This is a genomic window from Pseudomonas sp. CFBP 8770, from assembly GCF_014841705.1.
Lineage (GTDB): Bacteria > Pseudomonadota > Gammaproteobacteria > Pseudomonadales > Pseudomonadaceae > Aquipseudomonas.
Genome location: NZ_JACYUL010000009.1, coordinates 57,052 through 114,276 on the forward strand (window position 1 = coordinate 57,052; position 57,225 = coordinate 114,276).

The 57,225-nt window shown below is 62.4% G+C and carries 52 protein-coding genes (1 of these 52 only partly in view); 37 read left to right on the top strand and 15 right to left on the bottom strand.

Annotation, left to right across the window (positions count from 1 at the left end):
* Window positions 1–415, top strand: partial view of a D-2-hydroxyacid dehydrogenase gene (locus IFT98_RS18985; RefSeq protein WP_192051092.1) — the 3' portion only. It extends 521 nt beyond the left edge of the window; 415 of the gene's 936 nt are visible here — the last part of the coding sequence; its start codon lies beyond the left edge, outside the window; it ends in the stop codon at window positions 413–415.
* A 54-nt stretch (window positions 416–469) separates the two neighbouring features.
* On the opposite strand, the gene IFT98_RS18990 is transcribed toward IFT98_RS18985, so the two are convergent.
* Entirely contained in the window at window positions 470–1,063 is a 594-nt protein-coding gene (locus tag IFT98_RS18990; RefSeq protein ID WP_122795133.1) for a nitroreductase family protein, read from the bottom strand.
* 187 nt (window positions 1,064–1,250) lie between these two features.
* Between IFT98_RS18990 and IFT98_RS18995 the strand changes: the two genes are divergently transcribed.
* Window positions 1,251–1,700, top strand: coding sequence for a YcgN family cysteine cluster protein (locus tag IFT98_RS18995; protein WP_122476635.1), 450 nt, complete (start codon window positions 1,251–1,253; stop codon window positions 1,698–1,700).
* 84 nt (window positions 1,701–1,784) lie between these two features.
* Here IFT98_RS18995 and IFT98_RS19000 read toward each other — a convergent pair whose 3' ends face one another.
* The 3 genes from IFT98_RS19000 to IFT98_RS19010 form a co-directional block, all read right to left on the bottom strand.
* Window positions 1,785–2,150, bottom strand: coding sequence for a YgaP family membrane protein (locus tag IFT98_RS19000; RefSeq protein ID WP_122795132.1), 366 nt, complete (start codon window positions 2,148–2,150; stop codon window positions 1,785–1,787).
* A 65-nt stretch (window positions 2,151–2,215) separates the two neighbouring features.
* Window positions 2,216–2,686, bottom strand: coding sequence for an RNA methyltransferase (locus IFT98_RS19005; RefSeq protein ID WP_049862310.1), 471 nt, complete (start codon window positions 2,684–2,686; stop codon window positions 2,216–2,218).
* An 8-nt stretch (window positions 2,687–2,694) separates the two neighbouring features.
* Window positions 2,695–3,060 (bottom strand): YajD family HNH nuclease, encoded by a 366-nt coding sequence (locus IFT98_RS19010; protein WP_043185061.1) that lies wholly within the window; start codon window positions 3,058–3,060, stop codon window positions 2,695–2,697.
* Between the two features lie 187 nt (window positions 3,061–3,247).
* Between IFT98_RS19010 and tcdA the strand changes: the two genes are divergently transcribed.
* Window positions 3,248–4,054: a tRNA cyclic N6-threonylcarbamoyladenosine(37) synthase TcdA gene (gene tcdA, locus IFT98_RS19015; RefSeq protein WP_192051094.1), complete on the top strand. Its 807-nt coding sequence runs from the start codon at window positions 3,248–3,250 to the stop codon at window positions 4,052–4,054.
* A 56-nt stretch (window positions 4,055–4,110) separates the two neighbouring features.
* Here tcdA and IFT98_RS19020 read toward each other — a convergent pair whose 3' ends face one another.
* From IFT98_RS19020 to IFT98_RS19045, 6 genes are read right to left on the bottom strand one after another with little or no spacing between them, the layout of a single operon-like run.
* A complete protein-coding gene (locus IFT98_RS19020) occupies window positions 4,111–4,512 on the bottom strand; it encodes a SufE family protein (RefSeq protein ID WP_192063058.1) in 402 nt (133 codons plus the stop codon).
* On the bottom strand, window positions 4,509–5,714 hold the full coding sequence (locus tag IFT98_RS19025; RefSeq protein WP_192051096.1) for an aminotransferase class V-fold PLP-dependent enzyme: 1,206 nt from the start codon (window positions 5,712–5,714) through the stop codon (window positions 4,509–4,511). The genes IFT98_RS19020 and IFT98_RS19025 overlap by 4 nt, the downstream gene beginning before the upstream one ends.
* A gap of 55 nt (window positions 5,715–5,769) precedes the next feature.
* Window positions 5,770–6,804 carry a 2,3,4,5-tetrahydropyridine-2,6-dicarboxylate N-succinyltransferase gene (dapD, locus tag IFT98_RS19030; RefSeq protein ID WP_192051098.1) on the bottom strand — a complete coding sequence of 345 codons (1,035 nt, stop codon included), beginning with the start codon at window positions 6,802–6,804 and terminating at the stop codon, window positions 5,770–5,772.
* Between the two features lie 35 nt (window positions 6,805–6,839).
* Window positions 6,840–7,187: an ArsC family reductase gene (locus tag IFT98_RS19035; RefSeq protein WP_192051100.1), complete on the bottom strand. Its 348-nt coding sequence runs from the start codon at window positions 7,185–7,187 to the stop codon at window positions 6,840–6,842.
* Between the two features lie 56 nt (window positions 7,188–7,243).
* Window positions 7,244–8,584 carry an ATP-binding protein gene (locus tag IFT98_RS19040; RefSeq protein ID WP_192051101.1) on the bottom strand — a complete coding sequence of 447 codons (1,341 nt, stop codon included), beginning with the start codon at window positions 8,582–8,584 and terminating at the stop codon, window positions 7,244–7,246.
* Between the two features lie 45 nt (window positions 8,585–8,629).
* The gene (locus IFT98_RS19045; RefSeq protein ID WP_192051103.1) at window positions 8,630–9,331 is read right to left on the bottom strand and encodes a response regulator transcription factor; all 702 of its coding nucleotides are present in this window, start codon (window positions 9,329–9,331) and stop codon (window positions 8,630–8,632) included.
* 150 nt (window positions 9,332–9,481) lie between these two features.
* On the opposite strand from IFT98_RS19045, the gene IFT98_RS19050 reads away from it, so the two are divergent.
* The 10 genes from IFT98_RS19050 to IFT98_RS19095 all read left to right on the top strand — a co-directional run bounded on the left by IFT98_RS19050 (window position 9,482) and on the right by IFT98_RS19095 (window position 23,276).
* Window positions 9,482–10,645 (top strand): efflux RND transporter periplasmic adaptor subunit, encoded by a 1,164-nt coding sequence (locus tag IFT98_RS19050; protein ID WP_192051105.1) that lies wholly within the window; start codon window positions 9,482–9,484, stop codon window positions 10,643–10,645.
* Entirely contained in the window at window positions 10,645–13,782 is a 3,138-nt protein-coding gene (locus IFT98_RS19055; RefSeq protein WP_192051106.1) for an efflux RND transporter permease subunit, read from the top strand. Before IFT98_RS19050 ends, IFT98_RS19055 begins: the two co-directional genes overlap by 1 nt.
* Before the next feature lie 391 nt (window positions 13,783–14,173).
* Window positions 14,174–15,820: a Na+/H+ antiporter gene (locus tag IFT98_RS19060; RefSeq protein ID WP_192051108.1), complete on the top strand. Its 1,647-nt coding sequence runs from the start codon at window positions 14,174–14,176 to the stop codon at window positions 15,818–15,820.
* Between the two features lie 131 nt (window positions 15,821–15,951).
* Window positions 15,952–16,821, top strand: a complete 870-nt coding sequence (locus IFT98_RS19065; RefSeq protein WP_192051110.1) for a LysR substrate-binding domain-containing protein — start codon at window positions 15,952–15,954, stop codon at window positions 16,819–16,821.
* Between the two features lie 153 nt (window positions 16,822–16,974).
* Window positions 16,975–18,051 (top strand): putative 2-aminoethylphosphonate ABC transporter ATP-binding protein, encoded by a 1,077-nt coding sequence (locus IFT98_RS19070; protein ID WP_192051112.1) that lies wholly within the window; start codon window positions 16,975–16,977, stop codon window positions 18,049–18,051.
* 1 nt (window position 18,052) lies between these two features.
* Window positions 18,053–19,777, top strand: a complete 1,725-nt coding sequence (locus tag IFT98_RS19075; protein ID WP_192051113.1) for a putative 2-aminoethylphosphonate ABC transporter permease subunit — start codon at window positions 18,053–18,055, stop codon at window positions 19,775–19,777.
* A gap of 15 nt (window positions 19,778–19,792) precedes the next feature.
* Window positions 19,793–20,620, top strand: a complete 828-nt coding sequence (phnX, locus tag IFT98_RS19080; protein WP_192051115.1) for a phosphonoacetaldehyde hydrolase — start codon at window positions 19,793–19,795, stop codon at window positions 20,618–20,620.
* A gap of 56 nt (window positions 20,621–20,676) precedes the next feature.
* Entirely contained in the window at window positions 20,677–21,687 is a 1,011-nt protein-coding gene (locus IFT98_RS19085) for a putative 2-aminoethylphosphonate ABC transporter substrate-binding protein (protein WP_192051117.1), read from the top strand.
* A gap of 12 nt (window positions 21,688–21,699) precedes the next feature.
* Window positions 21,700–22,839, top strand: coding sequence for a TIGR03364 family FAD-dependent oxidoreductase (locus IFT98_RS19090; protein ID WP_192051119.1), 1,140 nt, complete (start codon window positions 21,700–21,702; stop codon window positions 22,837–22,839).
* A gap of 107 nt (window positions 22,840–22,946) precedes the next feature.
* Window positions 22,947–23,276: a hypothetical protein gene (locus IFT98_RS19095; RefSeq protein WP_192051121.1), complete on the top strand. Its 330-nt coding sequence runs from the start codon at window positions 22,947–22,949 to the stop codon at window positions 23,274–23,276.
* Here IFT98_RS19095 and IFT98_RS19100 read toward each other — a convergent pair.
* From IFT98_RS19100 to map, 4 genes are read right to left on the bottom strand one after another with little or no spacing between them, the layout of a single operon-like run.
* A complete protein-coding gene (locus IFT98_RS19100) occupies window positions 23,273–24,031 on the bottom strand; it encodes a M12 family metallopeptidase (RefSeq protein WP_244651024.1) in 759 nt (252 codons plus the stop codon). The two genes, IFT98_RS19095 and IFT98_RS19100, sit on opposite strands and share 4 nt — an antisense overlap.
* 42 nt (window positions 24,032–24,073) lie before the next feature.
* On the bottom strand, window positions 24,074–25,270 hold the full coding sequence (dapC, locus tag IFT98_RS19105) for a succinyldiaminopimelate transaminase (RefSeq protein ID WP_192051123.1): 1,197 nt from the start codon (window positions 25,268–25,270) through the stop codon (window positions 24,074–24,076).
* A 1-nt stretch (window position 25,271) separates the two neighbouring features.
* Entirely contained in the window at window positions 25,272–27,974 is a 2,703-nt protein-coding gene (locus IFT98_RS19110) for a [protein-PII] uridylyltransferase (protein ID WP_192051124.1), read from the bottom strand.
* Between the two features lie 53 nt (window positions 27,975–28,027).
* On the bottom strand, window positions 28,028–28,810 hold the full coding sequence (gene map / locus IFT98_RS19115) for a type I methionyl aminopeptidase (protein ID WP_122476589.1): 783 nt from the start codon (window positions 28,808–28,810) through the stop codon (window positions 28,028–28,030).
* A gap of 345 nt (window positions 28,811–29,155) precedes the next feature.
* On the opposite strand from map, the gene rpsB reads away from it, so the two are divergent.
* The 23 genes from rpsB to ispD all read left to right on the top strand — a co-directional run bounded on the left by rpsB (window position 29,156) and on the right by ispD (window position 55,069).
* Entirely contained in the window at window positions 29,156–29,896 is a 741-nt protein-coding gene (rpsB, locus tag IFT98_RS19120; RefSeq protein ID WP_049862289.1) for a 30S ribosomal protein S2, read from the top strand.
* 179 nt (window positions 29,897–30,075) lie between these two features.
* Complete coding sequence (tsf, locus tag IFT98_RS19125) at window positions 30,076–30,948, top strand: translation elongation factor Ts (protein ID WP_192051126.1); 873 nt, start codon at window positions 30,076–30,078, stop codon at window positions 30,946–30,948.
* Window positions 30,949–31,140: 192 nt separating this feature from the next.
* On the top strand, window positions 31,141–31,884 hold the full coding sequence (gene pyrH / locus IFT98_RS19130; RefSeq protein ID WP_049862287.1) for a UMP kinase: 744 nt from the start codon (window positions 31,141–31,143) through the stop codon (window positions 31,882–31,884).
* A complete protein-coding gene (gene frr, locus IFT98_RS19135; RefSeq protein WP_122476572.1) occupies window positions 31,881–32,438 on the top strand; it encodes a ribosome recycling factor in 558 nt (185 codons plus the stop codon). Before pyrH ends, frr begins: the two co-directional genes overlap by 4 nt.
* 16 nt (window positions 32,439–32,454) lie before the next feature.
* Entirely contained in the window at window positions 32,455–33,210 is a 756-nt protein-coding gene (uppS, locus tag IFT98_RS19140) for a polyprenyl diphosphate synthase (RefSeq protein WP_122476571.1), read from the top strand.
* Window positions 33,210–34,025: a phosphatidate cytidylyltransferase gene (locus IFT98_RS19145; RefSeq protein ID WP_192051128.1), complete on the top strand. Its 816-nt coding sequence runs from the start codon at window positions 33,210–33,212 to the stop codon at window positions 34,023–34,025. The genes uppS and IFT98_RS19145 overlap by 1 nt, the downstream gene beginning before the upstream one ends.
* Window positions 34,022–35,212, top strand: coding sequence for a 1-deoxy-D-xylulose-5-phosphate reductoisomerase (gene ispC, locus IFT98_RS19150; protein WP_192051129.1), 1,191 nt, complete (start codon window positions 34,022–34,024; stop codon window positions 35,210–35,212). Before IFT98_RS19145 ends, ispC begins: the two co-directional genes overlap by 4 nt.
* A gap of 30 nt (window positions 35,213–35,242) precedes the next feature.
* Window positions 35,243–36,592 (top strand): sigma E protease regulator RseP, encoded by a 1,350-nt coding sequence (gene rseP / locus IFT98_RS19155; RefSeq protein WP_122795109.1) that lies wholly within the window; start codon window positions 35,243–35,245, stop codon window positions 36,590–36,592.
* Between the two features lie 73 nt (window positions 36,593–36,665).
* Window positions 36,666–39,038: an outer membrane protein assembly factor BamA gene (gene bamA / locus IFT98_RS19160; protein WP_192051131.1), complete on the top strand. Its 2,373-nt coding sequence runs from the start codon at window positions 36,666–36,668 to the stop codon at window positions 39,036–39,038.
* A gap of 44 nt (window positions 39,039–39,082) precedes the next feature.
* A complete protein-coding gene (locus IFT98_RS19165; RefSeq protein ID WP_043185097.1) occupies window positions 39,083–39,598 on the top strand; it encodes an OmpH family outer membrane protein in 516 nt (171 codons plus the stop codon).
* A gap of 1 nt (window position 39,599) precedes the next feature.
* Complete coding sequence (lpxD, locus tag IFT98_RS19170; protein WP_122795107.1) at window positions 39,600–40,655, top strand: UDP-3-O-(3-hydroxymyristoyl)glucosamine N-acyltransferase; 1,056 nt, start codon at window positions 39,600–39,602, stop codon at window positions 40,653–40,655.
* Between the two features lie 111 nt (window positions 40,656–40,766).
* The gene (gene fabZ, locus IFT98_RS19175; protein WP_043185101.1) at window positions 40,767–41,207 is read left to right on the top strand and encodes a 3-hydroxyacyl-ACP dehydratase FabZ; all 441 of its coding nucleotides are present in this window, start codon (window positions 40,767–40,769) and stop codon (window positions 41,205–41,207) included.
* Complete coding sequence (lpxA, locus tag IFT98_RS19180; protein ID WP_122714035.1) at window positions 41,204–41,980, top strand: acyl-ACP--UDP-N-acetylglucosamine O-acyltransferase; 777 nt, start codon at window positions 41,204–41,206, stop codon at window positions 41,978–41,980. Before fabZ ends, lpxA begins: the two co-directional genes overlap by 4 nt.
* Entirely contained in the window at window positions 41,980–43,125 is a 1,146-nt protein-coding gene (gene lpxB / locus IFT98_RS19185; protein ID WP_192051133.1) for a lipid-A-disaccharide synthase, read from the top strand. Before lpxA ends, lpxB begins: the two co-directional genes overlap by 1 nt.
* A gap of 22 nt (window positions 43,126–43,147) precedes the next feature.
* Complete coding sequence (rnhB, locus tag IFT98_RS19190) at window positions 43,148–43,777, top strand: ribonuclease HII (RefSeq protein WP_163007437.1); 630 nt, start codon at window positions 43,148–43,150, stop codon at window positions 43,775–43,777.
* 71 nt (window positions 43,778–43,848) lie between these two features.
* A complete protein-coding gene (dnaE, locus tag IFT98_RS19195; RefSeq protein WP_192051135.1) occupies window positions 43,849–47,370 on the top strand; it encodes a DNA polymerase III subunit alpha in 3,522 nt (1,173 codons plus the stop codon).
* A gap of 127 nt (window positions 47,371–47,497) precedes the next feature.
* Window positions 47,498–48,445: an acetyl-CoA carboxylase carboxyltransferase subunit alpha gene (locus IFT98_RS19200; protein ID WP_185794267.1), complete on the top strand. Its 948-nt coding sequence runs from the start codon at window positions 47,498–47,500 to the stop codon at window positions 48,443–48,445.
* A gap of 142 nt (window positions 48,446–48,587) precedes the next feature.
* Window positions 48,588–49,892, top strand: a complete 1,305-nt coding sequence (gene tilS / locus IFT98_RS19205) for a tRNA lysidine(34) synthetase TilS (protein WP_192051136.1) — start codon at window positions 48,588–48,590, stop codon at window positions 49,890–49,892.
* A 169-nt stretch (window positions 49,893–50,061) separates the two neighbouring features.
* Window positions 50,062–51,693 carry a CTP synthase gene (locus tag IFT98_RS19210; protein ID WP_122476552.1) on the top strand — a complete coding sequence of 544 codons (1,632 nt, stop codon included), beginning with the start codon at window positions 50,062–50,064 and terminating at the stop codon, window positions 51,691–51,693.
* A gap of 5 nt (window positions 51,694–51,698) precedes the next feature.
* Window positions 51,699–52,544, top strand: coding sequence for a 3-deoxy-8-phosphooctulonate synthase (gene kdsA / locus IFT98_RS19215; RefSeq protein ID WP_192051138.1), 846 nt, complete (start codon window positions 51,699–51,701; stop codon window positions 52,542–52,544).
* A 154-nt stretch (window positions 52,545–52,698) separates the two neighbouring features.
* Window positions 52,699–53,988 (top strand): phosphopyruvate hydratase, encoded by a 1,290-nt coding sequence (gene eno, locus IFT98_RS19220; RefSeq protein WP_185794270.1) that lies wholly within the window; start codon window positions 52,699–52,701, stop codon window positions 53,986–53,988.
* A gap of 98 nt (window positions 53,989–54,086) precedes the next feature.
* On the top strand, window positions 54,087–54,365 hold the full coding sequence (gene ftsB / locus IFT98_RS19225; protein WP_043185120.1) for a cell division protein FtsB: 279 nt from the start codon (window positions 54,087–54,089) through the stop codon (window positions 54,363–54,365).
* A complete protein-coding gene (gene ispD / locus IFT98_RS19230) occupies window positions 54,362–55,069 on the top strand; it encodes a 2-C-methyl-D-erythritol 4-phosphate cytidylyltransferase (RefSeq protein WP_192051140.1) in 708 nt (235 codons plus the stop codon). The genes ftsB and ispD overlap by 4 nt, the downstream gene beginning before the upstream one ends.
* Before the next feature lie 40 nt (window positions 55,070–55,109).
* On the opposite strand, the gene IFT98_RS19235 is transcribed toward ispD, so the two are convergent.
* Window positions 55,110–56,003 (bottom strand): LysR family transcriptional regulator, encoded by an 894-nt coding sequence (locus IFT98_RS19235; RefSeq protein WP_192051142.1) that lies wholly within the window; start codon window positions 56,001–56,003, stop codon window positions 55,110–55,112.
* Window positions 56,004–56,110: 107 nt separating this feature from the next.
* Here IFT98_RS19235 and IFT98_RS19240 point away from each other — a divergent pair, with 107 nt between their 5' ends.
* Complete coding sequence (locus IFT98_RS19240) at window positions 56,111–57,223, top strand: S-(hydroxymethyl)glutathione dehydrogenase/class III alcohol dehydrogenase (RefSeq protein ID WP_192051144.1); 1,113 nt, start codon at window positions 56,111–56,113, stop codon at window positions 57,221–57,223.
* The last annotated feature ends 2 nt before the right edge of the window (window positions 57,224–57,225 follow it).

A 57,225-nucleotide genomic window follows, 5' to 3' on the forward strand; every position in this document is an offset into this window, starting at 1 on the left:
CGTCGAGGTGGCGCCGCTCGATGAGCTCGGGCGTCTGGTGGAAGAGGCCGACTACGTCATCAATTTGCTGCCCGACACCGTGCAGACCCACGATCTGTTCGACGCCGCGCTGTTCAAGCGCTTCAAGCCGCAGGCGCTGTTTATCAATGCCGGGCGTGGCGTGGCGGTGGTGGATGCCGATCTGGTGGAGGCGCTCAAGGAAGGGCACCTGGCTGGGGCGGTGATCGACGTCTGTCGTCAGGAGCCGTTGCCGGTCAAACACCCGTTCTGGACGGCCTGGGGCTTGCTGCTCACCGGCCACAGCGCAGCGCCTACCTCGCCACCGGCCATGGTCGAGCTGTTCGTTGAAAACCTGCAGGCGTGGCAGGACGGCAAGGCGTTGCGCGGCGAAGTGGATTTCGCGCGCGGGTATTGAGTGGGTCAGGGGCGGCGGCGCAGAGTCTGCCGCCCCATCGGTCTACGGGTTGGCTTACAGCGTGAAATCGCCTTCGGCCACCAGCTGGCTCAACGGCAGGCGTGGGCTGGGCAGTTCGCGGCCTTGCAGGTACTCGGCCAGGGTAGCCTTGTCACCCAGCTTGCCGATGGCCACGGCGGCGTGCAGCGCGTATTCAGCGGGGACCTTCAGCTCTTCACGGGTTTTATCCTGGTCGAAGCCGGCCATGCCATGGGTGTGCCAGCCGCTGATGCTGGCTTGCAGCGCGAGGTGGGCCCAGGCCGAGCCGGTGTCGAAGGTGTGCCACAACGCCGGTGATTCTTCGGTGGCGCCGGGGGCGGTGAAGGTGGTCTTCGAGGCGATGATCACGATGGCCGACGCGTGCTGCGCCCAAGAGCGGTTGAATTCATTGAGCAGACCCAGGTAGCGCTCCCAGTTCGGCGTACCGCGGCGCGCGTAGAGAAAACGCCAGGGTTGCGAGTTGTACGCCGAGGCGGCCCAGCGGGCGGCTTCGAAGAAGCTGAGCAGGGTGTCCTGTTCGATCTCGACCGGCTCGAACGCGCGCGGCGACCAGCGATTGATGAATTGCTCGTGGATGGCATAGTCGGCGATGCGGGGATTGGCGCTCATGGCATTCCTGATTGAAGGGTGATGGAGGGCAGGGGGTAAAAACTACTGCGAATCGATCGCGCCTGACAAGTGAAGCTTACCGGCAGTCGCCAGGGCTTGGCCCGCGCTGCAGGGCGCACTAGACTGGCGGCCCTTTCAGGTACTGCCCACGCCTGAGCCGTCAATTTCGTACAGGACTCTCGGTCACATGGCTGCCATCGTCGAACCCTTCTGGATGCGCAAGACGCTCGAGCAACTCGATCCGCTCGAGTGGGAGTCCCTGTGCGACGGCTGTGGCCTGTGCTGCCTGCAGAAGCTCGAGGACGAAGACGACGAGAGCGTTTACTACACGCGTGTGGCCTGCAAGATGCTCGATCTCAAGACGTGTCAGTGCAGCGACTATCCGCGGCGCAAGTCTTTCGTGCCGGACTGTATCCAGCTGACGCCGGGCCAGGCCGACCAATTCAAGTGGTTACCACCGACCTGTGGATATCGACTTGTCAGCCAGGGGCAGGACCTGCCGCTTTGGCACCATCTGGTTTGCGGTGACCGCGAACAGGTGCATAAACAGCGTATTTCGCAGTCCGGGAAAATGGTCAGCGAGAAGGATGTCGACGAAGACGATTGGGAAGACTATCTGATCTTTCGGGCGGGCTGATTCTCGGCGCGGGCTCCTCGGCAGATAAAGCTGCGCCCCGCTGCAGCATGACGTGCAGAGGAGCGCGTTTGACGCTCGAAGTACTCAGACCTTTGGCGTTACAGCCGGGTCTTCGCCGGTCACGGTAGCGGTGTCGGTCGCCGAATCGGCATTTTTCTTCAGGTTCAGCAGATCTTCGCCAGCGCGTTCGATCTTGTTGCGGATCTCTTCCAGATCGCTGCGGCCTTTCTCGGCCAGTGACTTGGCCGCACAGTGCCCGCTCCAGCCGCGGGCCAGGGCCGCGCCACCAATGGCCACCTGGATCAGACCGAAGATCCCGCCGCGGCGCAGACCCTTGCCGATCGAGACGACCCCCACCAGCAGCGAGCCGGCGCGTTCCCAACCCTTGACGTTATGGTAGTCGGGCTGGGTAACGGATTTGATGACGTCCACGGTTTTGCTGTCGCTCATGGTGAATCTCCTGATAGGGCAGTGATAACAAGCTGACTGCCAAATCTTCACGCTGTTCCATCGGCTTATTTGAATTTGGGCCCGGAGCGCGTGTTGTTGCCCTTGGCAAGGCGGTCGTAAAGCACGACGTTGACCGTGGCGGCCAGATTCATGCAGCCGGTGGTGGGGATGTAGATGGTGTCTTCGCACCAGTCGCGCACACTTTGGTCGAGGCTGCCGTCCTCGGGGCCGAAGATGTAGATGGCGCGATCCGGGTGGGTGTATTCGGGCAGCGGGCGTGCGCCGTCGACCAGCTCGACGGCCACGGGGGTGCAGCCCAGCGGGATGATCTTCTGCAGGTCGTCGATGCCGATGAGCGGAATGTCGTAGTGAACCCGCTTGGTGTCGGTGACGAAGTCGCGCGCACGCTCGTAGCGCTTGCCGGTGTAAAACACCGAATTGACCCCGTAGCAACCGGCGGCGCGCATGACCGAGCCGACGTTTTCCGGGGATTTGGGGTTGAACAACCCGATGCAGCTGTACCGTTTGTTGGCCACGTGCTCGCTCAGTCTTTTTTCATCAATCCGGCCAGGGCCGCGAAGGGGTTGTGGGTCGCCTTGGCGATGGTCGGGCTGCTGGTCGAGCCTTCGGCGTAGTACTGCTGGTCGGTATAGCGCGAGTGCTCGTTGTCGTGGCAGTACAGGCACAGCAGTTCCCAGTTGGAGCCATCCTGGGGGTTGTTGTCGTGGTTGTGGTCGCGGTGGTGCACGGTCAGCTCGCTCAGACGCTTGCCGGCGAACTCGCGGGCGCAGCGGCCGCACACGTGGGGGTACATGCGCAGGGCCTTGTCGCGATAGCCGCTTTCGCGCTCGCGCTGGGCATCGGCGAGAATGCGATCGAGCTTGGCGGTATGGGGTGTGGACGAACTCATGGGGTTCACCTCGGATAATGACGGTCAGGCGCTATATTAACGTTTTCCCTCGCGTAGGAGCGGTCCGTGGCCGCGAAAAGGGCGGCGCGGTGTATCAGGCGAACCGCGGTGCGTCCTTCGCGGCCGATGACCGCTCCTACATTGGCGGTGGTGTATACTGCGCGCCGGTTTTTTGAGGTGCCGTGTGATGAGTACAGAAGATCCGCGTTTCGCCGGCATTGCCCGCCTGTATGGCCTGGAGGGCATGCAGCGCCTGCGTGATGCGCACGTGGCCATCGTCGGTGTGGGTGGCGTCGGCTCGTGGGCGGCGGAAGCGATCGCCCGCACCGGGGTCGGGGAGATCTCGCTGTTCGATCTGGACGACGTCTGCGTCAGCAATGCCAACCGGCAGTTGCATGCGCTGGACAGCACCGTGGGCAAGCCCAAGGTCGAGGTGATGGCCGAGCGGCTGCGCGGCATCAATCCCGATTGCACGGTGCACGCGGTGGCGGATTTCGTCACTCGCGACACCATGGCCGAATACATCACGCCAAACATCGACTGCGTGATCGACTGCATCGACAGCGTGAATGCCAAGGCCGCGCTGATCGCTTGGTGCAAGCGACGCAAGATCCAGATCATCACCACCGGGGGCGCCGGCGGACAGATCGATCCGACCTTGATCCAGGTCTGCGACCTGAACCGGACGTTCAACGATCCACTGGCCTCCAAGGTGCGCTCGACCTTGCGTCGCGACTATGGGTTTTCACGCACGGTCACGCGCCACTACAGCGTGCCCTGCGTGTTCTCTACCGAACAGCTGCGGTACCCCAAGCCCGATGGCAGCATTTGCCTGCAGAAGAGTTTCGTCGGTGACGGTGTGAAGCTGGACTGCGCTGGAGGGTTCGGGGCGGTGATGATGGTGACGGCGACCTTTGGCATGGTGGCGGCGACCAAGGCGGTCGACAAGATCGTGGCTGGGGTGCGGCGTCCGGCGGATAGGGTCAAGGCGTGAATCGGTTTGNGGGAGCGGTCAGCGGCCGCGAACAAATCCCCACCCGACCCGCTGGTTCACGCCAGTTCGCTCATCCGCTTCAACACCGCATTGAGCCCATTGCTGCGCGAGGGCGACAGCTGCCGCCCCAGGCCCAGTTGTTCGAACCAATCGCCCAGGTTCAGCTCGCGCAGCGCCTGCGAATCCAGCCCCTCGACCCGCACCAGCAGCAGCGCCAGCAAGCCACGAATCATCCGTGCATCACTGGCGGCCTTGAAGTGCCAGCGTTCGCCCTGTTGCTCAGCCACCAACCACACCACGCTTTCGCACCCATGCACACGATTGGCGTCCACTTTCTGCCCATCGCCAAGCGGTTCCAGACGCTCGCCCCACTGCATCAACAAACGCGCACGCTGCTCCCAACCGGCGGCCTGCTTGAACGCCTGAAGTGCGTCTTCAGCCTGTGGGTTGAGGGTCATGTCAGTATCTCCAACGCCTTGTCCAGTGCCTCGAAAAACCGTTGCAGGTCGCCTGAGTCGTTGTACAGACCCAAGGACACACGAATGGCGCCAGACAACCCAAGGTGCTTCATCAAAGGCATGGCGCAGTGATGCCCGGCGCGCACGGCGATGCCTTGATCGGTCAGCAGGTGCGCCAGATCCGCGTTGTGTACGCCTTCAACGACGAAGCTGGCCAGCGCGATCTGCGGCGTGCCGAGCAAGCGCACACCGCTGCGCGCCTGCAGACCAGCCAGCAATTGCGCATGCAGGCACGCTTCGTGTGCGGCCACGGCCTGGGCGTCCAGACCGCTGAGGTAGTCGAGGGTCGCGCCCAGTCCGATCACACCGGCGATGGCCGGGGTGCCTGCTTCATGGCCCAGGGGTGCAGGGTGGAAACTCGCACTTTGGTAATCGGCGTGATGCACCATTTCGCCGCCGAACTGCCAGTGCGCCAGCTTCTGCAAGGCCTCGCGCCGGCCATACAGCACGCCGACGCCGTCCGGGCCATACAGCTTGTGGCTGGAGAACACATAGAAATCGCACTGCAGGCGCTCGACATCATGGCGTCCATGGACGACGCCCTGGGCGCCATCCACCACCGTGATCGCGCCTTGCGCACGCGCCAGCGCCAGCAGTTCCGGCAGCGGTTGCCACGCGCCGAAGACGTTGGACAGTTGGGTCACTGCCAGCAGCCGGGTACGTGGGCCGATGATCTGCGCAGCCGCTTGCAGGTCGACCACGCCACTGGCATCCAGCGGCAGCACCCGCAATGGCAGGCCACGACGTTTGGCCAGCTGTTGCCAGGGCAGCAGGTTGGCATGGTGTTCGGCGGCGCTGATCACCAGTTCGTCGCCGGGCTGCAGTTGCTCGGCCAGGCCATAGGCGAGCAGATTCAGCGCACTGGTCGCGCCGTGGGTAAAAATGATCTGCTCGGCAGCGCTTGCATTCAGCCACCGTGCGACCTTCTCGCGGCTGGCTTCGAACGCACGGGTAGCCAATGACCCCGGCAGGTGCTGGGCGCGATGTACGTTGGCCGCGCCGTGGCCATAGTAGTGGCCGATGGCGTCGATCACGGCTTGCGGTTTCTGCGCAGTTGCAGCGCTGTCCAGGTAGATCTGCTGCTGCTGGTGCAAGGCGGCGATGGCTGGAAAGTCAGAGCGCCAGGGGGAGGCATGGAGCATGGTCGAAGACCCCAGGCAAAAGGCCCGGCAGGGATGCCGGGCCCGATATCGCCACTTAGTTGTGAGCGTGCAGCGCTTCGTTGAGTTCGATGGCCGACTTGTGGCTCTTGCACTCCACGGCACCGGTGACCGAATTGCGACGGAACAGCAGGTCGGGCTGACCGGCCAGGTCCCGTGCCTTCAAAGTCTTGACCAGCTGGTTCTGTTCATCGAGCAGCGCCACCTTGGTGCCGGCCGTGATGTACAGACCGGCTTCGACGGTGTTGCGGTCGCCCAATGGAATGCCGATACCGGCATTGGCGCCGATCAGGCAGCCTTCGCCCACCTTGATGACGATGTTGCCGCCACCGGACAGGGTGCCCATGGTCGAGCAGCCGCCGCCCAGGTCCGAGCCCTTGCCGACGAACACGCCCGCCGAGACACGGCCTTCGATCATGCCTGGGCCTTGGGTGCCGGCGTTGAAGTTGACGAAGCCCTCGTGCATGACGGTGGTGCCTTCGCCGATGTAGGCGCCCAGGCGTACGCGCGCGCTGTCGGCGATACGCACACCGGCCGGCACCACGTAGTCGGTCATCTTGGGGAACTTGTCCACCGAGAACACTTCCAGCAGTTCGCCCTTCAGGCGTGCTTCCAGCTGACGCTCACCCAGTTCGGCCAGGTCGACCGCGCCCTGGCTGGTCCAGGCGACATTGGGCAGCAGCGGGAAGATGCCGGCCAGGTTCAGGCTGTGTGGCTGTGCCAGGCGATGGGACAGCAGATGCAGCTTCAGGTACGCCTCGGGCGTGGAGGTCAACGCGGCGTCTTCGGCCAGCAGGGTCGCGACCAGTGGCTTGTGGCTCTCGGCCAGGCGGGTCAACAGGGCGGCCTGGGCCGGGTCGACGTGCTTGAGCGCCTCGGCCAGCTGCGAGGCCTGGGTGTTGCTGAAGGCGACGGCCTGGTTGCCGCCGGTGTAACCCAGCAGCGGAGCGATGGCATCGACCAGTGCGGTGGACGGGTTGGTCAACGGCTGTGCATAGAACACTTCCAGCCAGGTGCCTTGACGGTTTTGCGTGCCGACACCGAAGGCCAGGCTGAACAGGGAATTGGACATGGAATTACCTCGTGCAGAATAAGTGCGGGCCCGCGTCAGGCAAGGGCCGCTGCGTAGATATCAGGCTTGAAGCCGATCACGGTCTTGTCGCCAAGCTGCAACACCGGGCGCTTGATCATCGACGGCTGGGCGAGCATCAGCTCGATGGCCTTGGCCTGGTCGATGTCGGCCTTCTGTTCGTCGCCAAGCTTGCGGAAGGTGGTACCGGCCTTGTTCAGCAGCACCTGCCAACCGTGCTCGTCGCACCAGCGGGCCAGGCACTCGCGGTCGATACCGGCGCTCTTGTAGTCATGAAAGGCGTACGCCACCTGATGCTCGTCGAGCCAGGTGCGGGCCTTTTTCATGGTGTCGCAGGCTTTGATGCCGTAGAGAATATGAGCCATTGATCTAGGAGGGGCTACGAATGCGCCCCACTGCCTCCCGAAAACGAATCGGGGAATTATGCGGCATCGACTGTGACAGCGCCATGCTTGCGTGGCGAGGTATGGGGCAGATGAATATCGAAGCGGCTGCCGCCCAATGGCGATACGTCGACAGTAACCTCGCCGCCCTGGCATTGAATGGCGCGCCGACTGATCGCCAAGCCAAGCCCGAAGCCCCCCGTGGCACGGTCGCGACTGCGGTCCATGCGATAGAAAGGTTCGAAGATTCGCGCTCGTTCACTGGCCGGGATGCCTATGCCGTCGTCTTCGATGCGGATCACCAGGCCGCGGTCTTGGCTGGTCATCGCCGACACCCGCACCTGATGCTGGCAGTAGCGCAAGGCATTGCCGACAAGGTTCTGCAGGGCACGGGCGGTCAGCCTGGGATCGAACACGAACGGATCCGCGGCCAGCGCGGTATCGACGAGCAGATCCACGCCGCGCCGCTCCTGCTCTTCGATGAATCCGATCAACACGCTGTCCAGAAACGCCGCGGTATGCACGGCCTCCAGGTTGGCGCGCTCGTAAGGTGACCGCAAGCGGGTATACGACAACAGCTCGCCGACCAAGGCGTCGAGCTCTCTCACGTGACCGATCATTTGGTCGAGCCTGACGCGCGTGGAGGGCGCCAACTCATCCGAGCGAATCAGCGCCATGCCGAACTCGAGCCTGGACAGCGGCGTGCGCAGCTCATGGGAAACCGCGTTGAGCAGGTCCTGCTGCTGGGTGAGAAGCGCTTCTATGTCCTGGGCCATCTTGTCAAAGACCTGCGCAAGCTCGCCGATGTTGGAGTGTTGCGATATCTGCGTTCTTGCCCCAAGGTCGCCTTGGCCCAGGCGTATTGCGGTGAGCTTGAGGCGCTGCAGATCGCGCCAGTGCGGGCGCACCCATATCAGCAGGCAACCCAGCAGCGCCGCGCCGATGAGAATGTTCATCAGCCAGTACATCGCATTGATATCCACCGGCGGGTCCGGCCAGATGACCTCGACCGCCACGCGCCGGGACAGCGGCGTCAGCGCGGTGCCCAGTTCGCCATAGAAGCCCATCCGCACTGCGTTGCGTCCAAGGGTCAGGTCAGTCACCTCTTTGGCACTCAGGCGAGGATCGTCAGTGCTGATCAGGTGCAGTTCCAACGGAGCGAAATCCGCCTGAAGCGCCTGTTCGACGTCAGCCCAGGCCGTCTCCGGAACAGCGAGGAAACGCTGCTGAATGAGCTTCAATGGCCCCCTGGCTTCTTCCATGTTGTAGGTGAAATTACGCTCGTCGAACAGTTTCAGCACCGCTTCGGGAACGATGTAGAGCGCAAGCCCGTAGGTCACGAGCAAGATCAGGTAAAGGCGGGTCAGCATCTTGAACATGGTCGATCGAACTCGAAGGGTGAGAAAAACGCAGGGTCTGCAGAGTTACTCGTCCCACTCGCGTCGACTCAGCATGTAGCCCTTGCCCCATACCGTTTTGATGCGCTGGGGGTCGCTTGGGTTTTCTTCGAACTTGCGGCGCAACTTCGAGATGGCTACGTCGACCGACCGGTCGATGCCATTGAACTCGATGCCCCGCAGCTCATGGATCAACTGTTCGCGGCTCAAGACTTCACCGGTGTGCCGAGCCAGGACAACCAGCAGGTTGTACTCCCCGGAAGACAGATCGACCCGTTGCGAGCGCCATTGAACCTGGCGCTCCGCCAGGTCCAGGGTCAGTTGCCCCAGCACGATCAGCCTGGCTTCGTTGGCGTGTTCGGCATGGGCGCTGCGCCGCAACAACGTGCGAATCCGCGCAAGCAACACGCGCGGCTCGCACGGCTTGGCGACATAGTCGTCGGCGCCCGTTTCCAATCCCAGGATCTGGTCGTCGCTGTTGTGACGGGCGGTCAACATGATGATCGGCAGTTCAGCGTTGTCCTGACGGATCAGGCGGCAGACCTGCAGCCCATCGATGCCTGGAATCATCAGGTCCAGTACGACCAGATCAGGCGCGTGCCGGCGCATGGCGGCCAGAACGTGGTCGCCGCGATGAACGACGCTGACGTCGTAGTCGGATCGTTGCAGATAACTCGCGATCAGCTCGGCCAGCGCTTCGTCGTCCTCCACCAGCAGGATTCTAGTCATGTCGATTCAGCCAGCTTGGAAAGCGATAGCATAACCAACGAAGACGTCGGCAGTGCGGTGGCTTGACACTCCTTAACAACTTCCAACACTTCTTTACAAGTGTCGAGGGCAAGTGCCGCTAGCATGGGCGACCTTTCAGGGAACCCCATCATGTCTTCGCCATTTCGTCCTGCTTGCTGTCGCCTGTTGTCATGCCTTGGTTTTCTGCTGTTGGCTGCGTGTGGCGAGCCTGCGGCGCCTGAACAGGCACCGCCGCCCGCAGTGACCGTCGAATCGGTAAAGCCCGAAGCGCTGACGCTCACCACCGAACTGAACGGGCGTCTGGTTTCCCCGCGCACGGCCGAAGTTCGTGCCAGGGTCGCAGGCATCGTCCTCAAGCGTGTCTACCGCGAGGGCAGCGACGTGAAGCAGGGCGACGTGCTGTTTCTCATCGACCCGGAGCCTCTGCAAGCCGAAGTCGAGAGTGCGCAAGCCGGTGTGAAAAAAGCCGAGGCCAATCTCTACCAGACCCGCTTGCAAACCGAGCGCTACCAAGAGCTGGTGAAGATAAACGCAGTGAGCCGCCAGGAGGCGGAAAACGCCCGTGCGGGCTTTCTGCAGTCTGAAGCCGACGTTGCTTCAGCACGTGCGACGTTGAAGAGGGCCCGCTTGAATCTGGGCTATGCCACGGTGACCGCGCCCATCCACGGACGTATCGGCAAGGCGTTGGTCACCGAAGGGGCACTGGTGGGGCAGGGCGATACCACCGCACTCGCCACGATTCAGCAGCTTGAACCCATTTATGCCGACATCAACCAGTCAACGCGGCAGATCAGCCAGTTGCGTAAGGCACTGCAGGGTGGACGGCTGCAGGCGTTAGCGAAGCCCCAGATAAGCGCCACCCTGATCCAGGAGGACGGCACGCCTTACCCACTCAAGGGCGTGCTGCTGTTCTCGGATCTGGCGGTCGATCAAAGCACTGGGCAGATCACCTTGCGCAGCGAGTTTCCCAATCCACAGAAATTGCTGTTGCCGGGCAGCTTCATCCGCGTCCAACTGGATCAGGCCCATGATGCGGACGGCATCACCGTGCCTCAGCGCGCCGTGCAGCGTGATGCGGCGGGCAAGGCGATCGTGCTGATCGTCGATGCCCAAGGCAAGGTCCAAGAGCGCGAGATCGAGGTCAATGGCGTCAAAGACCATCGCTGGATCGTGCAGAACGGGTTGAGCGCCGGCGAGCGGGTTGTCATCGAGGGCTTGCAGCATGTTCAACCCGGCATGGCGGTGACTGTGCAGGACGTGGGCAATGGGACCGATTCCGGGGAACAACGCTGATGGCTCCGTTCTTCATCGACCGTCCGGTGTTCGCCTGGGTCATTGCGCTGTTCATCGTGCTGGCCGGCCTGTTGGCCATCCCCAACCTGCCGGTGGCGCAGTACCCCAGTGTGGCTCCGCCGCAGATCGAGCTGACGGCGACCTACCCGGGCGCGTCGGCGCAGACCATCGACGAAACCGTGGTCAGTCTGATCGAGCAAGAGCTCAATGGGGTCAATCACCTGCTGTATTTCAGCTCCAGTAGTAGCCAGGGTACGGCGACCTTGACCATCACCTTCCAGCCGGGCACCGACCCTGAGCTGGCGAAGGTCGATGTGCAGAACCGTTTGAAGGTGGTAGAACCGCGCTTGCCCCGCGCCGTGACGCAACAGGGCCTGCAGATCGAAGAAACTTCCGCGGGCTTTCTGATGATCGCCACGTTGAGCTCGATCGACGGGCGTCTGGACGAGATTGCCTTGAGCGACTATCTGGCGCGTAACGTGGTCAACGAGATCAAGCGTCTGGATGGGGTAGGCAAGGCTCAACTGTTCGGCTCCGAGCGTGCCATGCGCATCTGGGTGGATCCGCAGAAGCTGGTGGCCTTCCAGCTGACCCCGGCCGATGTCAGCCAGGCCATCGCCGAGCAGAACGTGCAGGTGTCGGCCGGCAGCATCGGTGACCTGCCCAGCTCGACCAATCAGGAGCTGACGGCCACGGTCATGGTCAAGGGGCAGCTGAGCACGCCGGATGAATTCGCCTCCATCGTGCTCAAGGCAAGCCCGAATGGCGCCAACGTGACCGTGGGTGATGTTGCACGGGTGGAAGTCGGTGGCCAGAGCTACAACTTCGGCACACGCCTGGATGGCAATGCGTCCGTGGCCGTAGGGGTGCAGCTGGCCCCTGCTGGCAACGCCATGAGCACCGCCACTCAGGTGCGTGCCAAGCTCGACGAACTGTCGAAGTTCTTCCCGGCCGGGGTTAAGTACGACATTCCGTACGACACCTCACCCTTCGTCAAAGTCTCGATCACCAAAGTCATCCACACCTTGCTTGAAGCCATGGCACTGGTCTTCGTGGTGATGTTCGTGTTCCTGCAGAACATCCGCTACACGCTGATTCCTGCCCTGGTCGTACCTGTGGCGCTGATGGGTACCTTTGCGGTGATGTTTTTGCTCGGCTTTTCCATCAACGTGCTGACCCTGTTCGGCATGGTGCTGGCCATCGGTATTCTGGTGGACGATGCCATCGTGGTGGTGGAAAACGTCGAACGTTTGATGGTGCAGGAGGGCTTGTCGCCCAGGGATGCCACCCGCAAGGCCATGACCGAGATCAGCAGCGCTATCATCGGCATAACACTGGTGCTGACGGCCGTGTTCATTCCCATGGCGTTCATGCCGGGATCGGTCGGCGTGATCTATCAGCAATTCTCGATCTCGATGGCAGTGGCCATCATCTTCTCGGCGTTCCTGGCCCTGAGCCTCACGCCGGCGTTGTGCGCCACGCTGCTCAACCCCATCGCCGAGGGTGCCCACCACGAGAAGAAGGGATTCTTCGGCTGGTTCAACCGCAGGTTCGAACGTGCCAGCGAGCGCTACGAGGGCTGGGTGCGCGGCGCGGTGCGCCGAGTGGGCCGATACATGCTGGTGTTCGTGATGCTGGTCGGCATCCTGGTCTTGCTGTTCAACCGCTTGCCCTCATCTTTCCTGCCCGTCGAGGATCAGGGCTACACCATCACTGACATACAGCTGCCACCGGGTGCCAGCCAGAACCGGACCATTGCCGTGGCCAAACAGATCGAGGCGCACAATGCCCAGGAGCCCGGTGTCGCCAACACCGTGATGATTCTGGGTTTCAGTTTTTCCGGCAGCGGGCAGAACGCGGCGTTGGCGTTCACCACCCTCAAGGACTGGTCGCAGCGTTCCGCCGAAGACTCCGCGCAAGCGATTGCCGATCGCGCCAGCGCGGTGTTTTCCGGCTTGAAGGACGCCATCGCGTTCAGCCTGCTGCCGCCTCCGGTGGAAGGGCTGGGCACCTCCGGCGGTTTTGAAGTGCGCTTGCAAGACCGGGGTGCGCAAGGCTATGCCGCGCTTCAGCAGGCGCGCGATGAGCTGCTGGGCAAGGCCACGTCCAGCCCGTTGCTGCAAAGCGTACGCGAGGCTTCCCTGGCGGAAACGCCGCAGATCGACATCGAGATCGATCGTGTGCAAGCCAACGCAATGGGCATCTCCTTTGCCGATATTGCCAGCGTATTGTCCACATCCCTGGGCTCGGCCTACGTCAACGATTTTCCCAACCAGGGGCGCATGCAGCAGGTCATTGTGCAGAGCGAGGGCGAGCGCCGTCAGCAGATCGAAGACGTGCTGCGACTTGAAGTGAAAAACAGCCAGGGCCGAATGGTGCCCGTGTCGGCGTTCGCCACGGCGAACTGGACTCGGGGGCCGGCACAACTCAACCGTTACAACGGCTACCCTTCGGTGAGTCTGTCGGGCGAGCCTTCGGCCGGGCACAGCACCGGCCAGGCGATGGAAGAAATGGAACGGCTGGCCGCAAATTTGCCGAAGGGTTTCGCCCTGGAGTGGACGGGCCTGTCACTTCAGGAACGGATCTCCGGAGGGCAGGCGCCGTTGCTTTTGGGCCTTTCGATGATCGTGGTGTTCCTGTGTCTGGCGGCGCTGTACGAAAGCTGGGCGATCCCTGCCGCTGTGCTGCTGGTCGTGCCGCTGGGTATCATCGGCGCCGTGCTGGCGGTGACCCTGCGCGGCATGCCGAACGATGTCTTCTTCAAGGTCGGGTTGATCACCATCATTGGCCTTTCAGCGAAGAACGCGATCCTGATCATCGAGTTTGCCAAGCACCTACACAAGCAAGGCATGGGCCGCGTCGAGGCGGCGATCCGCGCCGCGCGTCTGCGCCTGCGACCGATCATCATGACCTCGCTGGCGTTCATTCTGGGCGTCGTGCCGCTGGTGTTCGCGACGGGGGCCAGTTCTGCCAGCCAGCAGGCCATTGGTACAGGGGTGATAGGGGGCATGCTCACCGCTACCCTGGCGATCATTTTCGTACCGGTGTTTTTCGTTCTGGTGATGGGGCTGGTGGAGCGCATCCAAGGTCGTTCAGCCGCATGCCGCGTTGCAGACGGCGCCTGGGAGCCCAAATGAGCCCCCGGCTTCGAACCTAGCCAACCAACTTCAAAGGGATCGGCCCCTGAAGGCGATCGAGCATGGTATCGGAGTACCAGTCATGGAACTGGCAAACGCCGGTTTCAGCCGTTTCGGGGCAGGCGGTTGCGCGGTATACGACTGCGCACTGCGGGTCAGCCACCTTGGCTGCTTGATCCTGACGGGTGTATCCAGTCTACGGGCAAGCCCATGGCGCAAGAATCTACATTTTCGCCGGGCTTAGGATGATCCAGGGTTATCGGCGCCGGGCTGCCCGACGAAGGTTGCCGACCCGCTCCACGCACGAGTCGTGTTGTGTCATGTCATGCGCCGATCGTGCGTAAGCCGTTACCATGACCACTGTCTGTCGATTCAAAGGAAATCCTGTCCCATGCAAACCGCCTACACCGTGCTGATCCTGCTCATGCTGGTCGGCGTTTCGCGGTTGGTCGCCCGCGTCATTCCCTTGCCATTGCCCCTGCTGCAGATCGCCGCCGGGGCGATTCTCGCCTGGCCGACCCTGGGCCTGCACGTGGCGCTGGAGCCCGAGCTGTTCCTGTTTCTGTTCCTGCCGCCGCTGCTGTTCTCCGATGGTTGGCGCATTCCCAAGCGTGACTTGTGGCATTACCGCGGCCCCGTGCTGATGCTGGCCGTGGGGCTGGTGCTGTTCACGGTGCTGGGCGCGGGGTACTTCATTCATTGGCTGCTGCCCGATATCCCCCTGCCGGTGGCCTTTGCCCTGGCCGCGGTGCTGTCGCCGACCGATGCGGTGGCAGTGTCGGCGATCGCCCAGGACCGTTTGCCGACGCCCCTGATGCGTATCCTGCAAGGCGAGGCATTGATGAACGATGCATCGGGCCTGGTGACCTTCAAGTTCGCCCTGGCAGCAGCGATCACCGGGGTATTCTCCCTGGCCGATGCCAGCGTGACGTTCGTTCTGGTCGCGGTCGGTGGCCTGGCATTGGGCGTGCTGCTCAGCTGGGTGGTAGGGCGCCTGCGCGTGTGGATGATCGCTCGTGGCTGGGACGATCCAGCCACGCACGTGGTGTTCATGCTGCTGCTGCCGTTCGCCGCCTATGTGCTGGCCGAGCGCCTGGGAGCCTCGGGGATCCTCAGCGCAGTGGCCGCCGGCATGATGCAGAGCTGGCTCGACTTGCTGCCCCGGCAGACGCGCACGCGCATTCTCAACCGCAGCGTCTGGGCCTTGCTGGAGTTCGCCTTCAACGGTTTGATCTTCCTCCTGCTGGGTCTGCAGTTGCCGGACATCGTCAAGGCGGTGATCAGCCATGAACCCACGCTGTGGCCAGCCTTGTCGTGGCGCTGCCTGGAAGTGCTGGCGATCTTCGGCATCCTGCTGTTGCTGCGCTTCGTCTGGGTCCAGAGCACCTGGCGGGCGATATCGTGGGTACGTCGCCTGCGCGGCAAGACCACCATCACCCGCCTGCCCGACGCACGCTCCTGCGCCTTGCTGACCCTGGGCGGCGTGCGTGGCGCGGTGACCTTGGCCGGCGTCATGTCGGTGCCCTTGCTGATGGCGCCCGGCCAGGCCTTTCCACAGCGCGACCTGCTGATCTTCATCGCCGCCGGTGTCATCCTGCTCTCGCTGGTAGTGGCTTGCATCGCTTTGCCGCTGTTGCTGCGCGGGATCGCCGCCAGCGATGACCAGAGTGCTCGCCAGGAAGTGCGCGATGCCTGGCGCTACACCGCCGAATCGGCCATCCGTTCGCTGGAAGAGGAGGACCAGGCGCAGAAGGCCACCGAACAGGATGCCAGCCAGGCTGTACTGGCAACCGAGCTCAAGGCGCGCATCATGTCCGAATACCGGCAGCAGTTGGCGGTGTTCGAAGACTCCGCCGAAGCCCAGGCGCTGGCCCGGCAGATGGACCAACTGGAACGCCATCTACGCATCAAGGCCCTGCGTGCGCAGCGCCTGGCGCTGTATGAAATGCGCCGGCAACGCAAGATCGGTGACGACGCCGTGCGCGAAGTGCTGGCCGAACTGGACATGAACGAGGCGAATCTGGGCCATGGGCGCTGAGCGATGGCCGCAGAGTCGGGCCGCCGCTACGGTGTAATCTGGAAGCCCGGGCCTGGCCATCGACAGAACCCGGCGCCATGTCACCCTGCGGACAACCCAATCTCGCTGTATTGCAAGGAACCCGGCCACTCATGCTCAGTGCAGAACTCAAGGCTTTCTACACCGTTGCGCTTCTAGGCAGTGTCACTCAGGCCGCCAAGAAGCTTGGCTTGAGCCAACCGACCGTCACCACGCAGATTCGGCAACTGGAAAGTCGCTACGCGGTGGAATTGTTCTATCGGGGAGGGCGTCGTTTGACCGTCAGCGACGAGGGCGCTCGACTGTTGCCGAAGGTCAAGGCGCTGTTGCAGCACGAGGCAGATATCGAGTTTCATTTGCGAAACTGCGGCCAGGCCCTTGGCGCTTTGAGGATCGGAGCGACGGCGCCTTACTATATCCTCGATCTCATCAGGTCATTTCGCGAGCGGCTGCCACACATCGATGTGTCGGTGCAGATCGGCAACTCCCAGGACGTACTCGAGGCGCTCGAAGACTACCGGGTCGACCTGGCGGCCTCCTCGCAATGGCTCGACGACCCTCGCTTGATGCACCTGGTGCTGGGCACCGATCCTTTGGTACTGGCCGTCCACAAGCAGCACCCGCTGGCCGTGCATGAATGTGTACCGCCCAGCTCGCTGGCGGGGCAATGCCTGTTGATGCGCGAACATGGCTCGACCACCAGAACCTTGACCGAGCAGTTTTTGAACAGCCATCAGGTTCGTCCAGGCATCGAGCTGGAAATCGGCAGCCGGGAATCCATCCGCGAAGCCGTTCTGCGCAATATTGGCGTGAGCCTGATCGCGCGCCAGGAAGTGCCCGTCAACCCGGACCTGCGGATCATTGCGATAGAAGGCGCGCCGCAGATCGCCGAGTATCTGTATTGCCTCAAGGACCGCAGGCAGGCCCGTTTGCCTGCGGCTTTTCTCGACGTCGCTCGCGACAGCGTCGCGCGTCAGATGTAGCCGTCCTGGAGACTGGGCAAATTCACCAATAGGACTATCGTCAGCTTTTGGCTATCTGCCACATCGTCGTCGCAATAACGCCCTAGCATTGCCTCATCGACACGCATGCCGCACTCCACAGGCGGCGCGTGCTCCACTTGATGAGGTGCCGCCATGCTCCGTTCCAGCCCCACTGATGAAGCCTGTCCAGGCGTGCCGATACGGATTGCCGGCCTGCGCAAGAACTTCGGCGCGTTCAAGGCGCTGGACGACGTATCGCTGGAGATCTCGCCAGGCGAACTGGTGTGCCTGCTCGGCCCGTCGGGGTGCGGCAAGACCACGTTGTTGCGGTGCATCGCAGGGCTGGAACAGCAGAATCGCGGGACCATCTACATGGGGTCCAGGGATGTTTCCAACCTGCCGCCTCAGGCCAGGGACTATGGCATCGTGTTTCAGTCGTACGCGTTGTTCCCCAATCTCACCGTCGAGCAAAACATCGGCTACGGCCTCGCCGGCAGCGCGCGCGATATCGTTCGTCCGCGGGTCGCCGCCATGCTCGAGCTGGTAGGGCTGACCGGCAGCGAGAAAAAGTATCCGGGCCAGCTTTCCGGCGGCCAGCAGCAGCGCGTCGCACTGGCGCGTGCGCTGGCCCCCGCGCCGTCGTTGCTGTTGCTGGATGAACCGATGTCTGCGCTCGACGCCCAAGTGCGCGAACACCTGTGCACCGAGCTGCGCACGCTGCAGCAGCGGCTTGGCATTACCACCCTGATGGTTACGCACAATCAGGAAGAAGCCATGCTGATGGCTGATCGGATTGCGGTGATGAACCAGGGGCGCATCGAGCAGTACGCCAGCCCGCAATCGATCTATGAAAGCCCCGAGACGCCGTTTGTGGCCAACTTCGTGGGGCAGGGCAACTGGCTGGCTTTCGAAGGCAATGGCAATGGTCATGCGCAAGTCGGCGCACTGCAATTGCGACTGGCCGATGCCGTCGCGCCCCGCTGCGTCGGGCGCTTGTTCTGCCGTCCCGAGTCGATCTGCGTGAACCCCCGGCACTCGGAGGAAAATCTGTTCGCGGCGCAGATGCAGGACGTGACCTTCCTCGGCAATCGATGCCGGATGAGCTTCGAATTCGACGAACTGCCGGGCCAATCACTGACCGCCGAAATCAGCGCGCGTCAGCTGCCACCTTCGGGCACTCGGCATATTCAGGTGGCACTGCCGCCACACAGCCTGCAGGTGTTTGCCTGAGATGCTTACCGCCAAGCTGTCAGTGAGCGGCAAAGGTCATGCAAGCCGAGTTCAGTGCGCCGACCTGGGCGACCGGGTGTTCGTCGTCGGTGGCAAAGTGCTGTTCTTGCTGCTCCTGGTGATAGCGCTGCTCTTGCCGTTGCTGGCGATCTTCTGGCGCGGGTTCAGCGACGATGCAGGGCAGGGTGGTGGGCTGATCGCAGCCCGAGAACTGCTGGGCAGCGACAATTTTCACTGGTTGCTGGGTAACAGCCTGCGCGTTTCGGTCAGCGTTGCACTCATCGTGGTCCCCCTGGCCTACCTGTTCGCCTACGCGCTGCAACGCACCCTGATTCCTGCCAAGGGCCTGTGGCGCGGAATATCCCTGCTGCCTCTGCTGGCGCCTTCGATGCTGCCCGCCATCGCGCTGATCTACCTGTTCGGTAACCAGGGGCTGCTGCGCGGCCTGTTCACCGACAACATCTACGGGTTCTGGGGCATCGTCATCGGCGAGGTGATCTACACGTTCCCGCACGCCCTGATGATCCTGCTCTCAGCGCTCTCGATGAGCGACGCACGCCTGTTCGACGCGGCTTCGAGCATGGGTGCCAGCCCCTGGCGGTCATTCCACAGCATCACCTGGCCCGCGACGCGGCAAGCAGTGTTCGCCGCGTTCTGCCTGGTGTTCACCCTCACCATCACTGATTTCGGTGTGCCCGTGATCGTCGGCGGGGACTATCAGGTCTTGGCCATCGAAGCCTACAAGGCGGTGGTCGGTCAGCAACAGTTCGGCCGTGGGGCGCTGATCGGCATGGTGCTACTGGTGCCGGCGCTGATCAGCTTTTCAATGGATGCCTGGTTGCGCCGCCGCCAACGTTCGTCCATGAGTGGCCGGGCGCAGGTACTCACGCCCCAGCCGTCGCGAGGGCGGGACGCCTGCTACCTGTTGATCGTGGTGCTCATCTGCGGCTGCCTGCTGGCGGTGCTGGGCATGGCGGTGTTTTCTTCCCTGGTGAAGTTCTGGCCCTACAACCTTTCGTTGTCGCTCAAGCACTACCTGTTCAGCGAAACCGCAGGCGGGGGATGGCTGGCCTATCGCAACAGCCTGGTACTGGCAAGCTGCACCGCAGTGGTGGGGAGCGCACTGATTTTCACCGGTGCCTATCTGATGGAGAAAACCCATGGGCAACCCGCCCTCAACCTGGCCCTGCGCATACTCACCTTCATACCCATGGCCGTGCCGGGCCTGGTACTGGGCCTGGGCTATGTCTTCTTCTTCAACCTGCCTGACAATCCGTTGCACAGCCTCTATGGAAGCATGGCGCTGCTGGTGATCTGCACCATCGCTCACTACCTGACCACCGCGCACATGACGGCAACTACCGCTCTGCGCCAACTGGACAGTGAATTCGAGGCGGCCGCACGGTCCCTCAAGGCTCCCCTGTATCGGCACTACCTGCGCGTCACACTGCCGATTTGCCTGCCCGCGCTGCTGGACATCATTCGCTACTTGTTCGTCTCGGCAATGACCACCGTTTCCGCGGCCATCTTTCTCTACTCGCCAGACAGCATTCTCGCGGCGGTGGCCGTACTGAACATGGACGACGCAGGCAATGTCGGCGCCGCCGCCGCCATGTCGACACTGATCCTGTTCACTTCGGCTGCCGTTTCCCTTCTGCTCGCCTGGGTTTCACGCGGCTTGCTGCGACGTTCACAAGCCTGGCGCCAGAGCACGCCTACCTGCTGATTTTCGGAGAACACCATGCACTATCAAGCCCCTGCCAGACTGCAAGCGGCCATTCTCGACTGGGCCGGCACCGTCGTCGATTTCGGCTCTTTCGCGCCCACCCGAATCTTTGTGGAAGCCTTCGCCACGTTCGATATCGAACTGAGCCTGGATGAAGCTCGCGGCCCCATGGGCATGGGCAAGTGGGACCACATTCGCAGCCTGTGCGACCAGCCGCAGATCGCGGCGCGCTTCGAGCAACGTTTTGCCAGGCAACCGAGCGATGCCGACGTCACGGCCATCTACGAACGCTTCATGCCGCTGCAGATTGCCAATGTCGGCAAGCACAGCGCGCTCATCCCCGGTGCGCTGTCGGCCATCGAGCACATGCGTCAGGCCGGACTCAAGATCGGCACCACCTCGGGATACCCTCGGCAGGTCATGGACCACGTGGTGGCGCTGGCCGCAGTGGCTGGCTATCAGCCCGATCACGTGGTGGCCGCCGATGACCTGCCAACCGGCCGCCCCGGCCCCGCCCAGGCGTTGGCCAATGTCATCGCGCTGGGCATCGGTGACGTCGCCGCCTGCGTGAAGGTCGACGACACCTTACCGGGTATTCTCGAAGGCCGCAGCGCAGGGATGTGGACGGTCGGGCTGCGCTTTTCCGGCAATTTCCTCGGCCTGGATCACCTGGCTTTCCAGGCGCTCACGCCCTCCGAACTCGATCGGCAGAGGCTGCGCATCGATGCCCTGTTCGCCCCGGTACGCCCCGATTACCTGGCCGACACCATCGCCGATCTGCCAGCGCTCATCGATCAAATCAATGCTCGCATGGCCCGCGGCGAAACCCCCGGCAGCCATTGAACGGACGTGTATCGGCCAACCCACACCGCCTTGTCCCCATCACTCAGGATCAAACCATGTTCAAGCCCCTTGCCCTCGCTGCAGTGTTCGCAGGCTTCAGCCTTCACGCCAGTGCCGCCACCGAGCTCACCGTGTACACCGCACTGGAAGCCGAGCAGCTGCAGACCTATGAAAAAGCGTTCGAGAAAGCCAACCCGGATATCGACATCAAATGGGTGAGGGATTCGACCGGCATCATCACGGCCAAACTGCTGGCCGAAAAAGCTCGCCCGCAAGCCGACGCAGTGTGGGGTCTGGCCGCCTCGAGCCTGGCAATACTCGATCAGCAAGGCATGCTCGAAGCCTACGCCCCCAAGGATCTGCCCAAGATCGGCGCCAAGTACCGCGACCCGGCCAATCCGCCGGCCTGGGTTGGCATGGATGTCTGGGCCGCCACCATCTGCTTCAACACCATCGAAGCCGAGAAGCAGAACCTGCCGCGCCCGCTGAGCTGGCAGGATCTGACCAACCCGGTCTATCGCGGCAAGATCGTGATGCCCAACCCGGCCTCGTCCGGTACGGGCTTTCTGGACGTCAGCGCCTGGCTGCAAACCTTTGGCGAGGCACAAGGCTGGACCTACATGGACGCGTTGCACCAGAACATCGGGCAGTACGTCCATTCCGGTTCGAAGCCCTGCAAGATGGCCGCAGCGGGTGAGTTCCCTATCGGCATTTCATTCGAATACCCGGCGGTACAGCTCAAGCGTCAGGGTGCACCATTGGACATCATCCTGCCAAAGGAAGGCCTTGGCTGGGAGATCGAAGCGACTGCCGTGATCAAGGGCACCGCTCATCCCGAGGCCGCCAAGCGCCTGGCTGATTTCTCCGCCAGTGCGGCCGGCATGGAACTGTACAAGCAAAACTTCGCAGTGCTGGCCCAGGAAGGCCTGGCCAAGCCTCCCACTGAGCTGCCTGCCGACTACGAGCAGCGCCTGATCAAGAATGACTTCGCCTGGGCCTCGAAAGAGCGCGACAACATTCTGGCCGAATGGCGCAAACGCTATGACGGCAAATCGGCCAAGCCGTAGGGAGTGTGTCGAATGAATCGGTTTGAAAATGATTTGCTGGTGGTGGGTGCGGGTATTCTCGGGCTTTCCCACGCCTATGCGGCGGCCAGGCGTGGCCTGAAAGTGCGGGTGTTCGAGCGTTCGGCGAGCCCGATCGGCGCGTCGGTACGCAACTTCGGTCAAGCCCTGGTGACCGGTCAGCCACCGGGCATCATGCTCGACCTGGCCAAAGCCAGCCGCGGTATCTGGGCCAACTGGAGCGCCCAGGCGGGCTTCGAGCTCAAGCGCAACGGCTCGCTGTTGTTCGCCCGAACCGAAGCGGAGGAAAACCTGCTGGAAGCATTCAGTACCGAACGTGCCAAGCAGCATGACTACCGGGTCGAGCTGTTGCGCGGCAAGCCGCTGGCCGACTTGTACGGCGGGCAATTCAGCCATCATCGCGCGGCCTTGCACGGCGTCGATGACCAGCAGCTCTATTCGCGCGAAGCCATACCCAAGGTGATTGACTATCTACAGCGCGAACTGGGCGTGGCGTTTCACTTCTCGACATTGGTCAACGGCGTCGAACCCGGCAAGCTGCAGAGCACTGCTGGCAGCTTCCGCGGCCAACAGGTGGTGGTGTGCTCCGGCCACGACTACCTGACCCTGCTCGCCGAACCCATGGCTGCGCTCAAGCCCCAGGTGTGCCGTCTACAGATGCTCCGCGCTCGGCCCGCGTCGAACCTGAACCTGCAGCACTCGGTACTTACCGGTCTGAGTTGCGTTCACTACGGGGCTTTCGCCGATCTGCCCGAAGCGGCTGCCATCCGCCACGAAATCGAGCGCGACTGTCCGCACCTTGAAGCACACGGCATTCACTTGCTGATCAGTCCTACACCCTACGGTGACCTGATCATCGGCGATTCCCATGAGTACGGTGCGGACGCCTCGCCGTTCAATGCCGAACAGGTCGACCAATGGATGCTCGAGCTGGCACAGGACACACTGGGCTGCAACATTCAGGTAATAGAGCGCTGGCAAGGTGTCTATGGCGCCAAGGGGCCTCATCCGTTTTCCCGCTTGAACATCGCGCCAGGCTTGAGTGCGACGCTGATGCACAGCGGGGTAGGCATGAGCGTTGGACCAGCCCTGGGTGAACAGGCGGTGGCCGACATGTTTGGGGAGTCCGCCTGATGGGCCGCAGCCGGCCGGCACGCTATCAATGCGCTTTCAGGGATTGAACACACGGCCTGTTCTGTGTACTGTATATGCATACAGTAACTCATGTGAGGTCACGTCCCATGCGCCGATTATCCAAACTGTGGACTGCCGTTGGTAGCGCTGTACCCGTGGTCGTTGGCTCGGCGCTGGGCGGGCTGGGCCTGGTTGACCTCAATACCCTGCTGGCTATCGCGCTCGTACCGCAGGTCGTGTTTCTCGTAATCGGCGAGTGGCCCGATTTCCAGCGGACCCGCTACCAGCAGGCATGGGCGCAAGAGGAGTTCGCGCATCTACCGCGTTATACGGTGCGCCCTGTAGTGCGTCGACATCGGCTCATGCGCAGCGAGGCCATGAATGAAGCGCTGGCCGAGTTCGACATCAACGAAGCCAGCCTTGGCCATGCCCGCTAGGCCATGACCTTGGGGTAGGTGCGCCGGGCAAACCTTCGGTCGCAGCGGCTCAAGGTATGATTGATGCCTACTTCCCAGTCGCCCACCGTCTGCTCCTGCAGCACCGAGTAATGCATGATCGATGCGCGGTCATAGGCAGTGCCCTTGGCCAGTGCCTTGTCGGTCTTGTCCAGCAGGTTGATGTCCACGGTCTCTTGATCGACACCCTTGGCGGCGAAGTACGCATACAGCTTGGGGATGTCCCAAGGGGTGTTTGCCTTGGGGTGCTGGTGCTCGTGCAGCAGCCCCAGCACGTGGCCGAACTCATGCAGCACGGTACGCCCGAACAGCGGATCGTCCGGTTTGACCCCCAGGGCCATGGTTGCGTCCATCGGGCTGGCCAGCAGCGCATCGGTGCCGACCTGACTGTAGTTGTCATCGCCGTCGGTATAGATGCGGATGTCGGCAAACATGCCGTCAACGAAATCGAATTTCAGGTTGGCCGAGCGCAGCCACTGTCGCGCCACTTTCTCGATGGCTGCCTTGTGCTCGGTGGGAGTGTCGTTGAAGAAACCAATAGTCAGCGTACGGCCGGGTGCCCAGAATTTCGAGAACTGGCCCAGGGCACGCCTGGAGCGTCCGTTCGCCCATAGACTGGGCGCATTGGTCGGGCGTTCGGCCAGGGCTACGCGGCGTGATGCCTCGAAGTCCAGTACAGGCAGGGTCTTGCAGAACAGTGGGTCGCACATCATCGATGACTCCTTGAAAAGAGCCATCGATGATGTCGTTCAAGCGCCGTGCAATAGCGTAGCTATGTGTTATCGACGCTCGAGAAAGCTCCGGATGCGCTGGGCGGCTTCGACACACTCGCTCAGCGGCGCAACCAGCGCCATGCGCACGCGTCCGGCGCCTGGGTTGAGCCCATCGACGTCGCGCGACAGATAGGAGCCCGGTACGACCGTGACGTGTTCCTGCTCGAACAGTTCGCGGCAGAACTGCGCGTCGTCCATGGGCACCTTGGCCCACAGGTAGAAGCTGCCGTCGGGACGCTTGACGTCCATCACCGGCGCGAGGATATCCAGCACGGCATCGAATTTTTCCCGGTACAGGTCACGGTTTGCCAGTACGTGGGCCTCGTCTTTCCAGGCGGCGATGCTGGCCAGCTGGGTTTGCACGGGCATCGCACAGCCATGATAGGTGCGGTACAGCAGGAAGGCCTTGAGGATGTCGGCGTCGCCCGCCACGAAGCCCGAGCGCAAGCCCGGCAGGTTGGAGCGCTTGGACAGGCTGTGGAACACCACGCAACGCTTGAAATCGCTGCGCCCCAGCTCGGCACAGGCGGTCAGCAGGCCGGGCGGTGGCGCGTCTTCGTCGAAGTACAGCTCGCTGTAGCACTCGTCGGCAGCGATCACGAAGTCATGCGCGTCGGCCAGGGCGATGAGTTTCTTCAAGATCGGCATCGGTACCAAGGCACCGGTAGGATTGCCGGGCGAGCACAGGAACAGGATCTGGCAGCGCTGCCAGACCTCGGCCGGTACCGCGTCGAAATCCGGGTTGAAGCCGTTCTGGTCCAGGCAGGGCAGGTAGTGCGGGGTGGTACCGGCGAGCAGCGCGGCGCCTTCGTAGATCTGGTAGAACGGATTGGGGCTGACCACCAGCCCGCCGACGTCACGCTGTGCAACGGTTTGGGTGAAGGCGAACAGCGCCTCGCGGGTGCCGTTGACCGGCAATACGTGGCGCGCCGGATCGAGCCAGCCCGCCGGGACCTGGAAGCGTCGTTCGCACCACGCGGCGATGGCTTCGCGCAGTGCCGCAATGCCTTGGGTGGTCGGGTACACCGCCATCTGGTCGAGGTTGTCGGCCAGGGCTTGCTTCACGAACGCCGGCGAGGCGTGCTTGGGTTCGCCGATGGAGAGAGCGATCGGACGTTTGTCCGCAGCGGCCGCGACGCCCGCCAGCAAGGCGCGCAGTTTCTCGAAAGGGTAGGGCTGCAGCTGGTTCAACGCGTGGTTCATATCAAATGCTCAAACGGGACAGCTCGACGCCGGGCGCCTGGCTGACACTGAGTTGGTCGATGATGGTGGCCTGCAGCCGACTGCACAGTTGTGGGTCGGACAGGGGCAGATTGTTCGCATCGGTAATGAAGAACACGTCTTCCACGCGTTCGCCCAGCGTGGAAACCTTGGCGTTCTGCAACGACAGGTCGAATTCCAGGAAGATCTTGCCGATGCGTGCCAGCAGGCCGGGCCTGTCGGGCGCGCTCAACTCCAGAATGGTCACCGGACGCTGGGCATCGTTCTGGATGGTGACCTGCGGGGGGAACGCGAAATGCTTGAGCTGGCGCGGTACGCGGCGATGAATGATGTTGGGGTAGTCATCGGGGTTGCGCAGCGCGTCGCTGAGGCCCTGGCGAATCTGCGCGATACGGCGCGGGTCGTTGCCGATCGAGCCGCCGTCGTTGTCCAGCACGATGTAGGTATCGAGCGTGAACTGGCTGCTGGAGGTAATGATTCGGGCGTCGTGGATGTTCAGGTTGAGCTGGTCCATGGCCGCCACCGTCACCGCGAAGAAATCATGCTGGTCGGGCGCATAGATGAAGATCTGCGTGCCGCCCTCGAATTCGCGCTGGGTGGTTTCCTTGATCAGCACCAGCGGGTCGCCATTGGCGGGCTGCTGCAGGATGGCATCGGTATGCCAGGCCACGTCGCCGGCGTTGTGGCGCAGAAAATAGTCGTCGCCCAGCTGGGACCAGAGCTGTTCGATGTCGTCCTGATCGGTGCCACCGCGTACCAGTATCTCCAGTGCCGCGCTTTGCGTGCGACGGATCTGCTCCTCACGGTCCAGCGGGTTTTCCAGGCCACGACGCAGTGCGCGCTTGGTCTCGGTGTACAGCTGGCGCAGCAGACTTGCACGCCACGAGTTCCACAGGCTGGGATTGGTCGCGTTGATGTCGGCCACGGTAAGCACGTAGAGGTAGTCCAGGTGCACCTCGTCGCCTACCTGCTGGGCGAAGTCATGGATGACCTGCGGATCGGACAGGTCCTTGCGCTGCGCGGTGGTCGACATCACCAGATGGTTCTGCACCAGCCAGACGATCAGGCGGCTGTCCCAGGCGGGCAACTGGTGGCGCTGGCAGAACTGCGCGGCATCCACTGCGCCGAGCTCGGAATGGTCGCCGTTGCGGCCTTTGCCGATGTCATGGTAAAGCCCGGCGAGGTAGATCAACTCCGGCTTGGGCAGGCGCTCCATGACCTTGCTGGCCAGTGGGAATTTCTCCGAAACCTGGGTGTACTGCAGCTTGCGCAGGTGCTTGATCAGGTTGAGCGTGTGCGCATCGACCGTATAGATGTGGAACAGGTCGTGTTGCATCTGGCCGATGATATCGCCGAACTCGGGCAGGTAGCGGCCCAGGATGCCGTAGCGATTCATGCGGCGCAGGTTGCGGTGAATGCCGACTTCGCACTTGAACAGCTCGATGAACAGGCTGGTGTTGCGAATATCGTTGCGGAAGGTGTCGTCGATCAGGTGGCGATGCTCGCGCAGCAGGCGGATGGTGTCCGCGCGCACGCCCTTGATCTCCGGGTTCTGCGCCATCAGCACGAAGATTTCCAGCATGGCGAACGGGGTGCGCTTGAACACCTGGGTGTGAGTGGCCTCGATGTAGCCATCGTGCAGCTGGAAGCGCGAATTGATCGGCACCGTTGAGCCGGCTTCGGGGTCGCCGAGAATCACTTCCTCGAAATGCTGGATGATCAGGTCGCTGAGTTCGGCGATGCTCATCACCACGCGGTAGTACTTCTGCATGAACCGCTCGATGGCCAGTTTCGCATCACTGTCCTTGTAGCCCAGCAAGCCGGCGATGGAGCGTTGGTGATCGAACAGCAGGCGATCTTCCGCACGCCCGGCAAGCATGTGCAGGGCGTAGCGCACCTTCCAGAGGAATTCCTGGGAAGACGCCAGCAGGTTGTTCTCGCTCTCCACCAGGAAGCCTTCCCCAGCCAGCGCATGCAGGTTCAGCGTGCCGAACTGGCGGCGCGCCACCCACAGCAGGGTCTGGATATCGCGCAGGCCACCGGGAGAGCCCTTGACGTTGGGTTCCAGGTTGTACTCGGTGTCGTTGTACTTGTGGTGGCGAGCGCTCTGCTCGGCGCGCTTGGCCAGGAAGAACTCGCGGCTGGGCCACATCCGCTCGGTGCTGGTGACCTCAAGCATGCGCTTGCGCAGCCGTTCCGGTCCGGCGATGGTGCGGCTCTCCATCAGGTTGGTGATGACCGTGATGTCGGCGCGCGCCTGCTCGGCGCATTCATCTATGGAGCGCACGCTCTGGCCCACTTCCAGGCCGATGTCCCACAGCAGCGTGAGAAAGCGCTCGATCGAGTCGCGAAAGATCTCGTAGTCGGCGCTCTCGAGCAGGATCATCAGGTCGATGTCGGAGTAGGGGTGCAGCTCGCCGCGGCCGTAGCCGCCCACGGCGACCAGGGCGATGTCGGCATCCTCGTCCCAGTCGAACTGGCTCCACGCCCGCTCCAGGATGTTGTCGACGAACCAGGCACGGTCTTCGATCAGCCGGCGAATGTCACGGCCGTTGCGAAAACGCTCGTCGAGCACATCGTGAGCCTGGCGAATCGCCTTCTTGAAGGCTGCGATAGGGCTGGCCTTGAGCGCCAGTTCGGCCTGGAACTGGCCGCGATCGAACAACTCCGGATCCACCTGCGGCATGTCGTATTCCTGAAGAGATTAGTGGCCTGAACGGGTTGCCCGCACGCGTGGCATCACGCCGAGACGCGGGGGATGGTGTCGTCGCTGCGCAAGGTGAAGATTTCGTAGCCGCTGGCGGTCACCACCAGGGTGTGCTCCCACTGCGCGGACAGCTTGCGATCCTTGGTAATGGCCGTCCAGCCATCGCCCAGCACCTTGGTGTCGGCCTTGCCCTGGTTGATCATCGGCTCGATGGTGAAGGTCATGCCTTCCTTGAGCTCCATGCCGGTACCGGCACGCCCGTAGTGCAGCACCTGCGGTTCTTCGTGAAACACCTTGCCGATGCCGTGGCCGCAGAATTCGCGGACCACGGAAAAACCGTTCTTCTCGGCGTGCTTCTGGATGACTTCGCCGATGTCGCCCAGGCGGCATCCGGGCTTGACCAGTTCGATGGCCTTGTACAGGCATTCCTGGGTCACCTGCGACAGGCGCTCGGCCCACACCGGCACGCTGCCGACGTGGAACATGCGGCTGGTGTCGCCGTGGTAGCCGTCCTTGATCACGGTGACGTCGATGTTCAGCACGTCGCCATTCTTCAGCGGCTTGTCATTGGGAATGCCGTGGCAGACCACATGGTTGATCGAGGTGCAGATCGACTTGGGGTAGCCCTTGTAGTTGAGCGGGGCAGGGATGGCCTGCTGCTCGTTGACGATGTAGTCGTGGCACAGGCGGTCGAGTTCTTCGGTGGTGACACCGGGCTTGACGTGAGGCGCGATCATCTCCAGCACATCGGCCGCCAGGCGGCCGGCAATTCGCATCTTCTCGATGTCTTCGGGGGTCTTGATGGTAACGGTCATTCGGAGCTCTCTGAGCGCTTGCGCGCGTTCGCAGGCTGAAATCGAGGCGATTCTACCAGAGCCGCCGCGGACTGCCGCGCGGCGCTGGCGGCGCCTCTATATAAGAGGTGATGGCGTGCATTGTCGCGCGAATCAGGCAGCGGCGCAAAAGCCGTTGTGCATCGACGCTATTTCAGGTTTCTATATCGGGGCGGCTATGGTATAAAATGCGCCGCTTTCCGGGGATGCCCTGGAAGCAACCAAACCCACACACGTGTCGACACGATGACCTGGGTGCCGGAGGTTATGCCGCCGGTTGGTCATTGGGATACGTGGAGGCTTAACCCGACTTATCAAGGAACTATCATGTCCCAAGTCAACATGCGCGATATGCTGAAGGCCGGTGTGCACTTCGGTCACCAAACCCGTTACTGGAATCCGAAAATGGGTAAGTACATTTTCGGCGCGCGTAACAAGATCCACATCATCAACCTCGAAAAAACCCTGCCGATGTTCAACGAAGCACTGACCTTCGTAGAGCGCCTGGCCCAGGGCAAGAACAAGATCCTGTTCGTCGGCACCAAGCGTTCCGCCGGCAAGATCGTGGCCGAGGAAGCAGCACGTTGCGGCTCGCCGTACGTCGACCATCGCTGGTTGGGCGGCATGCTGACCAACTTCAAGACCATCCGTGCTTCGATCAAGCGTCTGCGCGACCTGGAAACCCAGGCCGAAGATGGCACTTTCACCAAGCTGACCAAGAAAGAAGCGCTGATGCGCACCCGTGATCTGGAAAAACTGGATCGCAGCCTGGGTGGTATCAAGGACATGGGCGGCCTGCCTGACGCACTGTTCGTCATCGACGTCGACCACGAGCGCATCGCGATCACCGAAGCCAACAAGCTGGGTATCCCGGTCATCGGCGTCGTCGACACCAACAGCAGCCCTGAAGGCGTCGACTACATTATCCCAGGTAACGATGACGCCATTCGCGCCATCCAGCTGTACATGGGTTCGATGGCCGACGCGGTCATCCGTGGTCGCAACCACGTTGCTGGCGGTACTGAAGAATACGTTCAGGACGCACCTGCCGCAGCGGTAGAAGGCTGAGTCTAGACGCCCAGCGTTTACTCGGTACGCAAAAAGGGGGCTAGGCCCCCTTTTTGCCACCTCGAGAACCATTGCCGGCATCGTCACCGCTCCAATTGTAAAGAGCCGCTGGCAAGGTCAAGAATTGAGCGCCCGTTAACGGGTGGAATGGTTAGACACCTATCCAAGAGGAATTTGAAATGGCAGAGATTACTGCAGCGTTGGTCAAAGAACTGCGCGAGCGTACCGGCGAAGGCATGATGGATTGCAAAAAGGCCTTGACCAAGGCCGGCGGCGACATCGAAAAAGCCATCGACGACATGCGTGCTTCCGGCGCCATCAAGGCCGCCAAGAAAGCAGGCAACGTTGCTGCCGAAGGCGCCATCGCCGTCAAGGTTGCTGCCGACAACAAATCCGCAGTCATCCTGGAAGTCAACTCGCAGACCGACTTCCTGGCTCTGCAGGACGACTTCAAGAACTTCGTCGCCGCCAGCGTGGAAAAGGCTTTCGCCGACCAGCTGACCGACGCTGCTCCGCTGATCGCCGCTCAAGAGCCAGCGCGTGAAGCCCTGGTCGGCAAGGTTGGCGAAAACGTCAACATCCGCCGTCTGGTACGCGTGGAAGGCGACGTTGTCGATGCCTACCTGCACGGCAACAAGATCGGTGTCATCGTTGCCCTGAACGGCGGCAACGCCGAACTGGCTCGCGACATCGCCATGCACGTTGCAGCCAGCAACCCGGAATTCCTGCTGCCATCGCAGGTTTCGGCCGAGGCCATCGAGCGCGAGAAGGGCGTCTTCATGAGCCTGAACGAAGACAAGATCAAGGGCAAGCCAGCCGAGATCGTCGAGAAAATGGTTGCCGGTCGTGTCAGCAAGTTCCTTGCCGAAGCCAGCCTGGTCGAGCAGGCGTTCGTCAAGAACCCTGAAGTCAAGGTCGGTGACCTGGCCAAGAAAGCCGGTGCTGAAATCGTTTCGTTCACCTACTTCAAGGTAGGCGAAGGCATCGAGAAGCCTGTCGACAACTTCGCTGACGAAGTTGCCGCACAAGTGGCCGCTGCCAGCAAGCAATAAGACGGATTCGTCCTGTTGCCCCAAAGAGGCTGCCCGCTTACGCGCGCAGCCTCTTTTTCAAAGTTGGTGCCCGGATTTAGCCGCTTACAAGGCGCAGGTCCGGTGGTACTGTCGCAGTGCCGCAAGCTAGAGTTAGGCGCGCCGTACACCGGCCCGTCCAGAATTTATTAAACGCCGCAGGAGAGACACGCAATGGCTCAGCAGGTGAGTGGTCGTCAACCTCGCTATAAACGCATTTTGCTCAAACTTAGCGGCGAGGCCCTGATGGGGTCCGAAGATTTCGGGATCGACCCGAAAGTGCTGGACCGCATGGCCCTCGAAGTGGGCCAGTTGGTAGGCATCGGCGTCCAGGTGGGCCTGGTCATCGGCGGTGGCAACCTGTTCCGCGGTGCCGCCCTGAGCGCAGCCGGCATGGACCGTGTCACCGGCGACCACATGGGCATGCTGGCAACCGTGATGAACGCCCTGGCCATGCGCGATGCGCTGGAGCGCTCCAACATCGCCGCGATCGTCATGTCGGCCATCTCGATGGTCGGCGTGACCGACCATTACGATCGCCGCAAGGGTATTCGTCACCTCAATTCCGGCGATGTGGTAATTTTCGCCGCCGGCACCGGCAACCCGTTCTTCACCACCGACTCCGCAGCCTGCCTGCGCGCCATCGAGATCGATGCCGACGTGGTGCTCAAGGCGACCAAGGTCGACGGTGTCTACACGGCTGATCCGTTCAAGGATCCCCATGCTGAGAAATTCGACCGCCTGACGTACGATGAAGTACTGGATCGCAAGCTGGGCGTGATGGACCTGACCGCCATCTGCCTGTGCCGCGATCACAAGATGCCGTTGCGGGTATTCAACATGAACAAGCCTGGCGCTCTGCTGAACATCGTAGTGGGCGGCGCCGAAGGAACTCTGATCGAGGAAGGCGAAGTATGATCAACGAAATCAAGAAGGATGCGCAGGCGCGCATGCAGAAATCCCTGGAGTCGCTGCAGCACGCGTTCGGTCGTATCCGTACCGGCAAGGCACACCCCAGCATTCTGGAAGGCGTTCAGGTCCCTTACTACGGTGCCGATACCCCTATCAACCAGGTCGCCAGCATCAGCGTGAAAGATTCGCGCACCCTGCAGGTTGTCGCGTTCGAGCGCAACATGCTCGGCGCGGTCGACAAGGCCATCGGTGCCGCCGGCCTCAACCTCAACCCGACCAACCTGGGCGAGTTGCTGCTGATCTCCATGCCTGCGCTGACCGAAGAAACCCGCAAGGGCTTCACCAAGCAGGCGCGTGACGCTGCCGAAGACGCCCGTGTGGCCGTGCGCAACATTCGCCGTGACGCACTGAGCCAGTACAAGGATCTGGTCAAGGAAAAGGAAATCAGCGAAGACGAAGAACGTCGCGCGGCCGATGACATCCAGAAGCTGACCGACAAGTTCGTCGCGGACATCGAAACGGCCGTGAAGCAGAAAGAAGCGGACCTGATGGCCGTTTAAGGAATTAGTCCGTCTCATGGAAAAGACCAAGTTGGCTGTACCTTCCACGGTACCGCGGCATGTTGCGATCATCATGGATGGCAACAATCGCTGGGCCAAGAAACGTTTGCTGCCCGGTGTCGCTGGGCACAAGGCCGGTGTGGATGCTGTGCGCGCGGTCATCGAGGTGTGTGCCGAGGCCAAGGTCGAGGTACTGACCTTGTTCGCCTTTTCCAGCGAGAACTGGCAGCGCCCGGCCGACGAGGTCGGCGCGTTGATGGAGCTGTTCTTCAGTGCACTGCGCCGCGAGGCGCGACGGCTGAACGACAACCGCATCAGCCTGCGGATCATCGGCGACCGTTCGCGGTTCCACCCCGATCTGCAGGCCGCCATGCGCGAGGCCGAAGCCGCCACGGCCGGCAACGACCGCTTTGTCCTGCAGATTGCCGCCAACTACGGCGGCCAGTGGGACATTGCCCAGGCGGCGCAGCGTCTTGCCCGGGAAGTCCAGGCCGGCCATCTCAAGCCGGAGGAGATCACCCCCGACCTGCTGCAGACCTGTCTGGCCACAGGTGACCTGCCTTTGCCGGATCTGTGCATCCGAACCGGCGGCGAGCATCGCATCAGCAACTTCCTGCTGTGGCAACTGGCCTATGCCGAGCTGTATTTTTCCGACCTGTTCTGGCCGGATTTCAAACACGAGGCCATGCGCACGGCGCTGGCCGATTTCGCTTCGCGCCAGCGCAGGTTCGGTAAAACGAGCGAGCAGGTCGAAGCCGGAGCCCGTGCTTAATGCTTAAACAACGCATCATCACTGCGCTGATCCTCCTGCCGATTGCCCTGTGCGGCTTCTTCCTGCTCGAAGGCGCAGGGTTCGCCCTGTTCATCGGCCTGGTGGTTACCTTGGGCGCGTGGGAGTGGGCGCGGCTGGCCGGGTTCGAAAAACAGTCGGCGCGCATTGCCTTCGCCGCTGTGGTAGCGGGTCTGTTGTTCTTCCTCTACCTGACGCCGGGCCTGGCGCCGTTCGTGCTCGGCGCGGCGGTGCTGTGGTGGTGCCTGGCCACGTTCCTGGTGCTGACCTACCCGCGCACCAGCGAACATTGGGCCAGCCTTGCCTGCAAGCTGCTCATCGGCCTGCTGATCCTGCTGCCGGCCTGGCAAGGGCTGGTGCTGCTCAAGGGCTGGCCGCTGGGTAACTGGCTGATCATGACCGTCATGGTGCTGGTGTGGGGTGCCGACATCGGCGCCTATTTCACCGGCAAGGCCCTGGGCAAGCGCAAGCTGGCGCCCCAGGTCAGCCCCGGCAAGAGCTGGGAAGGTTTCTATGGCGGGCTGGTGACCAGCCTGCTGATCACTCTGGTCATCGGCCTGGTGCGCGACTGGGGAATCGGCCAGATGCTCGCGGGCCTGATCGGCGCGGCGATCGTGGTGGCCATCTCCGTCGTCGGTGATCTCACCGAAAGCATGTTCAAGCGTCGCTCCGGCATCAAGGACAGCAGCAACCTGCTGCCCGGCCATGGCGGTGTGCTCGATCGCATCGACAGTCTGACCGCGGCGGTACCGGTGTTCGCCGTGCTGCTGTGGGCTGCCGGCTGGGGCGTGATGTGAGCGGCGTGCAGCGCATTACCGTGCTGGGCGCGACCGGCTCCATCGGCCTGAGCACGCTCGACGTGATCGCCCGACATCCGGACCGTTACAGCGCATTCGCCCTGAGCGGCTTCTCGCGCATGGACGAGCTGTTGGCACTGTGCCTTGTGCATCGCCCGGTGTTTGCCGTGGTGCCCAGTCAGGAGCGTGCCAGCGCCTTGCAGCAGGCATTGCGCCAGGCCGGCTCGCGCACCGAAGTGCTGGCAGGTGAAGAAGGGCTTTGCCAGGTGGCTGCGGCACCGGAAGTGGATGCCGTGATGGCGGCCATCGTCGGTGCAGCCGGGCTGCGCCCGACCTTGGCCGCGGTTCATGCTGGCAAGAAAGTGCTGTTGGCCAACAAGGAAGCACTGGTCATGTCGGGCGCGCTGTTCATGCAGGCCGTGCGCGACAGCGGTGCCGTGGTGCTGCCGATCGACAGCGAACACAACGCGATTTTCCAGTGCATGCCCGGTGATTTCGAGCGTGGCCTGGGTAATGTCGGCGTGCGGCGGATACTGCTGACTGCGTCGGGTGGTCCGTTTCGACAGACGCCGCTGGAAGAATTGGAACAGGTCACGCCGGAGCAGGCGTGCGCTCATCCCAACTGGTCGATGGGACGCAAGATTTCCGTCGACTCGGCCAGCATGATGAACAAGGGCCTGGAGCTGATCGAGGCGTGCTGGCTGTTCGACGCGCGACCCGCGCAGATCGAAGTGGTCGTGCACCCGCAGAGCGTGATCCATTCCCTGGTCGACTATGTCGACGGCTCGGTGCTGGCGCAGTTGGGCAACCCCGATATGCGCACGCCGATTGCCCATGCCATGGCCTGGCCGCAACGTGTCGATTCGGGGGTGGCACCCCTGGACCTGTTCGCCATCGCGCGGCTTGATTTCGAAGCACCCGATGAACAGCGCTTTCCTTGCCTGCGCCTGGCTCGGCAGGCAGCGGAGGCGGGCGACAGTGCCCCGGCCATGCTCAACGCGGCGAACGAAATCGCGGTGGCGGCGTTCCTCGAGCGTCGCATACGCTACCCGCAGATCCCGCGTATGATCGAGGACGTCCTCAATCGGGAACCGGTGGTCGCACTGGATACGCTCGACACGGTCTTCGCCGCGGACGCTCGCGCGCGGGATCTGGCCCAGCAATGGTTGAACCAGCACGGGGGCTGACCCCTGCATGGCCGTAGTTCGGAGAGAGTTATGAGTGCGCTCTACATGATTATCGGCACCCTGGTGGCATTGGGTGTGCTGGTTACCTTTCACGAGTTCGGCCATTTCTGGGTCGCACGGCGTTGTGGCGTCAAAGTGCTGCGTTTTTCGGTGGGCTTCGGCACGCCGCTGTTGCGCTGGCATGACCGCCAGGGCACGGAGTTCGTCGTCGCGGCGATTCCGCTGGGTGGCTACGTCAAGATGCTCGACGAGCGCGAGGGTGACGTACCGGCCGATCAGGTCGAGCAGTCGTTCAATCGCAAGAGCGTGCGTCAGCGCATAGCCATCGTCGCTGCCGGCCCTGCGGCCAACTTTCTGCTCGCCCTGGTGTTCTTCTGGCTGCTGGCGATGCTCGGCACTCAGCAGCTCAAGCCGGTGGTCGGCTCGGTCGAGCCGGGCAGCATCGCGGCAACCGCCGGTCTGATGGCCGGTGAGGAAATCGTCGCGGTGGATGGCGAAAGCACCTCCGGCTGGGCGGCGGTCAACCTGCAAATGGTAAGGCGCCTGGGCGAAACCGGTGCCTTGCAGTTGACCGTGCGCGAACCCGGCTCCAGCAATGAGGCCACTCGTTCGCTGGCCTTGAACCAGTGGCTGCAGGGCTCCGACGAACCCGACCCGATCCGCTCGCTGGGCATCCGTCCGTGGCGTCCGGCGCTGGCGCCGATACTTGCCGAGCTGGATCCCAACGGCCCGGCGCAGGCCGCCGGACTGCGTACCGGAGACCGCCTGCTGGCGCTGGACGGCCAGCCCCTGGGCGATTGGCAGCAGGTCGTGGACCTGGTCCGCGAACGTCCGGACAGCCGGATCGTGTTGCGCGTGGAGCGTGACAACGCTCCTCTGGATGTCCCGGTCAACCTGGTTTCCAAGGGTGAAGGCAAGGCCGCCGGGTACCTCGGCGCTGGGGTCAAACCGGTCGAGTGGCCACCGCAGATGCTGCGCGAAGTCAGCTACGGACCGCTCGATGCCGTGGTCGAGGGCGCCAGGCGTACCTGGACCATGAGCGTGCTGACCCTTGATTCCCTGAAGAAAATGCTGTTCGGCGAGCTCTCGGTAAAAAACTTGAGTGGACCGATAACCATTGCTAAAGTGGCGGGCGCTTCGGCCCAGTCGGGTTTTGGGGATTTCCTGAATTTCCTCGCCTACCTGAGCATAAGCCTCGGAGTTCTCAATTTGCTGCCCATTCCAGTACTGGATGGGGGGCATCTGTTGTTCTACCTGATCGAGTGGGTGCGTGGTCGCCCAGTCTCCGATCGGGTACAGGGTTGGGGAATCCAGATCGGCATCAGTCTGGTGGTTGGGGTCATGCTGCTTGCCCTGATAAACGATCTGGGTCGACTGTAACGCTTCGCTCGTTTGCGAACCTGCCGCTTCTGCGGCAGTTTGTTTATTGCCAGTTGGAATAAGAAAGGACTTCATGAAACGTCTGCTGCTAACTGCGGTTCTTGCCGTACTGATGATCGCTGAAGTTCACGCCGCGTCCTTCACCATCTCCGATATCCGCGTCAACGGGCTGCAGCGGGTTTCCGCCGGCAGCGTGTTTGGCGCGTTGCCGTTGAACGTAGGTGACCAGGCCGACGACGGTCGCCTGGTGGAATCGACCCGTGCACTCTTTAAAACCGGGTTCTTCCAGGATATCCAGCTGGGCCGGGACGGTAACGTCCTGGTGATCACCGTGGTCGAACGACCCTCGGTGGCCAGTATCGACATCGAAGGCAACAAGGCCATCTCCACCGAAGACCTGATGAAGGGCCTCAAGCAGTCCGGTCTGGCCGAAGGCGAGATCTTCCAGCGCGCCACCCTCGAAGGCGTGCGCAACGAGCTGCAGCGCCAGTACGTCGCCCAGGGTCGCTACTCGGCCTCGGTCGATACCGAAGTGGTCACTCAGCCACGCAACCGTGTGGCCCTGAAGATCAATATCAACGAAGGCACGGTCGCGGCCATCCAGCACATCAACGTGGTGGGCAACTCGGTCTTCCCCGAAGAAGACCTGACCGACCTGTTCGAACTCAAGACGTCCAACTGGCTGTCGTTCTTCCGCAACGATGACAAGTACGCACGTGAAAAGCTGTCCGGTGACCTGGAGCGTCTGCGTTCCTACTACCTGGACCGTGGCTACATCAACATGGACATCGCTTCCACCCAGGTGTCGATCACCCCGGACAAGAAGCACGTCTACATCACCGTCAACGTCAACGAAGGTGAAAAATACACCGTTCGCGACGTCAAGCTCAGCGGCGACCTCAAGGTTCCCGAAGATCAGGTCCAGCAGCTGATGCTGGTGAAGAAGGGCCAGGTTTTCTCGCGCAAGGTCATGACCTCCACGTCCGAGCTGATCACCCGCCGCCTCGGTAACGACGGCTACACCTTTGCCAACGTCAACGGCGTGCCTCAGCCGCATGACGATGACCACACCGTCGACATTACCTTCGTCGTCGATCCGGGCAAGCGTGCCTACGTCAACCGCATCAACTTCCGCGGCAACACCAAGTCGGAAGACGAAGTGCTGCGTCGCGAAATGCGCCAGATGGAAGGCGGCTGGGCGTCGACCTACCTGATCGACCAATCCAAGACCCGCCTCGAGCGCCTTGGTTTCTTCAAGGAAGTGAACGTCGAGACGCCGGCCGTGCCGGGTACCGACGACCAGGTCGACGTCAACTACGCCGTGGAAGAGCAAGCCTCCGGTTCCATCACCGCCAGCGTCGGCTTCGCCCAGAGCGCCGGCCTGATCCTCGGTGGTTCGATCAGCCAGAACAACTTCCTGGGTACCGGTAACCGTGTGTCCATCGGCCTGACCCGCAGCGAATACCAGAGCCGTTACAACTTCAGCTACACCGATCCGTACTACACGCCGGACGGCGTCAGCCTGGGCTACAACGCGTTCTACCGCACCACCGACTACGACGACCTCGACGTCGACGTGGCCAGCTACGCCGTGGACAGCCTCGGCGCCGGCATGAACTTCGGCTACCCGATCAGCGAAACCTCGCGCCTGACCTTCGGCCTGAGCGTTCAGCAGGACGAAATCAAGACGGGCAACTACACCGTCGAAGAGATCTTCGATTTCACCGAGAAGGAAGGCGACAAGTTCCTCAACTTCAAGGCATCGGCCGGCTGGTCGTCGTCTACCTTGAACAAGGGCGTACTGCCAACCCGCGGTGCTTCGCAAAGCTTGACCGGTGAAGTGACCATTCCTGGCAGCGACCTGTCGTTCTTCAAGATCGATTATCGCAACCAGGCGTTCGTGCCGATCACCGAAAACTACACCATGCGCTTCCACACCGAACTGGGCTACGGCGATGGCTACGGTTCCACCGACGGCCTGCCGTTCTACGAGAACTACTATGCCGGTGGTTTCAACTCGGTCCGTGGTTTCAAGGACAGCACGTTGGGTCCGCGCAGTACCCCGAGTCAGTTCAACAGGGATCGCGGTACGCTTGAAGATCCAGATCAGGACCCATTGGCGTTCGGTGGTAACGTACAGATCACCGGTGGTGCCGAAGTCCTCTTCCCGCTGCCGTTCGTCAAGGATCAGCGCTCGCTGCGCACCTCGCTGTTCGTCGACGTGGGTAACGTGTTCGACACCAACTGCAATGACAGCAAGACGTCGACAGGTGAAACCGTGCGTTGCAACGACATCGACATCGCCAACATGGCCGTTTCCGCAGGCTTGGGCGTGACCTGGATCACCGCCCTGGGCCCGTTGAGCTTCAGCCTGGCGATGCCGGTCAAGAAGCCTGACAATGCCGAAACCCAAGTCTTCCAATTCTCTCTGGGCCAGACCTTCTAAGGTCTGTTCCTTGGCAACAACAACGGATTTTGTAGGAGTTTATCGTGCGCAAGTTGACTCAAATGGTTGTTCTGGCAGCGACGCTCGCCGCCTCGTTGGGTGCTGCTCCGGCCTTCGCCGACATGAAAATCGCCGTTCTGAACTATCAGATGGCCTTGCTCGAGTCCGACGCCGCGAAGAAATACGCGGTCGATGCCGAGAAGAAATTCGGCCCGCAACTGAGCAAGCTGAAAACCCTGGAAAGCAGCGCCAAAAGCATTCAGGACCGCCTGGTCGCCGGTGGCGACAAGATGGCCCAGCCCGAGCGCGAACGTCTGGAGCTCGAATTCAAGCAGAAAGCGCGTGACTTCCAGTTCCAGTCCAAGGAACTGAACGAAGCCAAGGCCGTTGCCGACCGCGAAATGCTCAAGCAGCTCAAGCCCAAGCTCGACGGCGCCGTTGAAGAAGTCATCAAGAAGGGCGCCTTCGACCTGGTTCTGGAGCGCGGTGCGGTGATTGATGTCAAGCCTCAGTTCGACATCACGCGCCAGGTCATCGAGCGCATGAATCAGTCGCGCTGATATGACAGCGACCATGAAGCTCGGCCAGTTGGCCGAGTTCCTGGGGGCCACGGTCAGTGGCGACCCGGAGAAGATCATCACTGGGCTGGCCACCTTGCAGGAGGCCGGCCCAGCTCAGCTGAGCTTTCTGGCCAACCCGCAGTACCGCAAGTTCCTCCCCGACAGCCATGCCGGCGCCGTACTGCTCAAGGCGGCCGATGCCGAAGGTTTTCAGGGCGATGCATTGATCGTTCCCGATCCCTACCTCGCCTATGCGCGCATTTCCCACCTGTTCGATCCCAAGCCTCGCGCCAGTGCCGGTGTTCATCCCACGGCTGTCATTGCAGCCGACGCTCAGGTCGATGCTGCCGCCAGTGTCGGGCCGTTCGCCGTGATCGAAAGCGGTGCCCGGATCGCTGCCGGGGTGACCGTCGGCGCGCATTGCTTCATCGGTGCGCGATGCGAGATCGGTGAAGGTGGCTGGTTGGCGCCGCGCGTGACCCTCTATCACGACGTGCGCATCGGCAAGCGCGTGGTCATACAGTCCGGTGCGGTGCTGGGTGGCGAGGGCTTTGGCTTCGCCAACGAGAAGGGCGTCTGGCAGAAGATCGCCCAGATCGGCGGGGTCAGCATCGGTGACGACTGCGAGATTGGCGTGAACACCGCCGTGGACCGCGGCGCGTTGGCCGATACCCTGATCGGCAATGGCGTGAAGCTCGACAACCAGATCCAGATTGCCCACAACGTGCAGATTGGCGACAACACCGCCATGGCCGCCTGTGTCGGCATCTCGGGAAGCAGCAAGATCGGCAAGAATTGCATGCTCGCAGGCGGTGTAGGCCTGGTCGGGCACATCGAGATTTGCGATGGGGTATTCATCACCGGCATGACCATGGTGACCCATTCGATCACCGAACCCGGTGCCTATTCGTCGGGTACGGCGATGCAGCCAGCGGCCGAGTGGCGCAAGAGCGCCGCGCGACTGCGGCAGTTGGACGACATGGCGCGCCGCCTCAAGCAGGTGGAAAAGCGTGTCGAGGCAGTGACCCAAGGCGGTAAAGCGTCATCTGATGGCTGATACCCTTTCCATATCAAGTGTGCCCAGCCGCTAGACTGCCCCTTGATTTGCAATAGGAGTGTCGCGCGTCAGCCGCGCGCTCCCTATCTTTACTACAGGCTTCCCCCCGAAATGATGGACATCAACGAGATTCGCGAATACCTGCCGCACCGCTATCCCTTCCTGCTGGTGGATCGCGTAGTGGAGCTGGACGTCGAAAGCCAGAGCATTCGCGCCTACAAGAATGTCAGCATCAACGAGCCGTTCTTCAATGGTCACTTCCCTGCGCACCCGATCATGCCGGGCGTGTTGATCATCGAGGCCATGGCCCAGGCTGCCGGCATTCTTGGTTTCAAGATGCTCGACGTCAAACCGGCCGACGGTACGCTCTACTACTTCGTGGGTTCGGACAAACTGCGTTTCCGTCAGCCCGTGCTGCCCGGTGACCAACTGATCCTGGAAGCCAAGTTCATCAGCTGCAAGCGACAGATCTGGAAGTTCGACTGCAAGGCTTCGGTCGACGGCAAGCCGGTCTGCTCGGCCGAGATCATCTGTGCGGAACGCAAGCTATGAGTTTGATTGACCCTCGCGCCATCATCGACCCGTCCGCCGTTCTGGCAGATGGCGTCGAAGTCGGCCCTTGGTCGATCGTTGGTGCGGGCGTGGAAATCGGCGAGGGCACCGTGATCGGTCCCCATGTCATCCTCAAGGGGCCGACCCGCATCGGCAGGCACAATCGCATCTACCAGTTTTCCTCCATCGGGGAAGACACGCCGGACCTCAAGTACAAGGGCGAAGAAACGCGCCTGGTCATCGGTGACCACAACGTCATCCGCGAAGGCGTGACCATTCACCGTGGCACCGTGCAGGACCGCGCCGAAACCACGCTGGGCGATCACAACCTGATCATGGCGTACGCCCACATCGGGCACGACAGCGTGATCGGCAACCACTGCATCCTGGTCAACAACACGGCACTGGCCGGCCACGTGCATGTGCATGACTGGGCGATCCTTTCCGGTTTCACCCTGGTTCACCAGTACTGCCATATCGGTGCCCACAGCTTTTCGGGCATGGGCACGGCCATCGGCAAGGACGTCCCGGCCTATGTCACGGTGTTCGGCAACCCGGCCGAAGCCCGCAGCATGAATTTCGAAGGCATGCGCCGTCGTGGCTTCAGCGATGACGCCATCCATGCTCTGCGCCGTGCCTACAAGACGGTCTATCGCCGAGGCTTGACCGTGGAGCAGGCATTGCTCGATCTGGCCGAGCCTGCACGTCTGCACCCCGAAGTCGACGTTTTCCTCAAGTCGATCCAGTCTTCGACCCGCGGCATTACCCGCTGATGTCACACCCCGTAGCGCTGACCGTGGCATTGGTGGCAGGCGAAGCCAGCGGCGATATTCTGGGTTCGGGGCTGATGCGTGCGCTCAAGGCGCGCCACCCGCACGTTCAGTTCATCGGCGTCGGTGGTCCTCTGATGGAAGCCGAAGGGCTGGTCAGCCGCTTCCCCATGGAGCGCCTGTCGGTCATGGGCCTGGTCGAGGTGCTGGGTCGTCTGCGCGAACTGCTGGCACGGCGCAAGCAGCTGATTGCCGAGCTGATCGCGTGCAAGCCGGACGTGTTCATTGGCATCGACGCTCCCGACTTCACGCTCAACATCGAGCTTAAGCTGCGCCAGGCTGGCATCAAGACCGTGCACTACGTCAGCCCTTCGGTGTGGGCGTGGCGGCAGAAGCGCGTGCTGAAGATTCGCCATGGCTGCGACCTGATGCTCACGCTGCTGCCCTTCGAAGCCAGGTTCTACGAAGAGCAGGGCGTACCGGTCCGTTTCGTCGGCCATCCCTTGGCCGACACCATTGCGCTGCAGGCCGATCGTGGCCAGGCCCGCGCACAGCTGGGTCTGACGGGTGATTTTCCGGTCGTGGCACTGATGCCGGGCAGTCGCGGCGGCGAAGTCGGTCGCCTGGGCGGGTTGTTCCTCGACAGCGCCCAGTTGCTGTTGCAGTCGCAACCGCACACGCGCTTCGTGATTCCCTGCGCCAACCCGCAGCGCCGCGCGCAGCTGGAGCAGATGCTCGTGGGGCGCAAACTGCCGGTGACCTTGCTCGACGGCGACTCGCACACCGCGCTGGCCGCCTGTGATGCGGTACTGATCGCATCCGGCACGGCCACCCTCGAAGCCCTGTTGTACAAGCGCCCGATGGTGGTCGCCTACCGGCTGGCGCCACTGACATACTGGATCCTCAAGCGCATGGTCAAGAGCCCCTACGTGTCGTTGCCCAACCTGCTGGCCCAGCGCATGCTGGTCCCCGAGCTGCTGCAGGATGACGCCACGCCTAAGGCCCTGGTTGATCGGCTGCTGCCCCTGCTGGCGAGCGGCGAAGAACAGACCAGCGGCTTCGATGCGATTCACCGCACGCTGCGCCGTGATGCGTCCAACCAGGCGGCCGAGGCCGTGTTGCAACTGATAGGCAGGAACGATGGCTAAGCCTCCACAGACGAGCAGGCAACTGCAGATGGGCCTGGATTTCGATCTGGTAGAGGAACTGGTTGCCGGTGTCGACGAAGTCGGCCGCGGGCCGCTGTGCGGCGCGGTGGTGACCGCAGCGGTGATTCTCGATCCGCGGCGGCCGATCCTCGGGCTCAACGATTCGAAAAAGCTTACCGAAGCGCGTCGTGAACTGCTTTACGAAGAGATCTGCGAGAAAGCCCTGGCCTGGTGCATCGCTCGCGCCGAAGTCGAAGAGATCGACCGCCTGAACATTCTTCACGCAACCATGCTGGCCATGCAGCGCGCGGTACAGGGTTTGAGCATCACACCAAGGCTTGCCTTGATCGACGGCAATCGCTGCCCGCAGCTGGACGTGCCCAGCGCGCCGGTGATCCAGGGCGATGCCAAGGTCCCGGCGATTGCCGCTGCTTCGATCCTGGCCAAGGTCAGTCGCGATCGGGAAATGTCCGCGTTCGAATTGATCTACCCTGGCTACGGCATGGGCGGGCACAAGGGCTACCCCACGCCAGTGCACCTGGAAGCCTTGGCCCGACTGGGGCCGACGCCCATTCACCGGCGTTCGTTCGCACCGGTCCGCGCCGCATGGCAGGCGCGTGAAAGCAGTGATCAAGCGCCCGCCTGGGTCTAGCAGGCTGATGTTTTGATCAAGGCCCGGTACAATCCGGGCCTTGTCGTTCTACCGCAACCCATAGGATCAACATGTCGGTTTCCTTCGTTCATCTTCGCCTGCACACCGAATACTCGCTGGTCGACGGCCTGGTGCGGATCAAGCCGCTGGTCAAGGCGCTGGCCGGCATGAACATGCCGGCGGTGGCGGTGACCGACCAGAACAACATGTGTTCGCTGGTGAAGTTCTACAAGGCCGCCATGGGCGCCGGCATCAAGCCCATCTGCGGCGCCGACCTGTGGCTGGCCAACCGCGACCCCGATGGCCAGTTGAGCCGCATCAGCCTGCTGGCAATGAACGCAGTGGGCTATCGCAACATCACCGAACTGATTTCCCGTGGCTTCATCGAGGGCCAGCGCAACGGCCAGGTGATCGTCGAACGGCAGTGGGTGGCCGAAGCTAGTGATGGGGTGATCTGCCTGTCGGCGGGCAAGGAGGGCGAGATCGGCATGGCGCTGCTGGGTGGTTACCCGGGCGATGCCGACAACCTGTTGCGCGAATGGATGGCGATTTTCCCCGAGCGCTTCTACGTCGAGGTGCAGCGGACCAATCGCACCAACGACGAGGAGTACCTGCACGCGGCCGTAGCATTGGCCGACCGTCTGGGGGCGCCGCTGGTCGCCACCAACGACGTGCGCTTCATCAAGCAGGAAGACTTCGAAGCCCACGAAACCCGCGTGTGCATCGGTGAAGGGCGGGCGCTGGACGACCCGCGCCGCAACAAGAACTACAGCGACCAGCAGTACCTCAAGAGCGCCGAGGAAATGGCCGAGCTGTTCAGCGACTTGCCCGAGGCGCTGGAAAACACTGTCGAGATCGCCAGGCGTTGCAACATCGACGTCAAGCTGGGCAAGCACTTCCTGCCCGACTATCCGATTCCCGATGGCATGACCATTGACGAGTACTTCCGCAAGGTCTCGTTCGACGGCCTGGAAGAACGCCTCGCCGTGCTGCTGCCCAGGGACACCACCGAGGATTACGAGGCGCGCCGCCAGGTCTATGTCGACCGGCTGAATTTCGAGCTCGACATCATCATCCAGATGGGCTTTCCCGGCTACTTCCTGATCGTGATGGACTTCATCCAGTGGGCCAAGAGCAACGGCGTGCCGGTCGGTCCGGGGCGAGGTTCGGGCGCAGGCTCGCTGGTGGCCTATGTACAGAAGATCACCGACCTCGATCCGCTGGAATACGACTTGCTGTTCGAGCGCTTTCTCAACCCCGAGCGGGTCTCCATGCCCGACTTCGACGTCGACTTCTGCATGGATGGCCGCGACCGGGTCATCGACTACGTGGCCGACAAGTATGGCCGCAATGCCGTGAGCCAGATCATCACCTTCGGTTCCATGGCGGCCAAGGCGGTGGTGCGCGACGTGGCGCGGGTGCAGGGCAAGTCCTATGGCCTGGCGGACCGGCTGTCCAAGATGATTCCGTTCGAAGTCGGCATGACCCTGGAAAAAGCCTACGAACAGGAAGAAATTCTCCGCGACTTCATCAAGGTCGATGAAGAGGCCGCGGAAATCTGGGACATGGCGCGCAAGCTCGAGGGCGTGGTGCGTAACGTCGGCAAGCACGCCGGTGGTGTGGTAATCGCGCCGACCAAGCTGACCGACTTCGCGCCGATCTACTGCGACGAGGCCGGCGACGGCCTGGTGACTCAGTTCGACAAAGATGACGTGGAAGCCGCCGGCCTGGTCAAGTTCGACTTCCTCGGCCTGCGCACCCTGACCATCATCGACTGGGCGTTGAAGACCATCAACCGCGACCGTGCCAAGGTCGACGAAGCGCCGCTGGACATCGCGTTCATTCCGCTCGACGACAAACCGACCTACCAGTTGCTGCAGAAGGCCGAGACCACGGCGGTGTTCCAGCTCGAGTCGCGTGGCATGAAGGAGCTGATCAAGAAGCTCAAGCCCGACTGCCTGGAAGACCTGATCGCCCTGGTGGCCCTGTTTCGACCGGGCCCGCTGCAGTCGGGCATGGTGGACGACTTCATCAACCGCAAGCACGGCCGCGCCGAGCTGGCCTATCCGCACTCGGACTACCAGTACGAAGGCTTGAAGCCGGTGCTGGCGCCGACCTACGGCATCATCCTGTATCAGGAGCAGGTGATGCAGATCGCCCAGGTGATGGCCGGCTACACCCTGGGTGGCGCCGACATGCTGCGCCGCGCCATGGGCAAGAAGAAACCCGAGGAGATGGCCAAGCAGCGCGGTGGCTTCATTGACGGCTGCGCAAACAACAATATCGACCCGGACCTGGCCGGCAACATTTTCGACCTGGTGGAAAAATTCGCCGGCTACGGTTTCAACAAGTCCCACTCTGCCGCCTATGGCCTGGTGTCTTACCAGACCGCCTGGCTCAAGACCCACTACCCGGCGCCGTTCATGGCTGCGGTACTCTCGGCGGACATGCACAACACCGACAAGGTCGTGACCCTGATCGAAGAAGTGCGCACCATGAAGCTGCGCCTGGACGCGCCGGACGTGAACAATTCCGAGTTCAAGTTCACGGTCAACGACGACGGTCGCATCGTCTATGGGCTGGGCGCGATCAAGGGTGTCGGCGAAGGCCCGGTGGAAGCGATCATCGAGGCGCGCCAGGCCGGTCCGTTCAAGGACCTGTTCGACTTCTGCGAGCGCGTCGACCTCAAGCGCATCAACAAGCGCACCCTCGACGGCCTGATCCGCAGCGGTGCGATCGACCGGCTGGGCCCGCACTTCCACGATGAAACCAAGGCCTACCAGGCCAATATCGACCGCAACCGCGCCGTTTTGCTGTCAGCCATGGAAGGGGCGATCAAAGCAGCGGAACAGACTGCACGCACCCACGACAGCGGCCACGACGACCTGTTTGGCGGGGTGTTCGTCGAAGCCGATGCCGATGTCTATGCCAGCCACCGCAAGGCCAAGGAACTCACGCTCAAGGAGCGGCTGCGCGGCGAGAAGGAAACTTTGGGGCTGTACCTGACCGGGCACCCGATCGACGAATACGAAGGCGAGATCCGCCGCTTCGCACGCCAGCGCATCATCGACCTCAAGCCTTCGCGCGAGACCCAGACGGTGGCCGGCATGGTCATCGCCCTGCGGGTGATGAAGAACAAGAAGGGCGACAAGATGGGCTTCATCACCCTCGATGACCGTTCGGCACGTATCGAGGCGTCGCTGTTCGCCGACGCCTTCATGTCCGCTCAGTCGCTGCTGCAGACCGATGCCATGGTGGTGGTGGAAGGGGAGGTCAGCAACGACGATTTTTCCGGGGGGCTGCGCCTGCGCGTCAAGCGCGTGATGAGCATGGAGGATGCGCGCACCAACCTGGCCGAAAGCCTGCGCCTCAAGGTGCACGCCGATGGGCTGGGGGGTGACCGGCTGAGCTGGCTTGGCGAATTGTGCCGCCAGCACCGTGGCGCCTGTCCGATCACCATGGAGTACACCAGCAGCAATGCCAAGGCGACGCTGCAGTTCGGCGAAGGCTGGCGCATCGACCCTGCCGACAGCTTGATTCAAGCGCTGCGTGACCAGTTCGGCCGCGAGAACGTCTTTCTGCAATATCGTTGAACTGGCCCTGCGGGGCGGGTTCGACCACAATTAATAAACTCGACCTGAACGCGCCGTTTCCTTTAAGGTATGGCGCCAAACGGATCAACCGGCCGGCCGCTTGGCCGTCGACCCAAGACGGATGCCTATGAACCCGAATTTTCTTGATTTCGAACAGCCGATCGCGGACCTGCAAGCCAAGATCGAAGAGCTGCGCCTGGTAGGCAACGACAATTCGTTGAACATCGGCGACGAGATCTCTCGCCTGCAAGACAAAAGCCGCACGCTGACCGAAAGCATCTTCGGCAACCTGACCAGCTGGCAGATTGCCCGGCTGGCGCGTCACCCGCGCCGCCCGTACACCCTGGACTACATCCAGCACATCTTCAGCGAATTCGATGAGCTGCACGGTGATCGGCATTTCTCCGACGACGCTGCCATCGTCGGTGGTGTCGCCCGCCTCGACGACCAGCCGGTGATGATCATTGGCCACCAGAAAGGCCGTGAAGTGCGCGAGAAAGTCCGTCGCAACTTCGGCATGCCGCGCCCTGAAGGCTATCGCAAGGCCTGCCGCCTGATGGAAATGGCCGAGCGCTTCAAGATGCCGATCCTCACCTTCATCGACACGCCGGGCGCCTATCCGGGTATCGATGCCGAAGAGCGCAACCAGAGCGAAGCGATTGCCTGGAACCTGCGGGTGATGGCGCGGCTGAAGACGCCGATCATCGCCACGGTCATTGGCGAAGGGGGCTCCGGTGGTGCGCTGGCCATCGGCGTCTGCGACCAGCTGAACATGTTGCAGTATTCGACCTATGCGGTGATTTCGCCCGAAGGTTGCGCGTCGATTCTGTGGAAGACGGCCGAAAAGGCGCCGGACGCCGCAGAAGCCATGGGTATTACCGCTGAGCGCCTGAATCACCTGGGCATCGTCGACAAGGTGATCGATGAGCCGCTGGGTGGCGCACATCGCGATCCGGCCGCTGCCTCGGCCCTGATTCGCGCCGAACTGACCAGCCAGCTGGACATGCTCAAGGGTTTCGACACCGAGACCTTGCTCGGCCGCCGCTATGACCGGTTGATGAGCTACGGGTTGTAAGGTCCGAGATCGCGGCGCGCCCTTCGCGGGCAGAGCCCGCTCCCACCTTCGTCCATTGTGGGAGCGGGGCGGGCGGCAGAGGCCTCTGCCCGCGAAGGCAGCACCGCCGATCCTGATTCATGCACCAGAAAGGGGTCGCCCCATGCGTGAACCCTCCGCCCTGGCCCAGCGCTTGAGCAACAGGTTGCAGCCTTATCTGCAAGCCCCTGCCTGGTACGTCGCCTTCTCCGGCGGTCTAGACTCCACCGTCCTGCTGCACCTGTTGGCCAGCGCGCCCAACCGTCCGGCGTTGACCGCCATTCATATCCATCACGGCCTGCAAGCGGTCGCCGACACCTGGCCTGCCCATTGCCAAGCCCTTTGCGATCAGCTCGATGTGCCATTGCGCATCATCAGGGTTCAAGTCGAAACCGGTGCCAGCCTGGAGCAAGCCGCGCGCCGGGCGCGCTATCGCGCTTTCGATGCGCTGCTCGGCGCCGCTGATGTGCTGTTCGCCGCCCAGCACCAGGACGACCAGGCCGAAACCGTACTGTTTCGTCTGCTGCGCGGCGCTGGCGTGCGAGGGCTTGCGGCAATGCCCAGGCAGCGACCGCAGGGGCAGGGGATACTGGTCAGGCCGTTGCTTGACGAGCCTCGCGCCGAATTGCTTGGCTACGCGCGCAGCCACGATCTGCAGTGGATCGAAGACCCTTCGAACGGCGATACGCGCTTTTCTCGCAACTATCTGCGCGGCAAAGTCCTGCCCGTGATCGCGGCGCGCTGGCCCCAGGCTGCCAGCAGCATCGTCAGGGCCGCCGCGCACTTGAGCGAAGCGGCGCAGCTGCTGGATGAGCTGGCCGCCGCGGACCTTGAGCCTGCGCACGCAGCGGCCGAGCTTTCCTGGCTGGCATTGCCCAGCCTGGCCCTGGCGCCGCTTCGCACCCTGTCCGAAAGCCGTCAGCGCAATGCCTTGCAGTACTGGCTTGCACCCCTGACGCGCTTGCCCGACACCCAGCATTGGGTAGGCTGGACGTCCTTGCGAGATGCGGATCCCGCAGCAACGCCCCTCTGGCGCTTGGCCGACGGCGAGCTGCACAGGGCCCACGGGCGGATCTGGTGGGTCAGTGGCCAATGGTCGCAGGCCCAGCCCTCCTGTCAGGATTGGCCAGACACCGAACACGCCTTGCAGCTGATCGGCAACGGCGAAGTGCATTGGCAGGGCGGCCCGTTGCCGGGGCATGCGCAGATCCGCTACCGCCAGGGCGGCGAGCGCCTGCGCCTGCCCGTTCGCGGCGAGCGTGACCTCAAGCGCTTGCTCAATGAAAGCCGGCTGCCGGGGTTCGTGCGCGATCGTCTGCCGCTGCTGTTCATCGACGACCGCTTGGTCGCCGTGGCCAACCTGCCGCTGTCCGCCATCGAAGGTCGACTGCTCTGGTCGCCCACAACCGGCGAGCAGAGTTTGAGATGAAAGGGGGAATCCGGTAGACTACGCTCCCTTCTTGATACAACTTCTGTGAGCCCACCGGATTCACGGACGTTGCCGATTGCCAAACCGTTTTTGGCCGTCGGGGGCTTCGGCCTTCCTTCGCTTTCCCCGGCGGCTTCTGCCGCTTTAACGCAGACTTCTAGGGTTTTTCATGACGCGCTACATCTTCGTCACGGGCGGTGTTGTTTCTTCATTGGGGAAAGGCATTGCCTCGGCTTCATTGGCGGCCATCCTGGAGGCGCGGGGGCTCAAAGTCACCATGCTCAAGCTGGACCCGTACATCAACGTCGACCCGGGCACCATGAGCCCGTTCCAGCACGGTGAAGTGTTCGTCACCCACGACGGCGCCGAGACCGACCTGGACCTGGGCCACTACGAGCGGTTCATCCGCACGACCATGACCCAGAACAACAACTTCACCACCGGCCGCGTCTACGAGCACGTGCTGCGCAAGGAGCGCCGTGGTGATTACCTGGGCGCGACCATCCAGGTCATCCCGCACATCACCGACGAGATCAAGCGGCGCATCATCAAGGGCGCCGGCGATGCCGACGTGGCCATGGTCGAGATCGGCGGCACCGTTGGCGACATCGAATCCCAGCCGTTCCTGGAAGCGATCCGCCAGCTGCGTTTCGAGGTCGGTGCCAAGCGCGCCATGCTGATGCACCTGACGCTGGTCCCCTACATTGCCACCGCTGGCGAGACCAAGACCAAGCCGACCCAGCATTCGGTCAAGGAACTGCGCTCCATCGGCTTGCAGCCTGATGTGCTGGTGTGCCGTTCCGATCACCCGATCGACACGTCGTCGCGCCGCAAGATCGCTCAGTTCACCAACGTCGAAGAGCGTGCAGTGATTGCCCTCGAAGACGCCGACACCATCTACAAGATCCCGGGCATCCTGCACTCTCAGGGCCTGGATGACTTCGTCGTCGAGCGCTTCGGCCTGCAGTGCGGCGGCGCCGACCTGTCCGAATGGGAAGCGGTGGTCGATGCCAAGCTGAACCCCGAACACGAAGTGACCATCGCCATGGTCGGCAAGTACATGGAACTGCTCGATGCCTACAAGTCGCTGATCGAAGCGATGAGCCATGCCGGCATCAGCAACCGCACCAAGGTCAACCTGCGCTACATCGATTCCGAAGACATCGAGAACCAGGGCACGGCCCTGCTCGAAGGCGTCGACGCGATTCTGGTGCCCGGCGGCTTTGGCCTGCGTGGCGTGGAAGGCAAGATTACCGCCGTGCAGTACGCTCGCGAGAACAAGGTGCCGTACCTGGGTATCTGCCTGGGCATGCAAGTGGCAGTCATCGAGTTCGCTCGTAACGTCATGGGCTGGAAAGACGCCAACTCCACCGAATTCGATCGCGCCAGCGGCCATCCGGTCGTCGGCCTGATCACCGAGTGGGAAGACGCCACCGGTGCCGTGGAAACCCGTACCGAAGCCTCCGACCTGGGCGGCACCATGCGCCTGGGCGCGCAGGACTGCCAACTGGTCGGCGGCTCCAAGGTCCACGATTGCTACGCCCGCGACGTGATCGTCGAGCGTCATCGTCATCGCTACGAAGTGAACAACAACCTGCTGCCGCAACTGGTCGAAGCCGGGCTCGTCGTCTCCGGGCGCTCGGGTGACGGCGCGCTGGTCGAAGTGGTCGAGTCCAAGGACCATCCGTGGTTCGTGGCCTGCCAGTTCCACCCCGAGTTCACCTCGACGCCGCGTGACGGTCATCCGTTGTTCACCGGCTTCGTCAAGGCAGCATTGGCTCAACATCAGAAGAAGGCCTGATTACCATGGCGCAGAAGATCATCCGCGTTGGTGACATCGAGATCGCCAACGACAAGCCGTTCGTGCTGTTCGGTGGCATGAACGTGCTGGAATCACGCGACATGGCCCTCAAGGTCTGTGAAGAGTACGTGCGTGTGACCGACAAGCTTGGCATCCCCTACGTGTTCAAGGCCAGCTTCGACAAGGCCAACCGTTCTTCGGTGACCTCCTACCGCGGCCCCGGCCTGGATGAGGGCATGCGCATCTTCGAGGAGATCAAGAAGACCTTCAACGTGCCGCTGATCACCGACGTTCACGAGCCTGAACAGGCCGCCGTGGTCGCCGAAGTCTGCGACATCATCCAGTTGCCCGCCTTCCTCTCGCGCCAGACCGATCTGGTGGTGGCCATGGCCAAGACCGGCGCGGTGATCAACATCAAGAAAGCCCAGTTCCTTGCACCGCAGGAAATGAAACACATCCTGACCAAGTGCGAGGAAGCCGGTAACGACCAGTTGATCCTCTGCGAGCGCGGTTCGAGCTTCGGCTACAACAACCTGGTAGTGGACATGCTCGGCTTCGGCATCATGAAGTCGTTCGAGTACCCGGTGTTCTTCGACGTGACCCACGCCCTGCAGATGCCGGGCGGTCGCAGCGACTCGGCCGGTGGCCGTCGCGCCCAGGTCACCGACCTGGCCAAGGCTGGCCTGAGCCAGGGCCTGGCCGGTCTGTTTCTGGAAGCCCACCCGGACCCGGACAACGCCAAGTGCGACGGCCCCTGCGCGCTGCGCCTGGACAAGCTGGAACCGTTTCTTGCCCAGCTCAAGGCGCTGGATGAATTGGTCAAAGGTTTCCCGGCGATCGAAACGGCCTGATTGCGGTAAAGTAGTGCCCGATTTGTTGTGGTGAACCTTTCGCGGGCAGAGACCCGCTCTCACACGGCTCCATGTGGGAGCGGGTCTCTGCCCGCGAATGGGCCACCAAGACCCCCGCTGCGTCGTTCTCGTCTACTTTGGAGTGTTCATAACAATGGCAAAAATCGTCGACATCAAAGGTCGTGAAGTTCTCGACTCCCGTGGCAACCCTACCGTGGAAGCCGACGTGCTTCTGGAAAACGGCATCATCGGCAGCGCCTGCGCACCGTCGGGCGCTTCCACCGGTTCGCGCGAAGCGCTGGAACTGCGTGACGGCGACAAGAGCCGCTACATGGGCAAGGGCGTTCTGAAGGCTGTGGCCAACATCAATGGCCCGATTCGCGATGCGCTGCTGGGCAAGGATCCGGTCGACCAGAAGGGTCTGGATCACGCCATGATTGCCCTGGACGGGACCGAGAACAAGGCTTCGCTGGGCGCCAATGCCATCCTCGCCGTGTCCCTGGCCGCTGCCAAGGCCGCCGCGCAGGATCAGGACCTGCCGCTGTACGCGCACATCGCCAACCTCAATGGCACGCCGGGCGTCTACTCCATGCCCGTGCCGATGATGAACATCATCAACGGTGGCGAGCATGCCGACAACAACGTCGACATTCAGGAATTCATGGTCCAGCCGGTCGGCGCCAAGACCTTTTCCGACGCCCTGCGCATGGGCACCGAGATCTTCCATCACCTCAAGGCGGTATTGAAGGCTCGCGGCCTGAGCACTGCCGTGGGTGACGAAGGTGGTTTCGCGCCGGACCTTGCGTCCAACGAAGACGCCTTGAGCGCCATTGCCGAAGCCGTCGAGAAAGCCGGCTACAAGCTGGGCACCGACGTGACCCTGGCACTGGACTGCGCTGCCAGCGAATTCTTCGAAAACGGCACCTACGACCTGGCCGGCGAAGGTCACAAGTTCGACGCCGAGGGTTTCGCCGAATACCTCAAGGGCCTGACCGAGCGCTATCCGATCATCTCGATCGAAGACGGTCTGGACGAATCCGACTGGGCCGGCTGGAAGATCCTCACCGACAAGATCGGCGAAAAAGTCCAGCTGGTGGGTGACGACCTGTTCGTGACCAACACCAAGATCCTCAAGGAAGGCATCGACAAGAAGATCGCCAACTCGATCCTGATCAAGTTCAACCAGATCGGTACCTTGACCGAAACCCTGGAAGCCATCCAGATGGCCAAGGCTGCCGGCTACACCGCGGTGATCTCGCACCGTTCCGGTGAAACCGAAGATTCGACCATTGCCGACCTGGCCGTGGGCACCGCTGCCGGCCAGATCAAGACCGGCTCGCTGTGCCGTTCGGACCGTGTTTCCAAGTACAACCAACTGCTGCGTATCGAAGAGCAGTTGGGTTCCAAGGCGATCTATCGTGGTCGCGACGAGTTTCGCGGCTAAGCAATAGATGGTAGAAAGACGACATGCGGAGCCTGGCGGATGCCAGGCTTCGTGCTATCTGGTCGCAGAGTTGAAGTTTTTTACCACTGGGTAACGTGATGCGCAGTCCTTATTGGTTGTTTCTTGTCTTGCTTCTGCTCTTGGGTGGTTTGCAGTATCGCCTGTGGGTCGGAAACGGAAGTCTCAAGCAGGTAGCCGAGCTGAAACAGCAGATCGCCGAACAGCATGCCGAGAACGAACGGCTGCTGGAACGCAATCGCGTGATGGACGCCGAAGTACTCGAATTGAAAAAGGGCATGGAGACCGTCGAAGAACGCGCTCGCCATGAACTGGGCATGGTCAAGGAGGGTGAAACCCTCTACCAGTTGGCCCAATGAACACCTCGCTGCCAGCCTTCTGGGCAGTGATTCCGGCCGCCGGCGTGGGTGCGCGCATGGCAGCGGACCGCCCCAAGCAGTACCTGACCTTGGGCGGTCGCACGATCCTGGAACACAGCATCGACTGTTTCCTCGGCCATCCACAGCTCAAGGGCGTGGTCGTCAGTATCGCCGCCGATGACCCCTTCTGGCCCGATCTGCCCAGTGCCAGCAACGAGCTGATCCAGCGCGTGGCCGGTGGTCGCGAGCGTGCCGACTCGGTGCTCAACGCCTTGCTGCATTTACACGCCCAGGGCGCCGACGGCAGTGATTGGGTGCTGGTGCACGATGCGGCGCGGCCCAACCTTTCTCGCACCGACCTCGACAAACTGCTTGCCGAGCTGGCTGATGACAGCGTCGGCGGCTTGTTGGCCGTGCCGGCGCGGGACACGCTCAAGCGTGCCGATGCGGCTGGGCGGGTTCAGCACACGGTGGATCGCAGCACGATCTGGCAGGCGTTCACGCCGCAGATGTTTCGTCTGGGCGCCCTGCATCGAGCTCTGGCTGATAGCCTGGTGGCCGGAGTGGCGATTACCGACGAGGCCTCTGCCATCGAGTGGGCCGGTTTCGCACCGAAGCTGGTGGAGGGCCGGGCGGACAACCTCAAGGTGACCCGGCCGGAGGATCTGGAGTGGCTGCGCCAGCGCTGGGCGATGCGTGGCTGAAGGGTGGGGCGCGGGCGTGGTTCGCGGCCGATGGCCGCTCCTACAGATACTCTGGCCTCTCGGCCAACCCTTCTCGCAGATAATCGACCAGCTTCCTGATCTTCGGCGACAAGTGCCGCTGTTGCGGATAAAGCCCCCACACCGCCGTGTTGGGGGGTTGATGCGCTTCGAGCAGCGACACCAGCGCACCGCTGCGCAGGTGTTCGAGCACATAGTAATCAGGCAACTGACACAGCCCCACACCCTGCAGCGCCGCTTCGAGCACCGCCTGGCCACTGTTGCAGCGCCAGTTGCCCTGCACGCGTTGTGCCTGCTCCTTGCCATCGACCTGTAGCGCCCAGATATCCGAACTGCCCACCAGGCAGTTGTGCCGCGTCAATTCCGACACGCTGTGAGGCCGTCCGTAGCGCGCCAGGTAGTGCGGTGAGGCGCACAGGAACATTCGCCGCGGCGCCAATCTGGTTGCCACCAATCGCGAGTCCTGCAGGCGCCCCAGGCGGATGGCCAGGTCGAGGCCTTCGTGGAGCAGATCGAGGGTGCGGTTGCTCAGCTCGATCTCCACGCGCAGTTGCGGGTACAGGCCCATGAAGCGCGTGACCAGCGGCACGATGAAGCGCTCGCCATAGGCCACGGCGCAGGTCAGGCGCAGCAGCCCCTTGGGTTCACCGGTCAGATCGCTCATGGCGCGCCAGGCTTCGTCGCGGCCGTCCTGCAGCCGTTGGCAATGCTGGAGGAATGTCTGCCCTGCCTCGGTGAGCGCTACCCGGCGCGTGCTGCGATAAAGCAGGCGGGTCTGCAGGCGTTCTTCCAATCGGGCGATCTGGCGGCTGACGTGCGACGACGACACGCCCAGCCGCTGCGCAGCGGCCGTGAAGTGCACGCACTCGGCCACCGCAACGAACTCGTCGATACCCTCCCAGCGGTTATCAGTCATTCGATTATCCCTGTATGGCATCAATGTTTTGCGCAAGCGGCGATTATTCCGTATCCGTCCATGAATTACACTGTTGGCAGTCCCGTTCATTTCAGGAGCAAGCATTGATGATCAAGTCCCGCGCCGCGGTTGCATTCGAAGCCAACAAACCATTGGAAATCGTCGAGATCGACGTGGCCATGCCCAAGGCAGGCGAAGTCCTGCTGCGAGTGGTTGCGTCGGGTGTCTGCCACACAGACGCCTACACCCTGTCGGGTGCGGATCCTGAAGGCATCTTCCCGTCGGTGCTGGGCCACGAAGGCGGCGCCATCGTCGAAGCGGTGGGCGAGGGTGTCACTTCGGTTGCGGTGGGCGATCACGTCATTCCGCTGTACACGCCCGAATGCCGCCAGTGCAAGTTCTGCAAGTCGGGCAAGACCAACCTGTGCCAGGCCATTCGTGCCACTCAGGGCAAGGGCCTGATGCCGGACGGCACCACGCGGTTCTCCTACAACGGCAAGCAGCTGTTCCATTACATGGGCACCTCGACGTTCTCCGAGTACACCGTGTTGCCGGAAATCTCGGTAGCCAAGATCGACAAGCAGGCGCCGCTGGAAAAGGTCTGCCTGCTGGGCTGTGGCGTCACCACCGGTATCGGCGCCGTGCTCAACACGGCCAAGGTCAAGCCGGGTGATACGGTGGCCGTGTTCGGCCTGGGCGGTATCGGCCTGTCGGCCATCATCGGTGCGGTCAAGGCCAAGGCCGGTCGCATCATCGCCGTCGACATCAACCCAAGCAAATTCGAGATCGCCCGCCAGCTGGGTGCAACCGACTGCATCAATCCCAAGGAATATGACCGGCCGATCCAGGAGGTCATCGTCGACCTCACCGACGGCGGTGTGGATTTTTCCTTCGAGTGCATCGGCAACGTGCAACTGATGCGTGCGGCGCTCGAATGCTGCCACAAAGGCTGGGGTGAGTCGGTGATCATCGGCGTTGCCGGTGCCGGCCAGGAAATTGCCACGCGTCCGTTCCAGCTGGTCACCGGGCGGGTCTGGCGCGGTTCGGCATTCGGTGGCGTGCGCGGCCGCACCGAGTTGCCCAGCTACGTCGAAATGGCCGAGAGCGGGGAGATTCCGCTGGACACCTTCATCACCCACACCATGGGCCTGGAAGACATCAACAAAGCGTTCGACCTGATGCACGAAGGCAAGAGCATTCGCTCGGTCATCCACTTCTGAGG

Coding starts and splice junctions, on each gene's coding strand:
- tilS (WP_192051136.1), top strand. CDS start 48,588: ATGCGTGAACCCTCCGCCCTGGCCCAGCGCTTGAGCAACAGGTTGCAG.
- IFT98_RS19055 (WP_192051106.1), top strand. CDS start 10,645: ATGGCTCCGTTCTTCATCGACCGTCCGGTGTTCGCCTGGGTCATTGCG.
- phnX (WP_192051115.1), top strand. CDS start 19,793: ATGCACTATCAAGCCCCTGCCAGACTGCAAGCGGCCATTCTCGACTGG.
- IFT98_RS19210 (WP_122476552.1), top strand. CDS start 50,062: ATGACGCGCTACATCTTCGTCACGGGCGGTGTTGTTTCTTCATTGGGG.
- dapD (WP_192051098.1), bottom strand. CDS start 6,804: ATGTCCAATTCCCTGTTCAGCCTGGCCTTCGGTGTCGGCACGCAAAAC.
- IFT98_RS19200 (WP_185794267.1), top strand. CDS start 47,498: ATGAACCCGAATTTTCTTGATTTCGAACAGCCGATCGCGGACCTGCAA.
- kdsA (WP_192051138.1), top strand. CDS start 51,699: ATGGCGCAGAAGATCATCCGCGTTGGTGACATCGAGATCGCCAACGAC.
- IFT98_RS19050 (WP_192051105.1), top strand. CDS start 9,482: ATGTCTTCGCCATTTCGTCCTGCTTGCTGTCGCCTGTTGTCATGCCTT.
- IFT98_RS19045 (WP_192051103.1), bottom strand. CDS start 9,331: ATGACTAGAATCCTGCTGGTGGAGGACGACGAAGCGCTGGCCGAGCTG.
- IFT98_RS19060 (WP_192051108.1), top strand. CDS start 14,174: ATGCAAACCGCCTACACCGTGCTGATCCTGCTCATGCTGGTCGGCGTT.
- eno (WP_185794270.1), top strand. CDS start 52,699: ATGGCAAAAATCGTCGACATCAAAGGTCGTGAAGTTCTCGACTCCCGT.
- IFT98_RS19000 (WP_122795132.1), bottom strand. CDS start 2,150: ATGAGCGACAGCAAAACCGTGGACGTCATCAAATCCGTTACCCAGCCC.
- IFT98_RS18995 (WP_122476635.1), top strand. CDS start 1,251: ATGGCTGCCATCGTCGAACCCTTCTGGATGCGCAAGACGCTCGAGCAA.
- tsf (WP_192051126.1), top strand. CDS start 30,076: ATGGCAGAGATTACTGCAGCGTTGGTCAAAGAACTGCGCGAGCGTACC.
- IFT98_RS19010 (WP_043185061.1), bottom strand. CDS start 3,060: ATGAGTTCGTCCACACCCCATACCGCCAAGCTCGATCGCATTCTCGCC.
- fabZ (WP_043185101.1), top strand. CDS start 40,767: ATGATGGACATCAACGAGATTCGCGAATACCTGCCGCACCGCTATCCC.
- IFT98_RS19075 (WP_192051113.1), top strand. CDS start 18,053: ATGCTTACCGCCAAGCTGTCAGTGAGCGGCAAAGGTCATGCAAGCCGA.
- bamA (WP_192051131.1), top strand. CDS start 36,666: ATGAAACGTCTGCTGCTAACTGCGGTTCTTGCCGTACTGATGATCGCT.
- ispD (WP_192051140.1), top strand. CDS start 54,362: ATGAACACCTCGCTGCCAGCCTTCTGGGCAGTGATTCCGGCCGCCGGC.
- IFT98_RS19235 (WP_192051142.1), bottom strand. CDS start 56,003: ATGACTGATAACCGCTGGGAGGGTATCGACGAGTTCGTTGCGGTGGCC.
- frr (WP_122476572.1), top strand. CDS start 31,881: ATGATCAACGAAATCAAGAAGGATGCGCAGGCGCGCATGCAGAAATCC.
- tcdA (WP_192051094.1), top strand. CDS start 3,248: ATGAGTACAGAAGATCCGCGTTTCGCCGGCATTGCCCGCCTGTATGGC.
- IFT98_RS19145 (WP_192051128.1), top strand. CDS start 33,210: ATGCTTAAACAACGCATCATCACTGCGCTGATCCTCCTGCCGATTGCC.
- uppS (WP_122476571.1), top strand. CDS start 32,455: ATGGAAAAGACCAAGTTGGCTGTACCTTCCACGGTACCGCGGCATGTT.
- IFT98_RS19020 (WP_192063058.1), bottom strand. CDS start 4,512: ATGACCCTCAACCCACAGGCTGAAGACGCACTTCAGGCGTTCAAGCAG.
- IFT98_RS19100 (WP_244651024.1), bottom strand. CDS start 24,031: ATGGCTCTTTTCAAGGAGTCATCGATGATGTGCGACCCACTGTTCTGC.
- rseP (WP_122795109.1), top strand. CDS start 35,243: ATGAGTGCGCTCTACATGATTATCGGCACCCTGGTGGCATTGGGTGTG.
- IFT98_RS19025 (WP_192051096.1), bottom strand. CDS start 5,714: ATGCTCCATGCCTCCCCCTGGCGCTCTGACTTTCCAGCCATCGCCGCC.
- ftsB (WP_043185120.1), top strand. CDS start 54,087: ATGCGCAGTCCTTATTGGTTGTTTCTTGTCTTGCTTCTGCTCTTGGGT.
- pyrH (WP_049862287.1), top strand. CDS start 31,141: ATGGCTCAGCAGGTGAGTGGTCGTCAACCTCGCTATAAACGCATTTTG.
- IFT98_RS19070 (WP_192051112.1), top strand. CDS start 16,975: ATGCTCCGTTCCAGCCCCACTGATGAAGCCTGTCCAGGCGTGCCGATA.
- dnaE (WP_192051135.1), top strand. CDS start 43,849: ATGTCGGTTTCCTTCGTTCATCTTCGCCTGCACACCGAATACTCGCTG.
- IFT98_RS19240 (WP_192051144.1), top strand. CDS start 56,111: ATGATCAAGTCCCGCGCCGCGGTTGCATTCGAAGCCAACAAACCATTG.
- IFT98_RS19095 (WP_192051121.1), top strand. CDS start 22,947: ATGCGCCGATTATCCAAACTGTGGACTGCCGTTGGTAGCGCTGTACCC.
- IFT98_RS19040 (WP_192051101.1), bottom strand. CDS start 8,584: ATGTTCAAGATGCTGACCCGCCTTTACCTGATCTTGCTCGTGACCTAC.
- lpxB (WP_192051133.1), top strand. CDS start 41,980: ATGTCACACCCCGTAGCGCTGACCGTGGCATTGGTGGCAGGCGAAGCC.
- IFT98_RS19090 (WP_192051119.1), top strand. CDS start 21,700: ATGAATCGGTTTGAAAATGATTTGCTGGTGGTGGGTGCGGGTATTCTC.
- lpxA (WP_122714035.1), top strand. CDS start 41,204: ATGAGTTTGATTGACCCTCGCGCCATCATCGACCCGTCCGCCGTTCTG.
- lpxD (WP_122795107.1), top strand. CDS start 39,600: ATGACAGCGACCATGAAGCTCGGCCAGTTGGCCGAGTTCCTGGGGGCC.
- IFT98_RS19035 (WP_192051100.1), bottom strand. CDS start 7,187: ATGGCTCATATTCTCTACGGCATCAAAGCCTGCGACACCATGAAAAAG.
- IFT98_RS19110 (WP_192051124.1), bottom strand. CDS start 27,974: ATGCCGCAGGTGGATCCGGAGTTGTTCGATCGCGGCCAGTTCCAGGCC.
- map (WP_122476589.1), bottom strand. CDS start 28,810: ATGACCGTTACCATCAAGACCCCCGAAGACATCGAGAAGATGCGAATT.
- dapC (WP_192051123.1), bottom strand. CDS start 25,270: ATGAACCACGCGTTGAACCAGCTGCAGCCCTACCCTTTCGAGAAACTG.
- IFT98_RS19085 (WP_192051117.1), top strand. CDS start 20,677: ATGTTCAAGCCCCTTGCCCTCGCTGCAGTGTTCGCAGGCTTCAGCCTT.
- IFT98_RS19065 (WP_192051110.1), top strand. CDS start 15,952: ATGCTCAGTGCAGAACTCAAGGCTTTCTACACCGTTGCGCTTCTAGGC.
- rpsB (WP_049862289.1), top strand. CDS start 29,156: ATGTCCCAAGTCAACATGCGCGATATGCTGAAGGCCGGTGTGCACTTC.
- IFT98_RS18990 (WP_122795133.1), bottom strand. CDS start 1,063: ATGAGCGCCAATCCCCGCATCGCCGACTATGCCATCCACGAGCAATTC.